Raw genomic sequence first — 56,673 nt, forward strand, 5'->3', positions numbered from 1 at the left:
CTGTTCGTCTCGCTGCTGCTGGAGATGCTGTTCTCGGTGCTGCTGGCACCGGTGCGTATGCTGTTCCACACCGTATTTGTGGTAAGCGCGTTCCTGGGCTGGGAAGTGGTCTGGAACTCACCGCAGCGTGACGATGATGCCACACCCTGGAGCGAAGCCTTCAAGCGTCACGGTTCGCAGATGGCCCTGGGCATTGTCTGGGCTGCCGGGATGGGGTGGCTGGATCTCAACTTCCTGTGGTGGCTGGCGCCAATCGTGTTCTCGCTTATTCTGTCGCCGTTTGTATCGGTGATGTCGAGCCGCTCTGGCCTCGGCATCAAGAGTAAGAAAGCGAAGCTGTTCCTGATCCCGGAAGAGTACGATCCGCCGAAAGAGCTGGTGGATACCGATCGCTATGTGGAACTCAACCGTCAGCGCGTGCTGAAAAATGGCTTTATGCATGCGCTGTTCCATCCTGCGTTTAACGCTCTGGCGACCGCGCTCGCGACCTCACGCCACAAGCAGAGTCAGTTACTGGATCATGCGCGCGATCGGCGCGTCGATCAGGCACTGAGCGATGCGCCGGAAAAACTGAATCGAGAGCAGCGCTTGCAGCTGATCAGCGATCCGGTTGTATTGGCGCGTGTGCATACTCGCCTGTGGGAAAGTGGTGAAAAGTATCATCAGTGGGTAGAGAGCTATCAAAAAATGCCTCTCAACCCCGATGCCTTACCGCATCAGGCGTAGCAATGAAAAAAGCGGCAGAAATGCCGCTTTTTTTACGCCCGTCGCCGGTTACAGACGGCAACATTATTTTTCACTTTGCGCGAATGGGGATGGCAACCCGGCTCAACTCATGATTAAAATAGCGCCTGTTTAACCTGAGTCGCTATTGTGAATACATTCGCTAAAGTCATCCTGCTATCCCTCGCCGTCGTTACGCTGAGCGGCTGCGGCAGTATCATCAGCCGTACCGTGCCCGGGCAGGGACACGGTAATCAGTTTTACCTCGGCGTAAAGTGGGATATCCGTGATGGCGCATGGCGGGTTATCACCATTCTCGACCTGCCGCTGTCACTGGTGGTCGACACGCTGCTGATTCCGGTAGATGCCAGCCATGGACCTTACGAGTAACTGCGGTCAGAGTCGCTGTTATCGTCTTCCCATTCCTGCGCCGCGGCTTTACCTTCTTCACTGTCCAGCGGAGGTTCAAGTTGAAACTCACCGTCATCCCACTCGTGCAGCGTATTTTCTGCTAACCACTCCTGACGCAGTTCAATCTCATCAAAATCGCCGTCAAAGATGGCCTGAGCGGCTTCATTGCTGCGCACAGGCAAACACTCGCCCGAATCCCCTTCGTCTTCGAAGAACTCTGCCTGCCACATGATGTCACCGTCCTGCATCACATATTTTTGCAGGCCAAACTGGTTGATGGCCGCATCGTCTTGCTCAATATCCGGATGGCTGGCGAGAAACTCTTCACGCGCAGCATCAATCGCTTCTTCCAGTGTAGTGAACATACTCATGCTTCTCTCCTTGCCTGATTAACGTGATTTCAGTGAAGAATAGACGAAAATCTCAGGAGGGAAAGTCGGGCCACTTTAGCGGACGAACGTTCTGCACATACAGCCAGTCCTGAATCGCATCCGTTAGCTGCTCTAGCTCGGTGTTGTGTGAACACCTGCTGGCCTACAACAGGTCAATACCAAACCTTTTCAGAAAACCTGCCCACAGCATGAACAGGACGATCGTGATCAGGCAACTCAGCCCCAGCGTGAGCCAGAAGCCGGTACGTTGGTACAAAAACGGGAAGAGGATAAACATCGGCAGGGTCGGTACCACATACCAGAAAGTATACCAGGCATGAGCGGCGATCTTCGTCTGGCTCTGTCCTTCAAGTTTCATCCAGATCAACACCAGGATGGTGACAAGCGGCAGGGCGGCCAGGAGCCCACCCAGGCGATCGCTGCGTTTAGCCGCTTCAGAAATAATCACCACCATCAGGGCAGTTATCGCATATTTAGAGATAAGCCAGAGCATAGATTTTCCGTTGTTGAGCCGCTCAGCGGCGCTATCGCCAGCCTGATCAAAGGGCTTCAGGCAGTAACGATCGCGAATATTATCACGATCGTTACTGCGGGATCGTTCTCCCGTTGCAGCGCCGGTTCGCGGCAACGCATCGGTTACTTCTGCGCGCTCTTTGCCAGGCTAAATCCAATACCGGCAGCCAGCAGGAGTAACAGCACAGCCGCGCTGACCAGCGCCACGCTGTGAGAGGTGGTAAAGGCCGCTTTTGCCGCCTGAATCGTTGCCCCGGCGAGTGCAGGCTCCAGCGTCTGTGCCACTTTAATGGCCTCACCGATGGAGGATGAGGCTTTTTCTGCAAGCCCAGGATCCAGTGCCGACGGCAGCACAATCGAAGCGGTAAAGCTACGGGTCAGCAGCAGACCAAAGAGGGCAATGCCCAGTCCGGCACCCAGCTCATAGGACATGGTTTCAATGGCGCCGGCTGCGGCGGCTTTTTCTTTTGGCGCGGCCGCCATAATGGCAGAGGTCGACACCAGCAGGGCACTGGATGCGCTAAAGCCCAGCAGCACCATCAGGCTCCAGGCCTGCCACTGCTGGGTACTGAAGTCCAGCATCGACAGCCCCAGAAAGCTGATACCGCTGAATCCCATGCCGCCAACTGCGACTGGCCTCAGACCCAGCTTGCCGACCAGTATCCCTGCGATGGGGCCGCTGAAGCCGCTGGCAACCATGACCGGCAACATAAATTTTCCGGCTTCGAAGGGCGTAAAGCCATGAACAAACTGCAGCTCCTGCGCCATGAGCAGTTCAAACCCCACCAATGCGATCATCGCGGTCAGGGCCATCACCACACCACTCAAAATTATGCGATGGCAAAACAGCTGCAAATCGATCATCGGCTGTTCCGCTCGCCGTTGAAGACGGATAAACAAGGCAAGCATCGCGGCGCCTGCGATCAGGGCTGCCGTGATCTGCGACGGCGATACATCACCCTTGAGCGCCGTTTTGGCGCTGTAGACCAACAGCAGTATGGCGACGATCAACAGCAGCGCATGGGGCAGATTCAGTTTTTGCTCCGGTCGCCCCGGCTGTCCCGGAATCAGCCAGACGGCGAGCACAACCATCACCACGACAAGCGGGACATTAATGAAAAAAATCGCCCCCCAGTCATAATGTTCCAGTACGGCACCGCCAAGCAGCGGGCCAAACGCGGCGCCACCGGAACCGACGGCGGCCCAGACGCCCAGCGCAATATTGCGATCGCGCGCTTCAACAAACAGTGTCCGGATCCCGGCAAGCGTTGCCGGGATTATCATGGCCGCCCCGATGGCCAGTGACGCGCGGGTTGCTATCAGCCACGCAGCCGAAGGGGCCAGCGCCGCCGCCAGCGATGACAGGCCAAACAGCAGGCTACCCGTTATCAGCAGGCGTTTAAATCCGATACGATCGCCCAGTGCACCCATAGGTAACACCATACCGGCCATGACCAGTGAGTAGATATCAATGATCCACAGCAGCTGGTTGCCACTGGCGTTTAGCGTCATGCTCAGCGTCGGTACGGCAACATGCAGCACCGTGGCATCGATTGCGACCGGGATATACAGCATGACGATAATCACCAACGCGACCCACTGACGAAGCATTACGATCCCTTTGAAATAAAGTTGAACACATGTCCAAAACGGATCCTACTTAATGTTGAACGCTTGTCCAGCTTTTTGTTAGACTCGTTGCTTTACCGTTTCAGGTAGGTTGAGATGAACTATTTAAGTCGCGATGAGCGCCGGGAAGGCATACTGCAGGCCGCAATGACCGTTGCCCTTCAGGAAGGCTATGCGGCCATGACGGTAAGACGTATCGCCGCAGAGGCGCAGGTTGCCGTCGGTCAGGTGCATCATCACTTCTCGGGTATTGGCGAGCTTAAGTCCCAGGCGTTTATTCGCCTGAGCCGAAGAATACTGGACACCGAAACCGTAACGGAAAACGCCAGCTGGCGTGAGCGACTCTTCTCCATGCTGGGTAGCGATGATGGCCGGTTTGAGCCCTACATTCGGTTGTGGCGCGAAGCCCAGATCCTGGCAGGACGCGATGCAGAAATGCGCGGCGCCTATATCGTTGCAATGGAGATGTGGCAGCAAGAAACCGTCGCCGTCATCAAGGCGGGGGAGGAAGCCGGTGAGTTCAGGCTACTTGATAAAGCGGAAAATATTGCCTGGCGGCTGATTAGTCTGGTCTGTGGGCTCGACGGGCTTTGCATACTCAACATGCCTGGGCTGGACATCGCCGCCTCGGATAATCATATTCATCGCCTGATTACGTTGGAACTGTTCAGTCCGTTATCGCCCGGCAGCCGCTGCTCGCAGTAAGCGCGAACAGCGGCTGAGCAGCGGACCTAATAGCGTGAAGGCTCACCTTCTGGCCGGGTTTTGAAGCGGCGGTGCAGCCACATGTACTGTTCAGGGGCGATGAGCACGCCTTCTTCAACCACCTTGTTCATGCGCAGAGCCGTGTCTTCGTCGCTGGTCAGGGGAAAATTCGCGCTGACGTCAGGCAGAATAATCAGTTCGTAGCCGCGTCCTTCGGGCAGGCGACGTGGAACAAAGGGGATGACGGCGGGTTTACCGGTGCGGATCAGCATATGCGTACCCACGGTTGTTGCCGCCTTTTCCACGCCAAAGAAAGGCACAAATACGCTGCTGCGTGGGCCATAATCATGATCGGGCGCGTACCAGATGATATCGCCGCGCTTTAACGCCCGAATCATGCCTTTGAGATCTTTACGATCTAACATCCCTTTATTTGAGCGCATACGACCGCGCGTCTGCAGCCAGTCGATTAATTTATTGTCGTTAGGCCGGTAGACGCCAATGCCGGGATTATGGATGCCAAACATGCGAGCACCGATCTCCAGCGTTAAGAAATGCATGCCAATTAACAGCACGCCGCGCTGGCTATCATGGGCCTGCTGAATATGTTCCAGACCAGAAGGTTTGTGCCATTTGTGGATGCGCCAGTCGGGCCAGAACCAGGCCATGCCGGTTTCAATCAGCCCCATCCCTACCGATTCAAAGTTATGCTTAATCATGGCTTCGCGATCGACTTCCGGCATCTCGGGAAAGCTGAGCTCCAGATTACGGCGCGCAATGGCCACGCGTCGCTTCATGAAGCGCATACCAAGGCGACCAATACGGCAACCAAGTGCATAGAGTAGTGGATAGGGCAGCAATACCAGGATATACAACAGAATTATGCCCAGCCAGGTTAACCAATAGCGGGGATGCAAAAGCGCGCGTGAAAATTGGGGCAATTGGGTCATCTTAAATATTATTATCCTGCGTCGTGCACCAGCGGTGCTGTTTTTCGTCAGTTGCGGTTATTGTGCCATTTTTTTCCCACTGCTGAAATGTTACAGCATTTCGCAGGTTGTTGTCGGGAGCAAAAAGAGAAGTATGAATACCCGGACCGGCGAAAATGTACAGGTTAAACTATCAATTTTTCTTATACGCTTCGCATTTTTTTCAATTCAGGTATCATGTGCGCGCTAAATTTCTTCTATTGATAACAGGAACGAACACCATGCCAGTGTTACACAACCTTGTTTCCAATAAAGAGCTGAAGGCGCGCATGCTGGCGGAAACCGAGCCGCGCACCACAGTCTCTTTTTACAAGTATTTCACTATTGCCGATCCAAAAGCGTTTCGCGACGAACTCTATCTCGGGTTAACCGCATTGAAGGTGTTTGGGCGTATTTACGTTGCGCACGAAGGCATCAACGCACAACTGAGCGTGCCCGCCAGCCAGTACGAGGCGATGAAGGCCTATTTGTACGGTTTTGATCCGGCGTTAAATCATCTGCGTATGAATATCGCGCTCGACGACGATGGCAAATCGTTTTGGGTATTGCGTCTGAAAGTACGTGACCGCATTGTCGCGGACGGCATCGACGATGAAACTTTTGATGCCAGCAACGTCGGCAACTATCTGAAAGCGGCGGAAGTGAACGCTATGCTTGACGATCCCGATGCGGTATTCGTGGATATGCGAAATCATTACGAGTATGAAGTCGGACGCTTTGATAATGCGCTTGAGGTGCCTGCCGATACCTTCCGTGACCAGTTGCCGATGGCGGTGGACATGCTGAAGGATAAGAAGGATAAAAAAATCGTCATGTACTGCACCGGGGGGATTCGCTGTGAAAAAGCCAGCGCCTGGATGCGCCATAACGGGTTCGAAGATGTTTATCACGTCGAAGGCGGCATTATTGAGTATGCGCGCCGCGCACGGGAACAAAATCTTCCGGTGCGTTTCAAAGGCAAGAACTTTGTCTTTGATGAACGCATGGGCGAGCGTATTTCGGATGATGTGTTATCCCACTGCCACCAGTGCGGGACGCCGTGTGACACCCACGTAAACTGCGTTAATGACGGCTGTCACCTGCTGTTTATCCAGTGTGAACGTTGTGCCGAAAAGTACGAGCACTGCTGTAGCCCGCTCTGTCAGGAGGAAGCCCGCCTGTCACCCGAAGAGCAACGCGCTCGCCGGGCAGGACGTGAGAATGGTAATAAAATTTTCAACAAGTCGCGTGGCTTGCTGAACATGACCATTCCTGCGCCAACCCGCAAATAGCCGGAGCCGCCTGAAGCCTGGCTTCAGGCGGCTTAAGATTACTGACGTACGCCTTCTACTGAGATGATTAACTCAACGTTCTGAGAGGCTGGCCCAAGATCCTGAGTAATATTAAAGTCTTTCAGCGCAATCTCGCCTTCCGCTTCAAAACCGGCACGATAGCCGCCCCACGGATCCTTACCTTCACCCATCATTTTGGCTTCCAGCGTCACAGGTTTCGTCACGCCATTCAGCGTTAAATCCCCTGTAACGGCCAGTTTATCGCCGTCTTTCTTCACCGAGGTTGATTTAAAGGTCGCAGTGGGATGTTTAGCCACATTCAGGAATTCAGGACCGCGAATATGCTTGTCACGCTCGGCATGATTGGTGTCCACGCTGTTGGTGTTGATGGTCACATCCACTTTATCGGCTGAAGGATTACTGGCATCGAAGCTGAACGAACCGTCGAAATCTTTAAAGGTGCCGTACAGCCAGCTGTAGCCTAAGTGCTTGATACGAAACTGTACAAAGGCGTGCTGGCCCTCTTTATCAATTTTGTAATCAGCGGCACTGGCGGTCAGGGAACCCAGCAGCAGGCCGGCACCTGTGATGGCCAGAAGCGTTTTTTTGAACATATTATTTTTCCTTTTCAGAGGGTGAACGGATGCCCAGACCCAGCATCCTTTTCAGGGTGATATCGCGATCGATAAAGTGGTGCTTTAGTGCGGCCAGGCCATGTAACACCGACAGGATCACGATGCTCCAGGCCAGCCATAAATGAATATCTCCCGCTAAATCTGCCTGTTCGCCCGCGCCGGTCAGTACAGCAGGCAGAGAGAACCAGCCAAACACCGAAACCGGTTTGCCGTCGGCGGTAGAGATTAAATAGCCACTGAAGAGGATGGCGATCAGCAGGCCATAGAGTAATCCGTGCGCCACGACAGCCGTGATGCGCACAAGAGGGGAATAACTGCTCAGGGGTTTAGGCGGCGGCGAAACCACGCGCCATATCAGGCGAATAATCAGGGCCAGCATCAGAATGACCCCGATGCTCTTATGAATCTCTGGCGCATTGTGATACCAGGTATCGTAATAGCTCAGCCCAACCATCCATAATCCCAGGGCGAACATGGCATAGATAACCAATGCCATTGACCAGTGTAGGAAAATGGAGAGCCATCCATAACGACCGGGTGAATTTCTTAGCAACATTTTTGCAGCGGTATCTTAAGAATATGTAGAAATAAGAATCTACAGAATGAAACACAAAAGCAATAATGCTTACTTTTCTATAAATATCTCCTGTACTAATGAAATCGGCTCGCGTAGCGGTGCGCGTAAGCACAATATTATTGAACAAGGCTTTTTTACGCGGGCGCTGAGACGTGGAAAAGTGGATAAACGGGCCTGTTTGCGTGGATATAACAGCAGGAAGGGCGTCAGATAAAACCGGAGTGTAAATATATGTCAGTGCGGCGCCGCGTAAAACCGGGCCGCCGCACCCTATTTACTGAAAGCGTGACAGCCTGAACGGTGTGAGATCAAAACTGAAAGGCTGATTCTGAGCAAACTGACTGGCAAGCTCGCCTAAAACGCTGGCAAATTTGAAACCGTGTCCGCTTAAGCCCGTTATCACCAGACGGTCAGGATCGCCCGGCACGGTATCGATAATAAAGTCTTCATCGGGGCTGACATCATAACTACAGGCTTCCCCGTGCAAACACACGCCAACGCCGGGTAAAAACTGGCGCAAAAAGCGGAATGTTTCGCTGCCATCGGCGGCCAGGCTACCGAAGGGTTTACGATCTTCGGGTTGGGTCATCAACTGGCCCCCATCATGGCGGCCTAACTTCAGGGCGTTGTTATCGGCAGGGAAACCATAATACTGGCTGCCATCGGCCATTTCGCAGGTGAATCCGGGAAAGGCATTGTTTTCACTGTAACGACCATCAGCCTGATACCAGGCAAAGACCTTACGCGTTGGTGCCACTGGCAAATTCGGCACCAGTTTGCTGACCCATGTCCCGGCGCTCACCAGCATTTTTCGCCCACGGTAAATGCCGTCAATCGTGGTGACCTGCTGTAAATCGCCTTCACGACTGATTTGCGTGACGGGGCAGTTAAACAGCTGCGCGCAGCCCTGTTTTTCCGCCAGCTGAATCCAGCTCCGCACCGCCTGTTCACTTTTTAAAAAACCGGACTGTGGCTCAAATACGCCCAGGTACTCATCGGGGACGTTAAACTGCGGCCAGCGTTTTCTGACCTCCGCGGCCTGTAATATCTCGACGGGAAGCTGCCAGGCTTTTGCGCTGTTGATGACGTTTTGAATAAACACGGAGTGAGCAGGGGCGATATTCAGGACGCCGCACCGGTGCATAATGCGCTCGCCAGCCTGCTGCTCAAGCGCATCCCATAACGTCTGCGCACGCAATACCAGCGGCACATAGCGCTCGCCTTCTCCGTAAGCATGACGAATCAGGCGGCTTTCGCCGTGGTGGGTGCCCTGAGTATGAGGCGGATGGGCGCTGTCAATCATCAGTACGGAGAGGCCGGCCTGCGTGGCGTAATAGCCTGCTGCTGCGCCGACTGAGCCGCTCCCGACCACAATAAGATCGTAAATCATGAAAATGGAACTCCTGAAAGGGTTACATAATCAACAGCATACCAGAAAGCCCAATAAAAAAGGCACCCTGAAGGGTGCCTTGCTGATGCAGCAGTATTAATGCTTCTTTAGTAGTCGTTCTACTTGCTCGGCAGATTCAATCTTGGCGATACCGGCTTCAAGAATGGAGATGAACTGCTTTGCTACATCAGTCGTCAGCCAGTAAGTCGGGCCAACGTCTGCGTCTTCTTCTGTTTGATCTTGCGACGAAAGGGAGTGCAGGCGGATCATCATCGCATCATAGCTGTCAACAGTACTGATATCCCAGCCCACCAGTGGATGGGTCTGAATTACATCTTTGCGACTGTCCATTATAACCTCCTTATTACTCGTTAAACGAAGTGCATGATGAGGTTCAATGCGGCTTTTTTATTTCCACTGCGAAACAATTATAACAGCAATATAGCGATTTACTGATTAAAACGTATCACGGAACGCCTGAAAGCAGAATGTTTGTCTCTAAAACGGTAAAGCTGAGAAGATATAATACCAGAATGACAGGTAGGTAATCGTCCTATTTAAACAGTAAAAGTTGTTCATCACTGGCGTTAACCGCACGTCAGATTAGGGCGGTCTCCGCGCCGGTTGTCCCACTGCGCTTCTGTAACGTTTCGGCCAGGCGCGCAAACTGCTGCTGCAGTTGCTCATCATGGTTTTGATTCTGGGCTTCAAGAGAAAGATTATGCACCAGTAACTGACTGGCCCGGTCATCAAGACAGAAAATCAGGCTGGAGAACGCATTTTCCAGCACCGTTAAACGACGCTGCTGTTCACCAATCAGCGTTAACAACTCGCCAAAGGTCATCGCTTCTTCGGGTTTATCTGTAGTCATGGGATGCAACTCCTTTTATGCATGATCAGCGCCAGCATAGGACATTGATCATTCAGAGTCCAGATGGGGAGAGGGGTTAGGCAGACTTTAAATGAAGATAAAAAAACCGGGTGGCGAAACCCGGCAAAAAACAGCACAGTGGCGGTTAATCGGTAATGAACCAGTCGTCAGCGCTTTCCCACGTTTGTTGCAGGATTTCGCTGATTTGTTCACGCGTCTCTTTATCTCCGCCCATCACGCTGAGCTGGTTAGCCGTGGCGTAACGCACTTTGACGTGATTGGTGAATTGCGGGAATTGTTCATCGATACGGCGCGACAGTTCCTGGCTCAGGGCTTCTATCGCACCAGCGGGTAGAGGTTGGGTCTTGGCAACGGTAATTTCAACACGCATAAAAGCCTCCGTATAAGATACTGTATATAACTACAGTATAAATATGCCGGAGGCAAGTGAAATTATTTTACACGCCAGTTCAGCGTTTCACCGGCCAGGAAAGGCACCAGCTGATGTGAGCCCATTTCAATTGTTTCTGCGACTGTCCAGGGCTCACGCACCAGCGTGATGGTGCCTTCGTTCAGCGGCAGACCATAGAAGCGGGGACCGTTCTCGGAACAGAACGCTTCAAAATGCGCCAGCGCACCGATCTCCTCAAACACCGTGGCATAAGCGGGCAGGGAGGTAGGCGCATTAAATACGCCGGCACAGCCGCAGCTACTCTCTTTCAGATTGCTCAGGTGAGGGGCGGTGTCGGTACCCAGGAAGAAACGTGGATGACCGCTGGCCACCACCTTGCGCAACGCCTGCTGATGCGTATTGCGCTTCAGAATGGGCAGACAGTAAAGGTGCGGACGAATTCCGCCCACCAGCATATGGTTACGGTTAAACATCAGGTGCTGGGGGGTAAGGGTAGCGGCCAGGTTTTCATTGGCGCTTTCCACATAGTCTGCGGCATCTTTGGTCGTAATATGCTCCATCACGACTTTCAGCGCAGGGAATTGCTTACGCAGCGGTTCCATCACCGTTTCAATAAAGCGGGCTTCACGGTCAAAGATATCAATATGTGAATCAGTCACCTCGCCATGCACTAACAGCGGCATGCCCAGCGTTTGCATCCGCTCCAGCACCGACGCGATTGACGCAATGTTGGTCACGCCGTGGCTGGAGTTGGTTGTCGCATGGGCAGGATAGAGCTTGGCCGCAGTGAACAAGCCGGAGTGGTAACCGCGCGCCAGTTCTTCGGCGTCTAACGAGTCGGTCAGGTAGCAGGTCATCAGCGGGGTAAAGTCATGACCGTCAGGCAACGCGGCCAGAATGCGGTCGCGATAGGCTTCGCCCGCCGCGACGCTGACCACCGGCGGAACCAGGTTGGGCATCACGATAGCCCGACCGTTCACCGCGCTGGTGTAGGGCAGCACCGTTTTAAGCATCTCGTCATCACGAAGATGGATATGCCAGTCATCTGGGCGGCGGATAGTAAGTTGCTGAGGTTGTGCGGTCATTAATACGGCTCCGGCATGAAGGATAAACGAATGGCGTGTTTAGGCCGGGTTATAAGCATAAGGACTCAGGCAACCGTTTGCACCTGTTTTTGCATCTGATAAGCAATCCGCGCCGAAAGGCGCGGATCAGGCAGGCGATAAATTTGTCGGAACGCGCTAATCGGTGAACGGGATCACCAGCTCGCCTGGCTTCACTTCCAACCCTTTAGCAAATTTCTTCGCCAGCGATTCAGCTTTACTGCGATCGGCACTCAGCACATAGGCAGGCTGCTGGTCAAAATAGCTTTTCAGCGATTGATTCAGGTAGGGCGTCAGCGTTTTCATGATGGACGCCATCTTTTCTGGCTGAACCTGTGCATCCACAATTTCCATATCGCGCAGATAAATCGCACCCTGCTGTTTGTCGAACACCGGTTGCGCACGCATCTTCAGTTGCATATCGGCCTGTTGTGGACCAAACAGCGAAGACACGTTGATTTTCGCATTACCCGATAACGTTACTTTACCCGGCTCTTCGCGACCAATCTGACTGGTCAGGTTATTCAGGACAATATGGGCATTCACCAGCCCTGAGACGCCAACGTCTTTTTCGAAATTATTGTGTTTTTGCAGCGCCTGATTGACCTCCTGCTCGCTGATGGTGTACTGGGTTAACTGATTACAGCCGCTCAGCAATACCGCGAAAAACAGGGCAATCAGCCCGTGAAAAGCCTTCTTCATAATTCCCTCGTTTAAATGAAAAAGTAGATCAGGGCATAGCCTGCCCTAATGCGTGCAGTCTGTCATCAGGAATGGGCTGAGTTAGGGTAACCGAACGTGCCTTTCGCTGCAGGCTGGCCGCCCTTCGCCGGCGATCACCGGGTCAGCCAGGCCCCGTCCAGCAGGTCAGACATCGTGATCAGTGACGGCTAACCCGCCAATGCCAGCAAGGGCAACTGTTCACGTGCAGGACAGGGAACGCGACGCGTCTTTTGTGTCGCGCAGACTGCAGTGAAACAGTTAAGAGCGGTTTCACTGTCAGCGCACAGGAGCATAAACGGTCAGCCCGTCTGTGATTGCGTGCGTAACGTTTTACCGCAGACCTGGCGACGGTTATAGTGAACGTTATCAAAGACTGGCATTTCCTTCCCGCCATGGATTTCAGGAGAGATGATGTTTGGCTATCGTTCTGCCGCGCTGAGGGTGAGACTCACGACCGAGCGGCTGGTGGTAAGACTGGTTCACGAACGCGATGCGTGGCGGTTAGCGGATTACTATGCGGAAAATCGCGATTTTCTCAGGCCGTGGGAACCGGTTCGCGATGACAGCCATTGTTATCCCTCTGGCTGGCAGGCGCGGCTCGGCCTGATTGCGGATATGCATAAACAGGGATCGGCTTTCTACTTTGTGTTAATGGACAGCAACGAAACCGAGGTACGCGGCGTGGCTAACTTCAGCAATGTCCTGCGCGGGGCCTTTCATGCCTGTTACCTTGGATATTCCCTCGGCGAAAAATGGCAGGGGCAGGGCATGATGTTTGAGGCGCTGCAGTCGGCGATTCGTTATATGCAGCGGCAACAGTATATTCATCGCATCATGGCTAACTATATGCCGCACAACCAGCGTAGTGGCGATCTGCTGGCGCGCCTCGGGTTTGAAAAAGAGGGATATGCTAAAAATTATTTAATGATTAATGGCGAGTGGCAGGATCATGTCCTGACGGCGTTGACCTGCAAAGAATGGACGCCCAACCGTCGTGGATAACCCGAGGAGGGGTAAATGAAGATAGCCTTGTCGGTACAGGCTCTGCGCGTGTTAGGTTGCCTGCTGGAAAAACAGGTGACCACGCCGGAACAGTACCCGCTTTCGTTGAACGCGGTGGTTAACGCCTGCAATCAGAAGTCAAACCGCGAGCCGGTGATGGAACTGAGCGAAAGCGATGTCCAGAATGAGCTCGACCAGCTGGTTAAAAAACACCTGGTGACGGCGAACAGTGGCTTCGGCCAGCGGGTCGTTAAATATGAGCAGCGCTTCTGCAATTCGGCATTTGGACATCTGCAGCTCAGCAGTGCAGAAGTAGCCGTTCTGACGCTTCTGTTCCTGCGCGGCGCGCAGACGCCGGGTGAACTGCGCACGCGAAGCGGACGCCTGCACGAGTTTGCCGACGTGGCTGAAGTCGAACAGACCCTGGAAGGGCTGGCGTCACGCGATGACGGCCCGATGGTTGTACGGCTGGCCCGTGAGCCCGGCAAGCGTGAAAGCCGCTTTATGCACTTGTTGGCCGGCGAGGTAGCGCCCGCACCGACGCAGGTTGACGCAGTCACACATGATGTCGCCCTACTGGAACGCGTCGTCGCGCTGGAGCAGCAGGTGGCAGACTTACAGGCGCAGCTGGCGCTGCTACAGGAAAGAGAACACTAAATGACGATTCGTATTGGTGTGGTCGGCTTAGGCGGCATCGCGCAAAAGGCCTGGCTGCCCGTATTATCGCAGGCGCGTGCCTGGCAGTTAGTGGGGGCATTTTCGCCGAACCAGGCGAACGCGCAGGTCGTGTGCGAACGTTACCGGATCCCCTGTTTCAGCACGCTGAATGCCCTGGCGGCCGCCTGTGATGCCGTGTTTGTTCATACCAGTACGGCCAGTCATTACGAGGTCGTGCATGCACTGCTGCAGGCGGGAAAAGACGTCTGTGTCGATAAGCCGCTGGCAGAAACCCTGAGTCAGGCCGAGGCGCTTGTTACGCTGGCCGAAAAGAAACAGCGCCGACTGATGGTGGCCTTTAATCGCCGTTTTGCGCCCGCCTATCAGCAGCTCAAAGACGAGATGGCATCGGTTGCTTCGCTGCGTGTTGAGAAACACCGCAGCGACAGCGTGGGTCCACAGGATCTGCGCTTCACGTTACTGGATGATTATCTCCATGTTGTCGACACCGCCTTGTGGCTGGCCGGGGGACGTTCGCTTCCGCGTCAGGGGCACATCTTGACCAATGAGCAGGGACAGATGCTGTATGCGGAGCACCATTTCAATGCCGGACAGTTGCAGATCACGACCAGCATGCATCGTCGGGCAGGAAGCCAGCGCGAACGCGTCAGCGCCATAGGCGATGGCCAATGCATTGATATTCATGACATGCGCGACGGGCAAGTGGAGCGAGGGGCGGGGGTGGTGATCACGCCTTCTCCCTCCTGGCAGAGCCATCTGGCCCAGCGCGGATTTGTCGGGGCCGCAGAGCATTTTATCCAGTGTGTCGAAAATCAGACAAAGCCGGAGACCAGTGGCGAGCAGGCCCTGCTGGCGCAACGCGTGGTCGAATCAATGTGGCGCGATGCCGAACGGGAATAACGCCTTGTAACACTCAGCACTGGTCATTTCGCGCGATGGCAGTAGACTATCGGCCGAGATGTGACATAACCCGTGCTAAGTCACGCATTTGCCGATTTTTTCAGGATGCCCCGTCAATTATGAATTTGTTGAAATCGCTGGCAGCGGTCAGTTCCATGACGCTGTTTTCCCGCGTGCTGGGCTTCGCCCGTGATGCCATTGTGGCGCGCGTATTCGGGGCCGGTATGGCTACCGATGCCTTCTTTGTTGCCTTTAAACTGCCGAATCTGCTGCGACGCATTTTTGCGGAAGGCGCATTCTCGCAGGCTTTTGTGCCTATTTTAGCCGAGTACAAGAGCAAGCAGGGAGAAGAGGCGACGCGGTTGTTTGTTGCCTACGTATCGGGGCTGCTGACGCTGGCATTGGCTGTTGTGACGGTTGCGGGAATGGTTGCCGCGCCCTGGGTCATTCTGGTCACTGCGCCGGGATTCGCGGATACGGCGGATAAATTCGCCCTGACCAGCGCGCTGCTGCGCGTCACCTTTCCCTATATTCTGTTGATCTCCCTTGCCTCCCTGGCCGGAGCAATACTTAACACCTGGAACCGCTTTTCCGTACCGGCTTTTGCGCCCACGCTGCTGAACGTCAGCATGATTGGTTTTGCCCTGTTTGCGGCGCCGCATTTCCATCCGCCAGTGATGGCGCTGGCGTGGGCCGTCGTCGTGGGTGGACTGCTTCAGTTAGGCTATCAGTTACCGCATCTCAAGAAACTCGGCATGCTGGTACTGCCGCGTCTTAACCTGCGTGATGCAGGTGTGTGGCGCGTCATGCGTCAGATGGGGCCCGCCATCCTGGGCGTCTCCGTCAGTCAAATCTCGCTGATTATCAACACCATTTTTGCCTCTTTCCTGGTATCGGGCTCTGTCTCCTGGATGTACTATGCCGATCGTCTGATGGAGTTTCCTTCCGGCGTGTTGGGCGTGGCGCTGGGCACCATCTTGTTACCGTCGCTGGCGAAAAGTTTCTCCAGCGGCAATCACGATGAGTATTCACGCTTAATGGACTGGGGCCTGCGTTTGTGCTTTTTGCTGGCGTTACCCAGCGCGGTAGCCTTGGGAATGTTATCCGGTCCCCTGACTGTCGCGCTGTTCCAGTATGGCAAATTCACCGCGTTCGATGCCGCCATGACCCAGCGCGCGCTTGTTGCCTATTCGGTCGGGCTGATGGGGCTGATTGTCGTGAAAGTCCTGGCACCGGGATTTTATTCGCGCCAGGACATTAAAACCCCGGTCAAAATTGCCATTATCACGCTGATCGTGACTCAGCTCATGAACCTGGCCTTTATCGGCCCCCTTAAGCATGCTGGCCTCGCGCTCTCGATTGGTCTGGGGGCCTGCCTCAATGCTGCACTGCTTTACTGGCAGTTGCGCAAAAAGAAGATCTTCCAGCCGCAGCCGGGCTGGCTGGGTTTTCTGCTGCGCTTACTGGTGGCCGTCGCGATAATGGCAGCCGCGCTGTTTGGCATGCTGTACTGGATGCCCGTCTGGGAACAAGGGAATATGCTCTGGCGCCTGCTGCGACTCGCATTAGTCTGTGCGGTAGGCGGGGGAGCCTACTTCCTGGCTCTGGGGCTGATGGGTTTTCGCCTGCGGGATTACGCACGGCGCACAACCGTCTGAATATAAACCTGCGCTGAACCTCATTCGGCGCGTCACCTGTAAGCAAGGCCGCAACGGCGCACGTTGCGGCCTTTTTGTTGTTTAACCCAAGGCGACAGTGAACGTCATAAGCTGCCGCGTGAATATCGCGCTCAGCCTGATATTCACGTTGAACGTCTTTGTGACAGTAAGATGTTTTTTCCTAAAAAATCGTTAAAAAAACAGGTCTGTTGACGTGATATTTAGCTTTATTAAAAACATCACGTGAGAATGATGACATGTTGTAAGGAATTGATTCTGAGGTCAATTTCATCGTAAAAACTGCCCTTTTCCTGCCGATGACTATAAACAGTTCATCACATAAGGAGAGGACGAAAATGCACATCACAGCCAATGACAACGTCAAGCTGAGTCTCTGGCATAACCTTAAGCTTGTTCCTTTATTCAGCCTGGTATTTGGCTGCATCTTACTGTTATTCGTCTCTGGCATAGGCCTTTCGGCCTGGTTTCTTGCGCAGAGCAAACACTCGCTGGATGATTCGACTGACGAGATTGCGGTTCGCCAGGGGCTGCTCGACAGTTCGACACATATGCGTTCGGCGCGGCTGCAAATTATTCAGGCGGGTGCCGCCGCGCGCATTGCGGACACGGATAACTATAAAGCGCATTTACTTGCAACAGATGTCAGCCTGAAGAAGGCAGAGAAAGGGCTTAACATTTATCTGCATCGCGCCGTCAAATCGCCCGAAGGCGCGAATATTGATACACAGCTTCAGGCACGTTTCAGCGATTATCTTCGTAAAGGTTTGCTGCCGATGATTGACGCGGCGAAACAGGGAAGCTTTGAAGAAATCATCGCCGATGAAACGGAAGCCGACAGACTCGATAAAGCTTATAAAGATGTGTTGATGAAAGCGATTGATATGCGCAATCAGCGGTCGCAGGCGATAAAACAGGATGCGGTGGATCAGGTGAATACGGGCTATATCACGATGCTGGCGGCTTTTGTGGCATCGGTGACGATCGTACTCCTGGCTTTTGTTCTTTTGAAAAAGGTCATTATCACCCCGTTACGGCAATCCCTCTCGCGTATCGACCTGATTGCACATGGTGACTTGACGCTACCGCCTGACGTTTGTGGCCGAAACGAGCCAGGCCTGCTGCTCTCGCGTCTTCAACTGATGCAGTCCTCGCTGTCGAGTACGGTTGGAACCGTGCGCGATGGTGCCATTGCCATTCTTCAGAGCGCGGGAGAAATTTCTTCCGGGAATACCGATCTCTCGTCAAGAACAGAACAACAGGCGGCGTCACTGGAACAGACAGCGGCAAGCATGGAGCAACTGACCGCCACGGTGAAACAGAACGCTGACAATGCTCACCATGCCTGTCAGCTGGCCTCTGACGCTTCTGACAAAGCCCATACGGGCGGGAACATCGTTAATCGCGTGGTGAAAACCATGGACGATATCTCCGGCAGTTCGAAAAAGATTGCCGAGATCACCAGCGTCATCAACAGCATTGCCTTCCAGACCAACATTCTTGCGCTAAATGCGGCGGTGGAAGCCGCGCGGGCAGGAGAACAGGGCCGCGGATTCGCCGTGGTTGCCAGCGAAGTGCGCAGTCTGGCGCAGCGAAGCGCGCAGGCGGCCAAAGAGATCGAAGGGCTCATTTCTGCTTCGGTCGGGCTCATCAACGGCGGCACCACGCTTGTCAGCAATGCGGGTAGCACCATGATGGAAACGGTAGAAGCTTTCCGTCGGGTAAATGACATCATTTCGGAGATCGCGGCGGCTTCCGATGAGCAGAGCCGGGGCATTCAGCAGGTCAGCTTGGCCGTTACCGAGATGGATGATGTGACACAGCAGAACGCGTCGTTAGTTGAGCAGGCCTCGGCTGCAGCCGCCTCGCTTGAAGAGCAGGCTGACAAACTGACCCAGGCCGTTTCGGTTTTCAAACTTGAAAGCCCGCCTTTGAAACATGCGAACGCCACTCTCCCTGCGACCCTGAAAGCGGCTGTGGCGCCCGTCATTCCGTCTGAACGTGGACATGAAAACTGGGAGGCATTTTAAGCCGGGAAAGGATTAAGGCGCGCGTTTTACCTGTCTGGTGAACGCGCGTCCGGCGGCACTCTGCACAGCGTCGTACAGCAATAACTGAGACGTTCAACCGTAGGCCTTTGGGCGAACAGGCTGAATCGCCTGTCTTGCGGAGAATATCGCGGGATGCGCCTGGCGTACCCGAGAGTGCATTGCGTCATTCCGTCAGGCGCGAAGCAGAGAGAAGAAGGGTTACGCAGGGCGCAGAGGAGGGGAAATTTCGGCGAGCGGATACAAAAAAAGCCATCTTCTCAGCGAGATGACGGCTTTTTACGCCTGCCCGGGTCACGCCTGCATCAGATTCGCTGAGGCAGCCCGCGATACCGGGAGGGAGGAAAACAGGTCAGACTTTACGACTTAATGTTGCCTGGCCCTGTCCTTTACCATCCGGACCATAAAACGCCTGCGTTTGATGCGGCTTCAAAATGTCTAACGCGTCATGGGTAAAGGTAATTTGATGCTGCAACAGAATACCATTGTGCGTATTTGCGTTATGTAACCGACGCGTATGCTGCTGAATACCTTCCCAGCGGCGCGCCATGTCACTTTGACCACGATAAGGTGCAGATGTACCCAGACTTTTCTCGTTGCTGCGACGCATCTCGTCTAAATAATTCAACGTACTCAGCAGCGCGCTCTTGTCTTCCGTAATACGCTGCAGGTTGTTGCTGTTGATCATTCCAGACGACAGCTGCTGTTGCTCTTCATCCAGAACGATGGCCAGAGACACCAGCACTTCCTGCATCTTATCTAACGTGGTCAGCAAATTACTCATGGGGATTATTTACCCTCTAAATACGCCTTAGTGTCGGCAATCAGCGCATCAGCGATTTTGCCGGTATCCATCTTCAACTCGCCATTGCGAATGGCGGTTTTTAATTGTTCTACGCGCTGGACGTTAATGTCCTGGCTGCCGGGCTGCATCAGCTGTGCTTGTGCGCTGCTCAGGCTGACCTGAGCGGCCGCAGGCGTTGTAGCAGTCGTGGTGCTGCTCTGACGCACGCGGGTAGTTTGTTGCTCGCTGCTGTCACGTGTTTGCACAGTGCTGGCGGGCTTTGTCGGTTGTGTTCTGTCGATGCTCATATTCGGGCTCCTGTAAAGTCAGGGGAGTCTGCCACCTGAATCATAATAGCGTAATCGCTTAGCTGATTCTTCTATCGGCAGATAAACAGGCTTCTTTAATGTTTTATAGTGTTATAAGAATTTTCCCATCATCGCTCACCCGGCCACTTACAACCTGGCCATTTCCCATACGCACCCGAACCCACTGTGAAATCGTACCGTTGTTTAACGCTTTGCCTTCGCCGCTGGCGTCAAATCCGTCTCCGCTGGCCACCACCATCACGTCCTGACCCGCTTTGACGCGCCACGGTTGGCGCAGCATGGACTGACTCACGGGTTGTCCCGGCTGGATGTCACGCAGGACCACCGAATCCGCTACGGACTCATCGGTGAACAGTGTGCGCGGGGGCAGGTTATCAAGACGTCCGTTTTCAATACGGAAATCCTCTTTACTGACGGTGCTGCCACGGGCAATTAATTTTGTTGCGACCAGATAGTCACCGGTTACCTGAACCTGGACCTGAATATAACGACGGTTCTCACCACAGTTAGCCGCCACGCTCATGTTGCCCCAGGCCCGGCTGTTGCCCGGCAGGGTAAACTGCGGGGCCTCACATTCTGGCCACTGGGCCTGCGGCGTACGAATCACCACATTCATTCCGGCCGCGTGCTGGGGATCGCGTGCCTTAAAAAACTGGCTCAGTTGGGCGCTGAAATCGCCTGCCATTACGGGTAGGGCAATCAGGGCCAGCAGGCTTGCTAACAGGGCTGAATATCCACGCATGTGCTTTTCCTCACTGATGATGCCAACGAGTGTACGCGCATAAAAAAAAACTCAAGAGCAAAAATAGCGACGATTTGAGGCGTTATTCAGACGATGACTCTTGCTTTTTCCCGATTAAGCTGCCAGCTCGAAATTCTCATTTGCGGAGGAAGCATGCTCGACAAACTCGATGCGGCGCTACATTTCGGTACCGAAGCCCTTAACCTGCGAGCTCAACGTCAGGAGATTCTGGCATCAAACATTGCCAACGCCGACACCCCGGGCTATCAGGCCAGGGATATCGACTTTGCCAGCGAGCTGAATCGGGCAATGGCGAATGGACGTGCTGAAGGCAGTAGCCTGGCGCTTAAAGTCACGTCGGCGCGCCACATTGAAGCGCAGACGAATTCGGCACCGTCAATGGACTTGCTGTATCGCATTCCGGATCAGCCATCAGCCGACGGTAACACCGTGGATATGGACCGTGAACGTACGCAGTTCGCGGATAACAGCCTGAAATATCAAACCGACCTCACGCTTATCAGTAGCCAGATCAAGGGCATGATGAGCGTGTTACAAGGGCAATAATTATGGCCTTGCTTAATATTTTTGACATTGCCGGTTCAGCGATGACCGCGCAATCACAGCGATTAAACGTCAGCGCCAGTAACCTGGCAAACGCCGACAGCGTAACCGGTCCGGACGGACAGCCTTACGTGGCAAAACAGGTCGTTTTTCAGACCGATGCCGCCGCTGGCGCCGCAACAGGGGGCGTGAAAGTGGCGCAGGTGGTGGACGACCCGACCCCGGCAAAACTGGTGTATGACCCAGGTAATCCCATGGCCGATGCCAAAGGGTACGTGAAGATGCCTAACGTGGACGTGGTAGCCGAAACGGTTAACACCATGTCGGCGTCACGCAGCTACCAGGCTAACGTCGAGGTGCTGAATACCGTGAAGTCGATGATGATGAAAACGCTGACGATGGGTCAGTAACGGAGAAAAATAATGGCTATTTCGGTAGGCGTTAACGAGAAGCTGGACCCCACGGTACTGAGTTCATCCAGCACCGGAACGGGGAACAGCTCTCAGGACCTGCAAAACCAGTTCCTGACCATGCTGGTCACGCAGCTGCAAAACCAGGATCCGACCAATCCGATGGATAACAGCCAGCTGACAACGCAGCTGGCACAGATCAACACCCTGAGCGGCATTGAAAAACTTAATACCACGTTGGGATCCATTTCCGGCCAGATCAGCACCAGCCAGTCTCTGCAGAGCTCCACGCTGATTGGGCATGGCGTGATGGTGAATGGCTCTCAGATTCTGGTCGGCAAAGGCACCACGACGCCATTCGGCGTTGAGCTGACCAACGCGGCCACTACTGCCACGGCGACGATTAGCGACGCGCAAGGCAACGTGGTGAGCACTCAGGATCTGGGCGCACTGAGCGCCGGCGTCCATACGTTCTCGTGGGACGGCAAATTACCGGATGGCAGCGTGGCGCCAGACGGGAAATACAAGGTTGCGATTGCTGCCAGTAACAGCAGCGGTCAACAGGTGGCTCAGCCACTTAATTATGCCTACGTCAATGGCGTAAGCACGGCGGGTAATACCGCAAAACTGGATCTCGGCACCATGGGCTCCGCCACCCTTGACGACGTACGTCAGATTCTCTGATTCACCTGTAGACAGGAGAGGTTTAAATGTCATTTTCACAAGCGGTCAGCGGTCTCGGCGCTGCCTCAAGTAACCTGGACGTTATCGGTAACAACATCGCTAACTCCGCCACAGCGGGCTTCAAATCCAGTACCATCGCGTTTGCCGATATGTTTGCCGGCTCTAACGTGGGTTTGGGTACAAAAGTTGCGGCCGTTATCCAGAACTTTAACGATGGCTCTACCACCACCACCAGCCGTGGGCTGGATGTTGCGCTGAGCGGCAACGGTTTTTTCCGTCTGACCAACTCGGCGGGTGCGGTTTCCTATTCCCGTAACGGCCAGTTTACGCTGGATCAGAACCGTAACCTGGTGAATACCCAGGGTCTGAATGTGACCGGCTATCCGGCGTCAGGCGTGCCACCCACAATCCAGAGCGGTGCGAACCCGGTTGCGATTAAAATCCCTACCACGCAAATGCCGGCGAATGCCACCACCACGGCGAATCAGGTTGCGAAGCTGAACTCCACGTCTGCAGCACTGGATGACACCAAGTTCTCGGCGACTGACCCAACGACGTACAGTGCCAAAAACACCATCACCATGTACGACACTCAGGGTAACTCGCACTCGCTTGACCTGTACTTCGTTAAAACCGCAGACAACACCTGGAAAATTCACGGCATTGACTCCACTGCGGGCTCAAACGTGGGTAATTACCAGATGAGCTACAATGCCAACGGTCAGCTGACGGGCGTTTCTTCACTGGATGCGACCGGCAACGTCGTCGCGGGCTCAACCACGGCCAGCACCGCTACCGTGACCATTCCTGGTGTGAATGGCGCAAACGGTACCACCGTCGCCTTGAACTTTGTGGGCAGCCTGCAGCAAAACACCGGTGCCACCACGTTTGGTAACGCCACACAAAACGGCTACGCGCCTGGCGACCTGACCAGCTACGCCATCAACAATGACGGTACCATCACCGGCAGTTACTCCAACCAACGCACTCAGCTGCTGGGACAGATCGTACTGGCCAGCTTCTCTAACCCGGAAGGTCTGAAATCTCAGGGCGACAACGTCTGGGCAGAAACGAATGCGTCTGGACAGGCCGCTGTTGGCCTGGCGAACACCGGAACATTTGGTTCACTGACCGCAGGTGCGCTGGAGTCTTCGAACGTCGATATGAGTAAAGAGCTGGTCAACATGATCGTCGCGCAACGCAACTATCAGGCGAACGCGCAGACCATCAAAACGCAGGACCAGATCCTTAACACCCTGGTCAACTTACGTTAATTCGCTAACGGGATTGCTCTATGGATCACGCGATATATACCGCGATGGGCGCGGCCAGTCAGACACTGGATCAGCAGGCGGTTACCGCCAGCAACCTCGCCAACGCCTCAACGCCCGGTTTCCGGGCGCAGTTGAACGCGTTGCGTGCTGTACCGGTTAACGGCTGGTCACTGCCCACGCGCACGCTGGTAACGGCATCCACGCCGGGTGCCGATATGAGTCAGGGTGCAATGGATTACACCGAACGTCCGCTGGACGTGGCGATGCAGCAGGATGGCTGGCTTGCAGTGCGTACTGCAGACGGCAGCGAAGCCTATACCCGCAACGGCAACATGCAAATCCGTTCGGACGGCACGCTGACGGTGCAGGGCAATCCCGTCATGGGCGAGGGCGGCCCGATTGTGATCCCACAAGGTTCAGAGATCACGATTGCGGCTGACGGTTCGATTACCGGACTGAACGCTGGCGACTCACCCAATGCCACCGTGCAACTGGGTCGTCTGAAGCTGGTTCAGGCAACAGGTAAAGAGTTACAGCGCGGTGACGATGGCATGTTCCGTCCGACCGCCGCGACGCAGGCGACTCGCGGTGCCGCACTGCAGGCCGATCCGACCATGCAGGTAATGCCCGGCGTTCTGGAAGGCAGTAACGTCAAACCGGTTGAGACCATGGTCGATATGATCGCCAATGCCCGACGTTTTGAGATGCAGATGAAAGTCATTTCAAACGTCAACGAAAACGAACAAAAAGCCAATCAGTTGCTGAGCATCGGCAGCTAAGGCACGAGGATAAATACATGATTCGTTCTTTATGGATCGCGAAAACCGGTCTTGATGCCCAGCAGATGAACATGGACGTTATCGCCAACAACCTGGCAAACGTCAGTACCAATGGCTTTAAACGTTCACGTGCGGTATTTGAAGACCTGATGTACCAGACGATGCGCCAGCCGGGTACCCAGTCATCTGAGCAAACCACGCTGCCGTCAGGTTTGCAAATTGGTACCGGTGTACGTCCGGTGACGACCGAACGTCTGCATACCCAGGGCAACCTGTCGCAGACCAATAACTCAAAAGATATCGCCATTAACGGACAGGGTTTTTTCCAAATCCAGATGCCAGATGGTACGTCTGCTTACACCCGTGATGGTTCGTTTCAGGTCGATCAGAATGGTCAGTTAGTGACCAACTCCGGTTTCCCGGTTCAGCCTGGCATCACGATTCCCGCTAACGCCACCAGCATTACCGTGTCGCGCGATGGTGTGGTGAGCGTTACCCAGCAGGGGCAGACACAGGCCGCCCAGGTTGGTCAGTTAACGCTGAGCACCTTTATGAACAATGCCGGTCTCGATAGCGTGGGTGAAAACCTCTACAAAGAAACCCAGGCATCCGGTGCCCCGACTGACAGTACGCCGGGCCAGAACGGTGCAGGTTTGCTGTATCAGGGCTATGCCGAAACCTCCAACGTTAACGTTGCGGAAGAGCTGGTCACCATGATCCAGACGCAGCGCGCGTATGAAATTAACAGCAAAGCGATCAGCACCTCCGATCAAATGCTGGCGAAGTTAACTCAGCTGTAATACGAACAGGGCCGGCGCAGGCTGGCCTGAAGAACAGTCATTTATAAGGTCGTGACTCCGTGGCGATGCAACATATTCTCAAGCCTGGACATTGGTTAGTAGCAAGCTTGCTACTCACTCTTAACGGTTGTGCACTGGTACCGCGCACGCCGTTGGTGCAAGGGGCGACCACGGCTCAGCCGTTGCCATCTGCACCACCGGTGGTGAACGGTTCAATTTTTCAGGGCGTCGCGCCGCTTAACTACGGTTATCAGCCGCTGTTTGAGGATCGTCGTCCACGTAATATCGGCGATACGCTGACCATCACCTTGCAGGAAAACGTCAGCGCCAGCAAAAGTTCAACCTCGAATGCCAGCCGTAACGGCAGCGGCAGTCTGGGCATCACGGCCGTTCCTACCGGTTTAGCCGGTTTAGCCGGCGCATCGGGCGAGAAAGCCAACTTTGCGGCGGGTGGCAAAAATGATTTCGCGGGTAAAGGCGGGGCTTCTGCCAATAACACCTTTACCGGCACCATCACCGTCACGGTGGATCAGGTTCTGTCGAATGGCAACCTGCACGTGGTCGGGGAAAAACAGATTGAGATCAACCAGGGCACCGAGTTTATTCGCTTCTCGGGCGTGGTTAACCCACGCACCATCAGCGCCAGCAACGCGGTGTTATCAACGGCCGTCGCCGATGCACGTATTGAGTACGTCGGAAATGGTTATATCAATGAAGCGCAGAATATGGGCTGGTTGCAGCGCTTCTTCCTGAATATCTCGCCGTTCTAAGAGGTTGCAATGAAAAAGTTAGCATTATGGCGTGTCGGTCTGGGGTTACTGTTAGGCGTAAGCCTGATGGCCCGTGCCGATCTGATTCGCGATTTAACCACTGTTCAGGGCGTGCGTGATAACCAACTGCTGGGCTACGGACTGGTGGTTGGCCTTGACGGTACCGGTGACCAGACCACCCAGACGCCTTTTACCACGCAGACCGTGAGTAACATGCTGTCTCAGCTGGGCATTACCGTCCCGCCTGGCACCAACATGCAGCTCAAAAACGTGGCGGCGGTTATGGTGACGGCAAAACTGCCTTCGTTTGCCCGCCAGGGACAGACGCTGGACGTGGTTGTCTCGTCCATGGGTAATGCGAAAAGTCTGCGCGGCGGTACGCTGTTAATGACGCCGATGAAAGGTGTCGATAACCAGGTCTATGCGCTGGCTCAGGGCAACATCCTGGTCGGCGGCGCGGGTGCCGCAGCAGGCGGCAGCAGCGTGCAGGTCAACCAGCTTAACGGGGGACGTATTACCGATGGTGCCACGGTTGAACGTGAGCTGCAGAGCAACTTTGGCTCGCAGAACACCATCAACCTGCAGCTCAACACCGAAGATTTCTCTATGGCGCAGCGTATTGCGGATGCCATTAACGCCCGTGGCGGATACGGTTCTGCTCAGCCGCTGGATGCGCGCACTGTGCAGGTCCGCGTATCGCCGAATAACGGTGCACAGGTTCGCTTACTGGCTGAGATACAGAATATCGATGTGTCTGTCCCTGTAGAAGATGCCAAGGTGATCATCAACTCACGTACCGGCTCTGTCGTCATGAACCGTGAAGTGAAACTGAATACCTGTGCCGTCGCGCAGGGCAACCTGTCAGTCACGGTCAATCAGCAGCAAAACGTGAGCCAGCCTGATACGCCACTGGCGGGTGGACAAACTGTGGCCACCACCAATACGCAGATCGATCTGCGTCAGAGCGGCGGCGCTCTCCAGCGGGTTAACTCCAGCGCCAATCTGAACAGTGTCGTGCGCGCGCTCAATGCCCTGGGGGCATCGCCTATCGAACTGATGTCTATTTTGCAGTCAATGCAAAGCGCGGGTTGCCTGCGCGCTAAACTGGAAATTATCTGATGAACGATGCGCAATCGCTGATGAATGCGGCTTTCGACAGCCGCTCACTGAATGACCTTAAACGCCAGGTGACTGTTGATCCGAAAGGAAAAGCGCTACAGGTGGCACAGCAGGTCGAAGGGATGTTTGTTCAGATGATGCTGAAGAGTATGCGCGAGGCGTTACCGCAGGACGGCATACTCAGCAATGAACAGACCAAACTTTTCACGTCAATGTACGATCAGCAGATTGCGCAGGATATTGGTAAACGTGGCCTGGGCCTGGCGGATATCATCGTTAAACAGATGGAACCCGCCAAAGCACCGGACGAAACCGCCGGAACCGTACCGATGAAGCTGGATAACAGCTTTATCATGAGCAGCATAGGGGCAACGCCGCTGGAGCAGATGGTACGTAAAGCGATGCCGCGCCTGCCCGCGCCATCTCCGACCGGTCTGCCCAGCGACAGCCGCGATTTTATTGCGCAACTGACGCAGCCTGCTCAGGCTGCCAGCCAGCAAAGCGGTATTCCTCACCACCTGATTCTGGCGCAGGCCGCGCTGGAGTCCGGCTGGGGGCAGCGTCAAATCCTGACCCGTGACGGCAAGCCGAGCTACAACGTCTTCGGCATTAAAGCCAGCGGCAACTGGAAGGGCGAAACAACCGATATCATGACCACCGAATATGAGCATGGCGAAGCGAAAAAAGTGCGCGCGACATTCCGGGTCTATGGCTCCTATTTCGAAGCGTTAAACGACTACGTCAAACTGATTTCGAATAATCCGCGTTATGCGGCCGTGGCCAATGCGCAAAGTGCCGAGCAGGGCGCGCAGGCATTACAGGCCGCGGGTTATGCGACCGATCCTAAATACGCACAAAAACTGGTAGGAATGATCCAGCAATTCAAGAGCATGGGCGAGAAAGTCGTTAAAGCCTATAGCCAGGATTTAAGTACGCTGTTCTGATTATTCCGCCTCAAGTTTCACTTAAGCATGCCGATAATAACAGCAAGAGCCAGGCGCGCCAGCGCATGTTGGCGACCACACTGATGACAGCAACCCGGTTAACGGGGGAATGTAAGGAACCGAGATGTCCAGCATAATTAACTCCGCAATGAGCGGGCTCAGTGCCGCACAGGCCGCCTTAAGCACGACCAGTAACAATATCAGTAACTACACTGTCGCGGGTTACTCACGTCAGACCACCATTCTGGCCGAAGCAAACAGTACCCTGCAGGGGAAAAGCTATTACGGCAACGGCGTTAACGTCACTGGCGTTCAGCGTGAATATGATAGTTTTATCGCGGCTCAGCTGCGCGGTTCGTCAGCCACCTATAATGCAGCGAATACACAGTATTCGCAGGTATCGAACATTGACGATCTGATGTCGACCTCGACCACTAACCTGTCGACGGCGATTCAGGGCTTCTTCAGCAACATGCAGAACGTGGTCAGTAACGCCAACGATCCGGCGGCGCGTCAGTCGATGCTCAGCAACTCGCAGGGGCTGGTTAACCAGTTTCAGACCCAGGCGCAGTACCTGACCAACATGCAAAACAGCGTGAACACCAACATTGCCTCTAATGTTGATCAGATTAATACCTTCACCACGCAGATCTCGAATCTTAACCAGCAAATTGCCAAACTCAGCACGGCTAACGGTGCAACACCGAATGATTTGCTGGATCAGCGCGATCAGTTAGTAAATGGTCTGAATAATATCGTTGGTGTGACGGTGTCACAACAAGATGGAAGCTATACCGTTTCCATGGCTAACGGCCTTTCGCTGGTGAATGGTTTTCAGTCCACCAAACTGGTGGCTATGCCCTCCAGCAGTGACCTGACCCGCACCACAGTGGGTTATGTTGACCCACAAGCTGGCAACGTGCAGCTTCCCGAATCATCCATAACTACGGGTTCGCTGGGCGGTATGCTGAGCTTTCGTTCGCAGGATCTGGACCTGGCACAAAACCAACTGGGCCAGTTAGCGGCGGCCTTTACAACCAGTTTTAACGCCGTCCATAAGCAAGGCTTCGACAGCAACGGTAATCAGGGCGTCGACTTCTTTAATATCGGCACTCCTACGGCGCAGGGGGACAGCAAAAATACCTCTTCTGCCACCCTGACGGCAGCGTGGACTAACACCAGTGCCCTGCAGGCATCAAACTATACCGTCAGCTATGACGGGACAAACTGGTCAGCGACACGTTTGTCAGATAACAGCAAAACCACGCTTACACCCACGACCTCGGGCGGCGTCACGACGCTTAATCTGGATGGGATGAGCCTGACGGTCAACGGCACGCCAAACGCCAAAGACAGTTTCCTGGTGAAACCGGTTCAGAACGTGGTTAACGGCATGTCGGTTGCTATTACCAGCGGATCGCAAATCGCCGCTGCGGCCGCGACTGGCGGTGAAAGTGATAACCGCAATGCGCAAAAGCTGCTGGCGTTGCAGGATGCCAAAATTGTTAACGGCAACGCGACGATTTCCCAGGCTTATGGCGCGATGGTGAGTACCGTTGGCAACAAAACCCAGGCACTCAAAACCGCCAGCACGACACAGCAGAACGTGGTGACGCAGCTCACCAACCGCCAGCAGTCTGTTTCTGGCGTGAACCTGGATGAAGAGTACGCGAACCTGACGAAATACCAACAATATTACATGGCGAATGCGCAGGTTTTAAAAACGGCCAGCACCGTTTTTGACGCCCTGCTTAGCATCAACTAAAAGCAGAGGACATCATGCGACTCAGTACAAATATGATTTTTGACCAGCAGGTTCGCGGCGTTAGCGATGCGCAATCCTCTTGGTTAAACGCGGGAAAACAGCTTTCCACCGGACTCAGAGTGTCTAATCCTTCAGACGACCCGATTGCCGCTTCGCGTGCGGTCGTGCTGTCGCAAACGCAGGCGCAGGCAAGCCAGTATTCTGTTGCGCGTACCTTTGCCGACCAGGGATTATCGCTGGAAGAAAATACCCTTAACGGCGTCACGAACAGCATCATGAGCGCGCAGTCGATGATCGTGGCCGCGGCAAACGGTTCCTTAAGCGATGATGACCGCGCCTCCTATGCGACTCAGCTGGAAGGCGTGCGTGCGCAGTTACTAAACCAGGTCAACAGCAAAGACGCCAACGGTCGCTATATTTTCGCGGGTTACAAAACCGATAGCCCGCCGTTTGTGGACGGTGCGGGCGGTGTGACCTATCAGGGCGGAACCGACGCCATTACGCAAAAAGTGGACACTGACCGTACCATGACCATCGGTCATACTGGTAACAGCATCGTGATGTCTATCACCAGCAATGCGGTGAAAGAGCCTAACGGCGGTACCAGTGAAACGAACTTGTTTAACATGCTGGACAGCGCCATCAGTGCGCTGAAAGTGCCGCAAAACGGCGCGGACGATGCGACGAAAGCCACGTTTTCTGCGGCAATGGATAAAACCAGCCGTGGTTTGAGCAACTCGTTGAACAACGTGCTCAGCGTCCGTTCCGAGATCGGTACTCAGTTGAAAGAGTTAGATACGTTGAATGCGCAGGGGGACGATCGCAAGGTCATTTATGATTCCCAGATGAGCAGCCTGGTGGACGTTGATTACACCCAGGCGATCTCCAGCTACACCATGCAACAGCAGGCGCTGCAGGCTTCATACAAGACCTTTACCGATATGTCTCAGATGTCGCTGTTTCAGTTAAATTCATAAAAAATTTGGGCGTACTTTAACCGGGTGCGCTTAGTTTTTCCCACCGTCCTGATAAGGGACGGTGGGATTTTTTTTGCCTGCAGCCTGTGCGTTGCCACGAGGCCACTCTGAAAAGCATGCGTTAACGCGTGACTCGCGCGCGCGGTTTTATCCCTGTAACGCTGCCCTGCCTGAGAGCCGCATTCAGTTAAGGGCTGCGTGTCCCCGAACCATCACCTGTTACGCCGTGCAAGCAATAAAAAACCCGGCCGGAGCCGGGTTCATGTGTGCTGCTAGCGCGCCTTACGGCTTGGTGGCAGGTGCAGTAGCCTGATGGGTAGCGCTGTGGCCGCCAGCAGAACCTCTGCCCTCAAATTTAAAGGCCGGACGTTGCCAGTCACTTTGACGGGCAGGCTCGGGTTGCCACACTGGCGCAGGTGCCTTGGTCATCGGTGCAGAAGCAAAGTGCTTCCAGCGCGTTTCGGCGTTGGCTTTTAATGCCTCAACAGGGATGTCGCGTGCGGCAACAGGTGCATGAGGTTCACTAACCGGCGTAATGGCTTCCTCAGCGGCAACCGGCGCGTGTAAAACCTCTTCCACCTGCGCTTCGGTCGCAGCGCTGACTTCAGTGCCCGCATGCTCATCCGCCGTTTCTTCAGGCGCGGATTCTGCGACAACCGGCACGTTCACCTCCGGCACGCTCACTTCCGGCGCTTCGACAGCGTCAGCAGGCTGAGCCTGTTGCGCGATTGCTTCAGCACCGGCTTCAGCGGCGGCTGGAATCACCGAAGGTTCATGATGAACCGGGGCTTCAATGGCCTGAGTATCGTCAGTATTCACCACGGTAACCGGGGCGTCAGCCTGCGGCTCTGCGATTTGTACTGGCGCAGCCTGTGAAGCCGGCGCTTCCTCAGTGGCGACAGGCAGGGCAACAGCAGGTGCAGTCTCTTCACGGCTGTAGTCCGGTGTCGATTGAGGCGCATCCTGAACGATTTGCTCTTCATTCGCTTGCGCGACCGGGTAGCGAATCCAGACTTTGCCGGACGCCATTTCAGGCGAAGCCGCAGCAGCGTCTAAAGGCATCGCGGACTGAGTCGGATAACGTTCATCACGGTAACGACGGCGACGCTGACCACTTACGCGCAGATGGCGAGGTGAACGGCGTGAACGACGTGGCATATTGGCATTATCGCGACCTTCGTTCTCCTCCGTCTCTTCAACCTGCGACGTTTCGACAACAGGCTGCACCTTTTGAACGTCAGCCGATTCGGCTGATTCAACGGCGGCGGCCTGCGGCTGGTCATTGTTATCACCAACGCGGACTTTCTGCGTCAGCTGGCGCGGTTTGCGACGTGGCATCACCTGAACGCGCTCGTCTTCCTGCGCATCCACAGCAGCAGGCGCGACCGCTTCGGCGGTTTGTTCCACCGCGCTGTTAGCGTCCTGCTGAGCACGTTTCTCTTCCTGACGACGACGCTGACGTTCAGCACGTTGTTCGCGGCGCTGTTGCTGCTGCTCATCACGCTGCTGACGCGCCTCATCGCTCAGTACCGGACGATCGTCACGCGCCTCATTAGGCTGGGCCTGACGCTTGTTACGACGATTGTCTTCACGCGGCTCGCGATTATCTCGAGACTCACCACGGTTATCACGGTTATCACGGTTATCACGGTTATCACGGTTATCACGAGCGTCACGGTTATCGCGAGATTCGCGCGGTTGTGCGTTATCACCGTTGCGCGGGGTACGTTCGCGACGGTTATTGTTGCGACGATTATTACGACGATCGCCACGCGGGTTGCCGTTCTCGTCCTCGCTGGTTTTCTGCGGGGCCGTCACCTCGGCAACCGGCTCGACAGCCGCCGGAGCAGGTTCGCCAGCAAACAGTTTTTTCAATCCACTCAGCAGACGGCTGACAAAACCTTCACTGGCCGGCGCGGCCGCTGGTGCGGGTTGCGTCACAGTCGCTGAAGGTGTGGCCACTTCCGGTGAGGCTTCGGCCGGTGCTGGCGGCGCATCGGGCATCACAAAGGCTGCGAGAGCAGGCTGCTCTGGACGGCGGCGCTCAGCATGCTCCTCTTCAGATGGCATCGCCATCTCGGCTTCATGCAGTTTCGGCAGGTGATAGCTCAGCGTTTGCGTTTCTTCGCCTTTGCGCACGCGCAGAACGGAGTAGTGCGGGGTTTCCATCCGGTCGTCCGGCACGATGACCGCACGTACGCCGCCCTGACGTTTCTCGATAGCATTTACCGCTTCACGTTTTTCATTCAGCAGGTAAGAGGCAACCGGGACCGGCACGATAGCATGCACTTCTTTAGTGTTGTCTTTCAGCGCTTCTTCTTCAATCAGGCGCAGAATGGACAGCGACAGAGATTCGTTATCACGAATAGTGCCGGTGCCGCTACAACGTGGACAGACGTGGTGGCTGGACTCGCCCAGGGACGGGCTGAGGCGCTGGCGGGACATCTCCAGCAGGCCAAAACGTGAAATATGGCTGATTTGAATTCGGGCGCGATCCTGACGGACGGCTTCACGCAGACGGTTTTCAACCGCGCGCTGGTGACGAACCGGTGTCATATCGATGAAGTCGATAACGATCAGGCCGCCCAGGTCGCGCAGACGCAGCTGGCGAGCAATTTCGTCGGCCGCTTCCAGGTTGGTATTAAAGGCGGTTTCTTCAATATCGCCACCGCGCGTGGCACGGGCGGAGTTGATATCGATGGCGGTAAGCGCTTCGGTACTGTCGATAACGATTGAGCCGCCTGACGGCAAGCGAACTTCACGCTGGAAAGCGGATTCGATTTGCGATTCGATTTGGTAATGGCTGAACAGCGGAATCTCACCGGTGTAGAGCTTAATTTTGCTGCTAAAGTCCGGACGGCCCAGCGCGGCGATATGCTGACGTGCCAGTTCCAGCACTTTCGGGTTATCGATAAGAATCTCACCGATATCCTGACGCAGATAGTCGCGGAAGGCGCGCACGATCACGTTGCTTTCCTGATGGATCAGGAACGGGGCCGCGCGGCTGTCAGCCGCTTTTTTGATGGCTTCCCAATGCTTCAGACGGAAGCTAAGGTCCCACTGCAGCGATTCGGCTGATTTACCGACGCCCGCCGTGCGAACAATCAGCCCCATGCCATCAGGGAGTTCCAGCGCCGATAGCGCCTCTTTCAGTTCGGTACGGTCATCGCCTTCAATCCGACGTGAAATCCCACCCGCGCGCGGGTTATTTGGCATCAATACCAGATAGCTGCCTGCCAGAGAGATAAAGGTAGTGAGCGCAGCGCCTTTGTTGCCGCGTTCTTCTTTATCAATCTGAACAATGACTTCCTGACCTTCACGCAGCACGTCTTTAATGTTCGGACGACCGTGTGAGTTGTAATTAGCAGGGAAGTATTCGCGGGAAATTTCTTTCAGAGGGAGGAAACCGTGACGTTCTGCACCGTAATCGACAAAAGCCGCTTCAAGGCTGGGTTCGATACGGGTGATTTTACCTTTGTAGATATTGGCTTTTTTCTGTTCGTGTCCTGGGCTTTCGATATCCAGATCGTACAGACGTTGACCATCAACCAGGGCAACGCGCAACTCCTCCTGCTGAGTTGCGTTGATTAACATTCTTTTCATCGTAACGTACTCGTTATTCTTTCATGAGTGATTAAAGCTGCGGGCATAGTTACCCTGGACGAGTATCAACCGATGGCCCCGTGACTTAGTGCAATGTCGTCAACCTCACGGTTATCGACCGCGCGAGGGGCGCAAATAACGTCGGTGGCCTGTTTTTCATAAGGAACAACAGCACCAGATAGTGGAAATGCGAGAGATAATTCAGTAAACCCGTGCACTCCATCTCATGTCCAGGCCGCAACCCGCAGCCCGCTAAGTGTCTGATTTCGCATTACGTCTTACGCCATTGCTGCGTGTCTGCTCAATCCGACAAAATAACTAATTTCGTTTTTTTTCTTATCTGAATCTTCAGCTAAGAAACCCAAGCATTATTCCACTGCTAACCTTCATATAGCAAGGTGACTTTAACTCACTGATCAATTTTCTTTACATTTTAAGAACCCTACGACAAGAAGTGCACCCGCGCTGCTGAAAATCACAGCAATCACATTACGCTTCCTGACGAGACGCAAAGAGTTAAGCACAGAAAAAGGGGTGGCGCTATCAGGGGACACTATTTAGAATCGCCGCCATGAAAACAGAGAATCCAGGCGTACACTTTGTCGCCATCACGGCTGAAAATGCCGGACAACGCATTGACAACTTTTTGCGCACCCAGTTAAAGGGCGTGCCGAAAAGCATGATTTATCGCATCGTGCGTAAAGGCGAGGTGCGGGTTAACAAGAAACGCATCAAGCCAGAATATAAGCTGGAAGAGGGCGATGAGGTGCGTATCCCGCCCGTCCGGGTAGCCGAACGGGACGAAGAGGCCGTTTCGCCCAAGCTGGCCAAAGTGGCTTCTTTAGCCAATGCCATTCTCTTTGAAGACGATCACCTGCTGGTGCTGAATAAGCCGTCCGGTACAGCGGTACACGGTGGCAGCGGCCTGAGCTTTGGCGTGATAGAAGGCTTGCGCGCCCTGCGTCCTGAGGCTCGCTTCCTGGAGCTGGTGCACCGTCTGGATCGTGACACCTCTGGCGTCCTGCTGGTGGCCAAAAAGCGTTCAGCCTTGCGCTCGCTGCATGAACAACTGCGTGAGAAAGGCATGCAGAAAGACTATCTGGCGCTGGTTCAGGGTAACTGGCCATCGCATCTGAAAGTGGTTCAGGCACCGTTGCTGAAAAACATTCTGCAAAGCGGTGAGCGCATGGTACGCGTGAGCAGCGACGGCAAGCCTTCAGAAACCCGGTTTAAAGTGGAAGAGCGCTTCGACTTCGCCACCCTTGTAAAAGCCAGCCCGGTTACCGGACGTACCCACCAGATTCGTGTGCATACGCTGCATGCCGGTCATCCTATTGCATTCGACGACCGCTACGGCGATCGCGCGTTTGACAGCCAGCTGTCCTCTACGGGGCTTAACCGCTTGTTCCTGCATGCGGCCGCGCTGACCTTTACGCATCCCAACACGGGTGAGACGCTCCGCATGGAAGCGCCACTGGATGACAAGTTGCAGCATTGCCTGACGATGCTGCGCCAGCAGAAAAGCTGACGCGCCGGGCATCAATCCGACAGGGGGTTGATGCCTGCTTCTCGCAGCATATTGCTGAGCGCGATAAGCGGTAAACCGACCAGCGTATTCGGATCGCGTCCCTCAAGACGATCGAATAAACAAATCCCCAACCCTTCGCTTTTAAAGCTCCCTGCGCACTGCAGCGGTTGCTCTTTCTTTATATAGGCACGGATCTCGGCGTCGGTTAGCGTGCGGAAATGGACGCTAAACGGCTCACAGCATCGCATTAAGCGCTGGCTGGCAGGGTGGTATAGCGCCAGCCCGGTATAAAACGTTACGCGCTGGCCGCTGGCGGCCCGCAACTGTGCTTCCGCGTTTTCAACCGTATGGGGTTTCCCGGTTATCACGCCATTCAGCACGCAGACCTGGTCAGAACCAATAATCCAGTGGTCAGGATAACGTTGGGCCAGCGCCTGCGCCTTGGCGATGGCTAATCGGGTGACCAGCGCTTCCGCGCTTTCATGCGCTAACGGCGTTTCATCTGTCTGCGGCGAATCGACCGTGAAAGGCAGGCCCAGCCGCGCTAACAGTGCCTGACGAAAGGGCGACGTTGATGCTAAAAGAATCGATGCTGTCATTTTTTTTCAATATTGATAGCGAATTGGTGGCAGTCATTTTAAACTGTGCGCCGCACTGGATGCGAATAGTGGTTGAAAGATGCTGGTAAACGGCCTTTTTCTTTGACTCTATGTGATTACAAAGTTAATATGCGCGCCCTATGCAAAAGGTAAAATTACCCCTGACGCTGGACCCAGTCCGCACCGCTCAAAAACGCCTGGATTATCAAGGTGTTTATACCTCTCAACAGGTTGAGCGTGTTGCTGAGTCGGTCGTCAGTGTGGACAGTGATGTAGATTGTGTCATGTCGTTTGCGGTTGACAACCAGCGTCTGGCAGTACTGACGGGTACTGCTGATGTACAGGTTACGCTACGTTGTCAGCGCTGCAACCAGGTTTTTCCACATCATGTACACGTAAGCTATTGCTTCAGTCCTGTGTCGTCTGACGAGCAGGCCGAAGCGTTGCCGGAAGCGTACGAGCCGGTTGATGTCAACGAGTTTGGTGAGATCGACCTGCTGGCGGTTATCGAGGATGAAGTTATTCTCGCGCTGCCTGTGGTTCCGGTGCACGATTCTGAACACTGTGAAGTGTCCGAGGCGGACATGGTCTTTGGTCAGTTGCCTGCAGAGGCAGAAAAACCAAACCCATTTGCCGTATTAGCCAGTTTAAAGCGTAAGTAATAGGAGTAAGGTCCATGGCCGTACAACAGAATAAACCCACCCGTTCTAAGCGTGGTATGCGTCGTTCGCACGATGCGCTGACCACTGCCACTCTGTCAGTAGATAAAGTTTCTGGTGAAACTCATCTGCGTCACCACATCACTGCGGACGGTTACTACCGCGGTCGCAAGGTTATCGTTAAGTAAGTTCTTTGCTTAGCAAGGCGATACCTTGGCACGTTTGACCCTGGCTATCGATGCCATGGGCGGGGACTTCGGTCCCTGCGTGACGGTGCCTGCAGCATTGCAGGCACTGGCCTCTCATTCGGAAATTATCCTTCTTCTTGTCGGAGATCCCGACATTCTCACGCCATTGCTTGCCAAAGCGGATTCCTCCTTGCTGGAGCGACTGCAGGTTGTGCCTGCCGAATCAGTTATTGCAAGTGATGCGCGACCCGCACAAGCCATCCGTAACAGCCGCGGCAGTTCTATGCGAGTGGCGTTAGAGTTGGTTAAAGAAGGGCGGGCTCAGGCCTGCGTCAGCAGCGGCAACACGGGCGCGCTGATGGGGCTGGCGACATTATTACTGAAGCCGCTGGACGGGATTAAACGTCCGGCGCTTATGACCGTTTTACCCCATCAGCAGAAGGGAAAAACGGTCATTTTAGATTTAGGTGCCAATGTCGACTCAGACAGTGCGATGCTGGTGCAGTTTGCGGTAATGGGCTCAGTGATGGCGGAAGAAGTGTTGGGGATTGCGAATCCCCGTGTGGCACTTCTCAATATTGGTCATGAAGAGCATAAAGGGCTTGAAAGCATCCGCGATGCGGCGTTAAGTCTCAAGGCATTGCCGCAGATTAACTACATTGGTTACCTTGAAGGTAATGATTTACTGACTGGCAAAACGGATGTGCTGGTCTGTGATGGTTTCGCAGGAAACATCACTCTGAAGACAATGGAAGGCGTAGTAAGAATGTTTCTTTCTCTGTTCAAGTCATCAGAGGAAGGTAAGAAGCGGTCGTGGTGGCTGACGTTGCTGGGGCGCTGGATGAAAAAGCGTTTGGTCAGGCGCTTCGGGCATCTCAACCCCGACCAGTATAATGGCGCTTGTCTGTTAGGATTACGCGGGACAGTGATAAAGAGCCATGGTGCAGCAAATCAACATGCTTTTGCCGTGGCGATCAATCAGGCCGAGCAGACGGTGAGGCGGCAGGTGCCTGAACGCATTGCCGCCCGTCTGGACGCTGTATTAGCCAGGAGTGACAAAGCCTAGATGTTTACCAAAATTATCGGTACGGGCAGTTATTTGCCCAGCCAGATCCGCACCAATGCCGATCTGGAAAAAATGGTGGAGACTTCGGACGAGTGGATTGTTACCCGTACCGGCATTCGTGAGCGCCGTATTGCTGCGCCGGATGAGACTGTCGCAAGTATGGGACATCAGGCTGCACAACGTGCACTGGAAATGGCAGGCGTTGACGCCAATGATATCGGTCTGATCATCGTTGCGACCACCTCGTCCAGTCACGCCTTTCCAAGCTCTGCCTGCCTGATTCAGCAGATGCTTGACATCAAAGACTGTGCGGCGTTTGACCTCGCAGCAGCCTGTGCCGGCTTTACCTATGCGTTAAGCGTGGCCGATCAATATATTAAAAACGGTGCCGTTAAACATGCGTTAGTCATCGGTGCCGATGTCCTCGCGCGTACGCTCAATCCAGACGATCGTGGGACGATCATCCTGTTTGGTGATGGTGCCGGCGCTGTTGTGCTGGGCCAGAGCGAAGAGCAGGGGATCATTTCAACCCACCTGCACGCTGACGGTCGCTATGCGAAACTGTTGACGCTGCCGTATCAGGATCGCGAAAATCAGGATCAGCCCGCTTATTTGACAATGGCAGGCAATGAAGTCTTCAAAGTGGCGGTCACCGAGTTAGCCCACATTGTGGACGAAACCTTGCAGGCAAATAACATTGCGCGTGAAGAGCTGGACTGGCTGGTGCCGCATCAGGCTAACCTGCGTATTATCAGCGCCACGGCGAAAAAACTGGGTATGACCATGGAGAAAGTGGTCGTGACGCTGGATCGCCATGGAAATACCTCTGCCGCATCCGTGCCAAGTGCGCTGGATGAGGCGGTGCGCGATGGCCGCATCAAACCCGGACAACTTATTTTGCTGGAAGCCTTTGGTGGTGGATTCACCTGGGGTTCTGCGCTGGTTCGCTTTTGATTGACAGGAATTGAAAATGACGCAATTTGCTTTTGTTTTCCCAGGTCAGGGTTCACAGACTGTGGGCATGTTAGCGGATCTGGCCGCTGCTTATCCGGCGGTTGAAGCGACGTTTCGTGAAGCTTCTGATGTTCTCGGTTACGATCTTTGGCAGTTAGTCAGCCAGGGGCCGGCTGAAGAGCTGAATAAAACCTGGCAGACGCAGCCTGCTTTGCTGGCTGCCTCGGTAGCCATCTATCGTGTCTGGCAGCAGCAGGGCGGTCAACTACCCGTCCTGATGGCAGGTCACAGCCTGGGAGAATACTCCGCGCTGGTCTGCGCAGGTGTGCTGAATTTTGCGGACGCGATCAAGCTGGTTGAACTGCGCGGTAAGCTGATGCAGGAAGCCGTGCCTGAGGGCACGGGTGCGATGCAGGCAATTATCGGCCTTGATGACGCTGCGATTGCTAAAGCCTGTGAAGAAAGTGCGCAGGGCCAAGTGGTTTCGCCGGTTAACTTCAACTCGCCAGGCCAGGTGGTTATCGCCGGCAATAAAGAGGCGGTTGAACGTGCGGGTGCAGCCTGCAAAGCGGCAGGCGCAAAACGTGCGCTACCGCTGCCGGTAAGCGTCCCTTCACACTGCGCGCTGATGAAACCGGCTGCCGATAAGCTGGCATTAACACTGGAAAACATCACGTTTAATGCGCCAGCTGTGCCGGTCATTAACAACGTGGATGTCAAAGCCGAAACGGACGCCGACGCGATTCGACATGCGCTGATTCGTCAGCTTTACAGCCCGGTCCGCTGGACCGAGAGCGTTGAGGCTATGGCCGCGCAGGGCGTCACGCAACTTATTGAAATGGGACCGGGTAAAGTCCTTACCGGTCTGACAAAACGCATTGTAGACGGCCTGTCCGCAGCAGCGGTGAACGATACTGCGTCATTGACTGCGGCGCTTGCACAGGAATAAGAGGAAAATCATGAGCTTTGAAGGTAAAGTAGCGCTGGTAACTGGCGCAAGCCGCGGCATCGGCCGTGCGATTGCAGAAACCCTGGCCGCACGCGGTGCGAAAGTGGTAGGTACTGCAACCAGCCAAAGTGGCGCCGATGCTATCAGTGATTACCTTGGCGATAAAGGACAAGGTCTGCTGTTAAACGTGACGGATGCCGCTTCTGTAAACAGCGTTTTAGAGAAAATTCGCGCTGAATTTGGCGAAGTGGACATTTTAGTCAATAATGCAGGCATTACGCGTGATAATCTACTGATGCGTATGAAGGACGATGAGTGGCAGGATATCCTGGATACCAACCTCACATCGGTTTTCCGTCTTTCGAAGGCGGTGATGCGTGCCATGATGAAAAAGCGCATGGGTCGTATCATCACCATCGGTTCTGTTGTTGGAACCATGGGCAATGCGGGTCAGGCAAACTACGCTGCAGCAAAAGCAGGTTTGATTGGCTTTAGCAAATCACTGGCGCGCGAAATCGCGTCACGTGGCATTACCGTCAACGTCGTGGCTCCGGGCTTCATAGAGACTGACATGACGCGGGCACTGAACGAAGATCAACGTTCCGGTATTCTGGCGGAGGTCCCAGCGGGTCGTTTAGGCGAAGCGCAGGAAATTGCTAATGCCGTTGCATTCTTAGCCTCTGACGAAGCAGCCTACATCACGGGTGAGACGCTGCACGTCAATGGCGGCATGTATATGGTCTGATAATCACGAAATCATTTGCATTATTTGCGGATAAAACCGCACAATAGCGTAAAATCGTGGTTCGACCAGCCGGGATTTTGTTGCATCTTTTTCAACATTTTATACACTACGAAAACCATCGCGAAAGCGAGTTTTGATAGGAAATTAAATAGTATGAGCGATATCGAACAACGCGTTAAGAAAATCATCAGTGAGCAGCTGGGTGTGAAAGAGGAAGAAGTGACCAACTCTGCATCTTTCGTAGAAGACCTGGGTGCCGATTCTCTTGATACCGTTGAGCTGGTAATGGCTCTGGAAGAAGAGTTTGATACTGAAATTCCAGACGAAGAAGCTGAGAAAATCACTACCGTTCAGGCAGCGATCGACTATATCAATAGCCATAAAGGCTAATGAATATCTTCAGGCGGTCATATGACCGCCTGAGTTTTATGTTTGCCCCACAATAGTCATTTTTATCCCTCCCTGGAGGACGAACGTGTCTAAGCGTCGTGTAGTTGTGACTGGTCTTGGCATGTTGTCTCCTGTCGGCAATACCGTAGAGTCTACCTGGAGTGCTCTCCTTGCCGGTCAGAGCGGCATTAACCTGATCGACCATTTTGATACCAGCGCCTATGCAACACGTTTTGCAGGTCTGGTAAGAGATTTTAATTGCGATGACTTTATCTCTCGTAAAGATCAACGCAAGATGGATGACTTCATTCAGTACGGCATCGTGGCAGGCATTCAGGCCATGCAGGACAGCGGTCTGGTTGTGACCGACGAAAATGCAGGCCGGGTTGGCGCAGCAATTGGTTCGGGCATCGGGGGCTTGGGTCTTATTGAAGACAACCATACCTCTCTGGTGAACGGTGGCCCGCGTAAAATTAGCCCATTCTTTGTGCCTTCCACAATCGTCAATATGGTGGCGGGGCATCTCACCATCATGTATGGCCTGAAAGGCCCCAGCATCTCCATTGCGACCGCCTGTACATCTGGCGTGCACAATATCGGTCATGCTGCACGTATCATCGCCTATAACGATGCCGACGTGATGCTGGCGGGCGGTGCGGAAAAAGCCAGTACGCCACTTGGCGTTGGCGGATTCGGCGCGGCACGTGCGCTGTCGACGCGTAACGAAAATCCCCAGGCGGCAAGCCGTCCATGGGATAAAGACCGTGATGGATTTGTACTGGGCGACGGCGCTGGCATTATCGTACTGGAAGAGTATGAGCATGCTAAGAAACGTGGCGCAAAAATCTATGCGGAAATTGTGGGCTTTGGGATGAGCAGCGATGCTTATCACATGACCTCACCGCCGGAAGACGGTTCAGGTGCAGCCGCTGCGATGATCAACGCGCTGCGTGATGCGCAGATGACGCCAGATAAGATTGGTTACGTCAATGCACACGGTACCTCAACCCCAGCCGGCGATAAAGCGGAAGCCCAGGCGGTGAAATCCGTTTTTGGTGCAGCAGCCAGTACGGTAATGGTCAGCTCCACCAAATCCATGACCGGCCATCTGTTGGGTGCGGCGGGCGCGGTTGAGTCGATCTATTCGATTCTGGCCCTGCGCGACCAGGCGATTCCACCGACGCTGAACCTGGATAATCCTGATGAAGGTTGCGATCTTGATTTCGTTCCGCACACCGCTCGTCAGGTTTCGGGGCTGGAATACACGCTGTGTAACTCCTTCGGCTTCGGCGGTACCAACGGCTCGCTGATTTTCCGTAAAATCTGAACATTCCGTTTATGATTGCTGTAAAGGCCCGCAATGCGGGCCTTTTTTCTATCCAGCGGCGCGAAGAAACCGATAAAATCATGGCCATCGTCGAGCAACGTTCTGATACCGGAGAAACGGCAATGTGGATAAACGGCACTGAGCAATCCCAGCTGGCGGCCACCGATCGTGCCGTACAGTTTGGCGATGGCTGCTTTACGACCGCCGCGATCGGCAACGGCAAAATCCTGCTGTTTGACAGGCACATGCAGCGATTGCAGCAAAGCTGTGAACGGCTGTGGCTGAATGGCGTTGACTGGCCCGCGCTGGCGCAGGAGATGCAACACGCGGCCAGCGGACATGACAGGGCAGTGCTTAAAGTCATCATCAGCGCGGGCAGCGGCGGGCGGGGCTACAGCCGCAGCGGTTGTAGCGGCCCCACACGAATCGTTTCGGTATCCCCCTGGCCTGCGCATTATGCGGCGCTACAGCAAACCGGCGTCAGGCTGGCCGTGAGCCCGGTCCGCCTGGCGCGCCAGCCTCAGTTTGCCGGCCTTAAGCACCTGAACCGGCTGGAACAGGTGATGATTCGTGCCCACCTTGAGCAGACCGACGCCGATGAGGCGCTGGTGCTTGACACTGACGGTTGGGTGGTGGAATGCTGTGCGGCCAATTTATTCTGGCGAAGCGGCGGCACGGTTTTTACCCCGGCGCTGGATCAGGCGGGCGTTGACGGCATTATGCGGCGCAGTCTGATAGCGGAAATGCGCGCCGCAGGTCAGATTTGTCAGGTGGTTCAGGCGGGACTGGCGCAACTCCAGGCAGCCGATGAGATTGTGGTATGCAACGCGCTGATGCCCGTATTACCCGTTCGACAACTTGATGCGCTGTCGTTTGAACAGCGCACCCTGTTTAACCAGCTACAGGCGAGCTGTAGAAAGATAATGGAAGCATCATGAGCCGAATCAAAAAAATAGGGGTGAGCGTTGTGGTCATCCTGCTCATCGCGGCAGCCGTGAGTTACTGGCAGGTTAAACAACTTGCAGCAACCCGGTTGACCCTTTCCCAGGAAACTATCTACACGCTGCCGGCAGGAACCGGTCGCGTTGCACTGGAAGCGCAGTTGGAAAGTCAAAAGATTATCCCTCACAGCATCTGGTTTGGCGCATTGCTTAAACTGGAGCCTGAGCTGGCCAAATTCAAAGCCGGAACCTATCGCCTTGAACCGACAATGACGGTCCGCAGTTTGCTGGAATTGCTCGCCAGCGGCAAAGAGGCGCAATTCCCGCTGCGGTTTGTGGAAGGACAACGCCTGCAAGAGTGGCTTAGCGAATTACGTAAAGCGCCCTACGTGAAACATACGCTGCCGGATGACAGCTATGCGACCGTCGCCAGCACGCTGAAGCTGGACGAAAAGGCGCTGGAAGGCAGTTTCTTTCCGGATACTTATCTGTATACCGCAAACACCACCGACGTCGCCTTGCTGGAACGCGCGCATCAGCGGATGAAAAAGACCATCGATGAAGTCTGGCAGGGCAGGATGGATAACCTGCCCTATAAAGATCCGCAGGAAATGGTCACGATGGCGTCGATCATCGAAAAAGAAACCGGTGTGAGTGAAGAGCGGGCTAAAGTGGCTTCCGTGTTTATTAATCGCCTGCGCGTGGGGATGCGTCTGCAAACCGATCCTACCGTGATCTACGGCATGGGTAACGCCTATACTGGCACGCTGACGCGTAAAGATCTGGAAACGCCGTCGCCGTATAATACCTATATCATCAGCGGCCTGCCGCCGGGGCCAATTGCGATGCCGAGCAAAGCCTCACTGATTGCGGCCGCGCATCCGGAAAAAACCAACTATCTCTACTTCGTGGCGGATGGCAAAGGTGGACATACCTTCACCACCAATCTAGCCAGCCACAACAAGGCCGTGCAGGCTTACCGGCTGGTGTTAAAGGAAAAAAATGGACAGTAAGTTTATTGTTATTGAAGGCCTGGAAGGCGCAGGGAAAACCACGGCGCGCGATGCGGTCGTTGCAACACTGCGGGCCAGTGGAATCGACGATATTGTCTTTACCCGCGAACCCGGCGGCACACCGCTGGCTGAGCAGCTCCGCGTGCTGGTCAAGCAGGGCATTGAGGGCGAGCAGATAACCGATAAAGCGGAACTGTTAATGCTGTATGCCGCGCGCGTCCAACTGGTGGAAACGGTGATCAAGCCTGCGCTGGCGCGGGGGGCCTGGGTGATAGGCGATCGTCACGATCTCTCCTCCCAGGCATATCAGGGCGGCGGTCGCGGGCTGGATGCCGAACTGATGCGCACCTTACGGGATACGGTACTGGGCGACTTTCGTCCTGACCTGACGCTGTACCTCGATGTTACGCCTGAAACCGGGTTACAGCGTGCCCGCGCCCGCGGAGAATTAGACCGCATTGAGCAGGAGTCGCTGCGCTTTTTTGAACGCACGCGTGAGCGCTATCTGGCGCTGGCAGCCGCCGATGACAGTATCCTGACGATAGATGCCACTCAGCCGCTTGAGCAGGTTACAAGCGCGCTGCACGCCACCCTGACGGCCTGGCTGGCGGAACAGCGCGCATGAACTGGTATCCCTGGCTCAATCAACCTTACCGCCAGGTGATTGGTCAGCATCAGGATGGCCGTGCCCATCATGCGTTGTTGATCACCTCTCTTGACGGCATGGGCGATGATGCGCTGGTGTGGGGGATCAGCCGCTGGCTGATGTGCCTGCAACGCGACGGATTAAAAAGCTGTGGTCACTGCCATGGCTGCCAGCTGATGCAGGCAAATACGCACCCTGACTGGTACCGGCTTGAAGCCGAAAAAGGCAAAACGACGCTGGGCATTGATGCCGTGCGTCAGGTTACGGAAAAAATGTATCACTATGCGCAGCAGGGCGGTGCCAAGGTAGTCTGGCTGCCAGATGCGGCTCAGCTCAGCGAGGCGGCGGCTAACGCCTTACTGAAAACGCTGGAAGAGCCGCCAGCCAACAGTTGGTTCTTTTTAAGCTGTCGCGAGCCCTCCCGCCTGCTGGCAACGCTGCGTAGTCGCTGCATGGTGCTGACGTTACCTCCACCAGATGAAAATCACAGTCTGGCCTGGCTAAGAAAGCAGGGGCAACATGATGAGGCCCCGCTACTGGCCGCGCTGCGGCTCAGTGCAGGTGCGCCCGGTGCGGCGCTGACGCTGTTGGATGATGGCCTGTGGCAAGCCCGGCAAAAACTGTGCGATTCCCTGCCGGGTGCGTTGCAACAGGACATTCTGCAACTCCTGCCCGTGCTGAACGCAGATAACAGCGCGGCACGGATTGGCTGGCTGTTATCATTCATACTGGATGCGATGAAATGGCAGCAGGGCGCAACCCAGTGGCTGACTAACGTCGATCGTCAGGACGTGGTCGCCATGCTGGCGCAGCACTTCTCGCAAACGGCGCTCAATAACAGCGCTCAAGACTGGATGCGCTGCCGTGAATCGTTATTACAGGTTGCGGCAGTGAATCGTGAACTCCTCCTGACTGACAGATTACTGAGTTGGGCAGATAACCTGAAGCCCAGGTTACCCGGCTAAATGACTGAGAAAAATATGTTTATTGTTGATTCCCATTGCCATCTTGATGGCCTGGATTATGAGAAAAATCATCACGATCTTGATGATGTGATTGCCAAAGCGGCAGCGCGCGACGTCCGGTTCATGCTGGCTATCGCCACGACCTTACCCGGCTTTAGTACGCTGAAAGCGCTGGTGGGCGATCGTGAAAATATTGCGCTCTCCTGTGGCGTGCATCCGCTGAATCAGGAGGCGCCGTATGATGTTGAGTTATTCCGCCGCCTGGCCGCCGATCCTCAGGTGATCGCGTTGGGCGAGACCGGGCTGGATTACTACTATCAGCAGGAAACCAAAGCTCAGCAGCAGGACTCTTTTCGTGAACATATCCGTAGCGGAATTACGCTGAATAAGCCGATTATCGTGCATACGCGTGATGCACGTGAAGACACGCTGGCCATTCTCAAGGAAGAGCAGGTTGAACGCTGTGGCGGCGTACTGCACTGCTTTACAGAAGATCAGGCGACGGCAGCAAAACTGCTGGATATGGGGTTCTATATCTCATTCTCGGGCATCGTCACCTTCCGCAATGCAGAGCAGATTCGTGACGCGGCGCGCTACGTCCCGCTGGATCGCATTCTGGTCGAAACCGACTCCCCTTATCTGGCGCCTGTTCCTTACCGGGGCAAAGAGAACCAGCCTGCTTACACGCGTGACGTTGCCGATTATCTTGCGGTGCTGAAAGGCGTAGATATTGAGACGCTGGCCGCCGCCACCACAAAAAACTTTTCTACGCTGTTTCATGTGCCGATGAGCCGTCTTGGTGCCTGATTCAGAGTTATTTCAGACGTTGTAATAAATACGAGATTATGTTCGTTGACCCTGTTGTGATTCGACAGGGTCAACTTTTATTGGCTGAAAAATCAGCAAAAAAACCGCCGTTGTGGCCGGCTGCTGGCGTGTGATTGACGAAACGTGATAGCCGTCAAAGTAACGAAGGGTAATTTATTTTACCCTTCGTAATAAATCAAAAAGGCGGATAACGCCAACCGGTAAAGAACCTCCCTCTTTACCACGCGCACTGCGCGAAAAACGCACTCATACTCAGGAGTTTCACGCTATGTTCAAAAATGCTTTTGCCAACTTACAAAAGGTTGGTAAATCGCTCATGCTGCCGGTATCGGTTCTTCCGATTGCCGGTATTTTATTAGGTGTTGGTTCAGCGAACTTTAGCTGGTTACCTGCGGTGGTATCGCATGTAATGGCGGAAGCGGGTGGATCGGTCTTTGCCAATATGCCGCTGATTTTTGCCATTGGCGTGGCACTCGGCTTTACCAATAACGACGGTGTTTCCGCACTGGCAGCGGTCGTGGCTTACGGCATCATGGTGAAAACCATGGCGGTGGTCGCTCCTTTAGTCCTGCATCTGCCGGCAGCGGAAATTGAGGCAAAACACCTTGCCGATACCGGGGTGCTGGGCGGTATTATTGCCGGCTCCATCGCCGCGTATATGTTTAACCGCTTCTATCGCATTAAGCTGCCCGAATATCTGGGCTTCTTTGCCGGTAAACGCTTTGTGCCGATTATTTCGGGTCTGGCGGCTATCGCGATGGGGCTGGTGCTGTCGTTTATCTGGCCACCGGTCGGTTCAGCGATTCAGGACTTCTCTCAGTGGGCGGCCTACCAAAACCCGGTGGTGGCGTTTGGTATCTACGGCGTCGTTGAACGTGCGCTGGTGCCATTTGGTCTGCACCACATCTGGAACGTTCCTTTCCAGATGCAGATTGGTGAGTACACCAATGCAGCAGGTCAGGTATTCCACGGCGATATCCCTCGCTACATGGCGGGTGACCCAACCGCAGGTAAACTTTCTGGCGGCTTCCTGTTCAAAATGTATGGCCTGCCTGCCGCGGCGATTGCCATCTGGCATTCGGCAAAACCTGAAAACCGTGCCAAAGTGGGCGGTATCATGATCTCTGCGGCGTTGACCTCGTTCCTGACCGGTATCACCGAGCCGATCGAGTTCTCGTTCATGTTTGTTGCGCCAATCCTGTATGTCATCCATGCCATTCTGGCCGGTCTGGCTTTCCCAATCTGTATCCTGCTGGGCATGCGTGACGGCACCAGTTTCTCCCATGGCCTGATCGACTTTATCGTCCTGAGTGGTAACAGCAGCAAAATCTGGTTGTTCCCGATTATCGGTATGATCTACGCCGCGGTTTACTACACCGTTTTCCGCGTCCTGATCGTGAAGCTGGATCTGAAAACCCCTGGCCGTGAAGACAGCGCAAGCGAACAGTCTTCTTCCGCGACCGGCGGTGAAATGGCGGGCAAACTGGTGTCTGCATTTGGTGGCAAAGAAAACATCACTAACCTTGATGCCTGTATCACGCGTCTGCGCGTCAGCGTGGCCGATGTAAGCAAAGTGGATCAAACTGAACTGAAAAACCTGGGCGCACGTGGCGTCGTGGTGGCCGGTTCAGGCGTTCAGGCGATTTTCGGCACCAAATCCGATAACCTGAAAACAGATATGGATGACTACATCCGTAACAAGTCATAAGGTCTGATGCCGTTCTGGCACGGCGAAAACAGCGTTGAGTCTCGGCTCAACGCTTTTTTTTTTGCCCGAAGTTAAGGCTGACAGGGCATCGCGCTTTAGCCTGTCAGTTTGCTTCGCGAGTCAAAAATTTTGAGGTGGTCTGCAACAGTCGATCGGATAACCGTTGCAACTGTGCCGTTGCGGTCGCCGTTTCTTCTACCAGCGCTGCATTCTGCTGCGTGTCGGTATCCATTTGCGCCACGGCAATACCGATCTGTTTCACACCGGTGCTTTGCTCATGACTTCCCGTGCTGATCTCAGCCACCAGGTCGTTGACGCGATGAATCTCTTTAATGACCGCCTTCATGGTTTCGCCTGCCACGCTGACATTGGTCACGCCGGTTTCGACACGTGAATGACTTTCTGTAATCAGCGTTTTAATTTCCTGGGCTGCCACGGCGCTGCGCTGCGCCAGGTTTCTGACTTCGCCCGCGACCACAGCAAACCCCCGACCTTCATCCCCGGCACGTGCCGCTTCCACCGCCGCGTTAAGCGCCAGAATATTGGTTTGAAAAGCAATGCTGTCAATGACGCTGATGATTTCGCCGATTTTGCTACTGCTGTCCTGAATGGCGCGCATCGTCTGCTCAACGTCAGACACTGACTGACCGCCGCTGGCTACCTTCTGAAAGGCGTTGCTGACCACGTCGTTCGCGATCCTGGCGTTGTCTGCATTGCTTTGTACGGCTGAGGACAGCTGCTCCATCGAAGCACTGGTTTCTTCCAGCGCTGAAGCCTGTGATTCCGTTCGTTGTGACAGATCGCGGGTACCCTGGGCGATTTCCATCGAGGATTTGGCTACCTGTTCCGCCGCTTCCTGGACCTCACTGATCAGGTCGCGGATGTGCTGGCGCATCACGGATAACTGGTAAATCAGGCTGGAGGTATCCCCGGCTTTAATGGCGTTGTGCTCATAAAGATGACCGTCGGCGATCAGGCCCGCCACTCTGACGGCAACGTCAGGCTCGGCACCCAGCTGCTTCATAACGGAAAAAAATATCAGCGTGCCCAGTGCGCAGCCGGCGATAAAGGTCAGGCTAATTAACAGAATCAACATCAAGGAGGTTCGGTCAATATGGGAAACGTTGTCGTCAATGATCTGGCTGACGGACGCATTGTAGATCTTTACGGCTTCTAACAGGGGATCCCGGACCGCGACATGTAAACGATCTGTCGTCGTTGCGATTTCCTTTAGCGCTCCTGCCACATTGTTTTCGTTGGCAAGGGCGTAGACGCGTTGCATGGACGCCAGGTAGTCAGGCCAGGCCTGCAACACTTTCTGCGTGATAGCAACCAGCGCCGGATCCTGAGATTGCTTAAGAAAATCAATCGCATTTTGCACAGCTTGCTGAGACTTCTGGTTAAATTTAGAGGTGGTTTGGCGTGATTCAACGGGCGTAGCGGAGCTAACCGGAAAGACGTAAGCATAGGAACGGCGAAAATGCGTGGCCATCTCCCGGGCGGCAACGTTCATTATCTGCACAGGCTCCAGCCGGGAAGCGTAGAGCTGCTGTTCTGACGCAGCCAGCGACCGAAGTGAGTGAAGAGAGATCACAGCGATAACAACCATGGCGAGAAGGAAAAAAGCGATGAGAAAAATCAGGCGATGTGACAATTTGACACGTTGTAAAATGCTCATATTCAACATCCTGTTTAATCGTTGATTTAATCGTTTTCTTGACTGTCAGGCGTCGCGCATCACAGAAAGCAGGTTAACCCGACACGCTGTTGATAGTTTCGGCAGGTAGCATTGGTGGTTTATTGATCAATTGTTGCAACTTTTGTCCAGGTGTCTCCTGTAGAAACAAATGGAGCGGGGGTTCCCGTCGGACAGCCCTGCAAGCGCGTGTGTCAGGTCTGGCCGCAGGCAACATAAAGGGGGCGACGAGTGCAGAGGGGGCAGAGACAGGAAAGGCGGTTTTTCGCATACGGGCGCTGTTAAATGCGTCAAACGCCGCCGGTCATAACAAGAAAAAGTCGCCTGAGGTTGAAAGAAAACGAATTTCTCCCTCATACTGAGGTATTACCTCAGGCTCAAGGAATTGCTTTATGGCTGAAGAAACTATTTTCAGTAAAATTCTCCGTCGGGAGATCCCCGCCGACGTGGTGTATCAGGACGAACTGGTAACGGCTTTTCGCGATATTTCACCCCAGGCGCCAACGCATATTTTGATAATCCCCAATATCCTGATCCCAACCGCCAATGACGTCGAGGCGGCGCACGAGCAGGCGCTGGGTCGGATGTTCACCGCCGCCGCAAAGATTGCGCGGGAAGAAGGCATTGACGAAGACGGCTATCGCCTGATTGTTAACTGCAATAAACATGGCGGTCAGGAAGTTTATCATATCCATATGCATCTGGTGGGCGGCAAGCCGCTTGGCCCGATGCTGTCACACTGATCCCTGAAGGGAACCTTGCTATGCGTTCATGGTTGATATGTCTGCCCGTGGCGTTGCTGAGCCTTACTGGTTGCAGCAGCGACAAACCGATGATTAATACATCGCAGTCACTGGTCATGGAGTCGTCTGTCCTCTCGGCGGGTATTATTACCGACGAGCCAACGCTGGATGACCATGACGGCCAGAAACGTGCCAGCAGCATACTTTACAATCAGCGTGAAACGCCGGTGGTTGTGCACTATCGTTACTACTGGTACGACGACAAAGGGCTTGAAATAACGCCGCGTGAACCGGCTCAGGTTGTCACGGTTCCCCCCAACGGAAGCGTCGCTGCGGTGTCGCAACTGGGTAATCTGACGGCCAGCAAGGTTCGTCTCTATATCTATCTCTGAGGACTGTTACGTGATTCGCAGTGTTAACCGTACTGGCGCGCTAATGATGGCGCTTATTCTTTCTGGCTGCGTGATGAAACAGCAGCAGCCAGCACCGGTCGAACCGACTCAGCCTGTGGAGCCGGTTCAGCCTGTTCCTCAGCCAGAGCAACCGATCCCCCAGCCTCAACCTGTTCCGCAACCGCCTAAGCTGGTGACGATTAACTGGGATGCCAGCGTGGAACCCTTGGTCGCACAAATGGTGCGCGCCGCCACGGTGACGCCGGGAAGCGTGTTGCTGGTCGATCGCATTAAAAACAGCACTAACGGCGCACTACAGGGTGAAAAGGCGACCAGTGCTATTCAGAACGCGTTGAATAACAACGGTAAGTTCACTCTGGTGTCGTCAGAACAGCTGGCGCAGGCGAAACAAACACTTGGCCTTTCGCCAGACGACAGCCTGAACTCGCGCAGCAAGGCGATTGGCCTGGCGCGTAATCTCAACGCGCAGTACGTGCTCTACAGCACAGCCAAAGGCGATGTAAAATCACCGACCTTACAAATGCAGCTGATGCTGGTGCAGACGGGTGAAATTATCTGGTCTGGAAACGGTGTCGCCCAAAATTAATGCGGCGCTTCTGCAACTGATCAAGGCAACAACGGGCGAGCATCAGGTAACGGTAACACCGCTGGCAGGATTAACCGGGCAGAGCTGTCAGATCGTCACACAAAACGAACGGCTTCTCCTCCGCCCGGCGCCACAGTCAGCGATACCTTTCGTTAATCGCCAGCGCGAAGGGCGCGTGCTGCGTAAATTGCGGCTGAGCGGCCTGGTGCAGCGCCCGCTGGCGGGTAACCGGCACGGCATTATCCTGCCCTGGCAGGACGGTGAGGTGATGAGCGATGCCGGATTCCGTGCTGCACGGCCTCAGGTACTTGCGCTATTGCAACGGCTACACCAGCAGCCGCTCACCGGTTACCGTTTATCCCTTTTGCCCCTGCTGTGGCAGTACTGGCAGCGTTGCCAGCAGCGACAGCACCGCTGGTTGCAGCAGCTGCAACGACTAACCAGACAGGGCGAGCCGCGGCCGTTACGCCTTGCGCCGCTGCATATGGACGTGCATCCCGCTAATCTGATTCAGTCTGAACAGGGGCTGCACCTTATTGACTGGGAATATGCCGCAGACGGCGACGTGGCGCTTGAGCTGGCGGCCGTCTGTTTATCCGATCCCACTCAGCAAGAGCAGTGGCTAGGTGACTATGCCGCGCTCATGCAGATCCCGCTGACATCATTGCAACACCAGGTTTCGCGCTGGCAGCCCTGGCTGCATCTGTTAGTCGCCAGTTGGTATCAACTGCGCGCCGAACAGAGCGGCGATGCGCATTTACAACAGCTGGCTCAACAGAGCTGGCAGCAGATTTAACGGCTTTGTGCCGTGAAACAGGATTCAGGCTATGACAACAGGTTTCCCCGGCCCCTTGATGCTGGACGTCGAAGGTTTCGAACTGGATGCGGAAGAGCGTGAGATACTGCGCCATCCGCTGGTGGGTGGATTAATCCTTTTCGCCCGCAACTATCATGACCCCGCTCAACTGGCCGAGCTGGTGCGTCAGATTCGTGCCGCCTCGCCTACGCGCCTGGTGGTGGCGGTGGATCAGGAGGGCGGGCGAGTACAGCGTTTTCGTGATGGCTTTACGAATTTGCCCGCTATGCAGTCTTTTGCCGCGCTCAACGATATGACAACGGCAGGCGAGCTGGCACAGCAGGCTGGCTGGCAGATGGCGGCCGAAATGATCGCGCTGGATATCGATATCAGCTTTGCGCCGGTGCTGGATATCGGCCATATCAGTGCGGCCATTGGCGATCGCGCGTTCCATGAGGACCCTGCGATTGCCCTGGCGATGGCGCGGCGTTTTATTGCCGGCATGCATGAGGCCGGAATGAAAACCACCGGTAAGCATTTCCCCGGTCACGGCGCGGTCAGTGCAGATTCCCACAAAGAGACACCGCGTGATGGCCGCAGCGAAGCCGAACTGCGCGAGCATGATATGGCGATATTCCGCACGCTGATCGGCGAGCAGGCGCTCGACGCTATTATGCCCGCACACGTGATCTATACGGAAGCCGATCCGCTCCCCGCCAGCGGTTCGCCTTACTGGCTGAAAACGGTGTTACGCCAGGAGCTGGGTTTCAAGGGCGTGATTTTCTCGGACGATCTTTCAATGGAAGGCGCGGCGGTGATGGGCAGCTATGCCGAGCGTGCGCAACAGTCTCTGTCTGCCGGATGCGACATGATTCTGGTCTGTAACGACCGTCAGGGCGCGGTAAGCGTGATCGATAATTTGACCGTGATCGAGGCAGAGCCGGTGGTGCAGTTGTACCATCGGGGAACCTTTAGCCGGGACAGCCTGAAGGCCAGTCGCCGCTGGAAACAGAATGCGCAGCAGTTAAGCGCGCTGCAGGAACGCTGGCTGGCGCATAAAGCGACGTGGTAATCACGGGTTGCCCGGTGTGATGATCTTCAAGGATAAACATGATTATTTATCTTCACGGTTTCGATTCATCCAGTCCGGGCAACCACGAAAAAGTGCTGCAACTGCAGTTTATCGATCCTGACGTCAGGCTCATCAGCTACAGCACGCGCCATCCCAAACATGACATGCAGTTTCTGCTCAAAGAAACCGATAAAATGCTCAGTCTGAGCGACGATCCGCATCCGCTGATCTGCGGCGTAGGGCTGGGCGGGTACTGGTCAGAACGTATTGGTTTCTTGTGCGCGATCCGCCAGGCGATTTTCAATCCCAACCTGTTTCCGTACGAAAATATGGAAGGCAAGATAGATCGACCTGAAGAGTACCTGGACATTGCCACCAAGTGCGTCAGCGATTTTCGCGAACGTAACCGCGGCCGCTGCCTGACCCTTTTATCCCGCCACGATGAGATTCTCGACAGCCAGCGCAGCGCCGCACTGCTGGATCCCTACTACCCGATCGTCTGGGACGAAAGCGAAAGCCACAAGTTCCGCAATCTTTCCCCCCATCTTCACCGACTGAACGCCTTTAAAACGGCAGATTGACGCAACCGGGCGCCCATGCGGTGCCCGATTGTGTAGTCGGCGTTGCCAGGAACTGTCTGCTAAATTTGATGTACATCAATTTTCTGAGGCCCATCGCTTCCCGCCATGCTATTCTGCCCGCAGATAGCGAAATTATGTCGCCAACCCTATGTTTATTAAGGTTTAATTTAACCATTGATTAACTTTTGGTTCACAATTTGAGGGGGTTTTTGTTGACTACATCTGTTAAGAAAATTGTCATCGTGGGCGGTGGCGCCGGTGGGCTGGAGATGGCAACGCAGTTAGGCCATAAGCTGGGTCGCAAGAAGAAAGCCGAGATTATCCTGGTTGACCGCAACCACAGCCATCTGTGGAAGCCGTTGCTGCATGAAGTGGCCACCGGCTCCATGGATGAAGGCATTGACGCTCTCAGCTATCTGGCGCATGCCCGCAACCACGGTTTTCAGTTCCAGCTGGGCTCGTTGACGAACATCAACCGTGAGAAAAAAGTCATCCAACTGGCTGAAGTCGTGAATTCGCAGGGGGAGGTATTGGTTCCCGAGCGCGAGCTGGCTTATGACACGCTGGTCATGGCGCTGGGCAGTACCTCAAACGATTTCGGCACGCCAGGCGTTAAAGATCACTGTATTTTCCTCGACAATCCACAGCAGGCGCGTCGTTTCCATAATGAAATGCTGAATCTGTTCCTGAAATTTTCTGCCAGCGAAGGGGCGGTGGAGAAGGTGAACATTGCTATCGTCGGCGGCGGTGCAACGGGTGTTGAGCTGTCGGCAGAACTGCACAATGCAGTTAAGCAGCTACACAGCTACGGGTATAAAGCACTGGGCAGCGAGGCACTCAACGTCACGCTGGTGGAGGCGGGCGAACGTATTCTGCCTGCGCTACCACCACGTATCTCCTCTGCGGCCCATCAGGAGCTTAGCAAGCTTGGCGTACGCGTTCTGACACAAACGATGGTGACCAGCGCAGACAAGCTGGGCCTGCATACCAAAAGTGGCGAGTTTATTGAAGCCGACTTAATGGTCTGGGCGGCAGGGATTAAAGCGCCTGACTTTATGAAAGCGATCGGCGGGCTGGAAACCAATCGCATCAACCAACTGGTGGTGAAAGAGACGCTCCAGACCACGCTGGATGACGACATCTATGCCATCGGTGATTGCGCGTCCTGCGCCTTACCCGGCGGTGGATTTGTGCCCCCGCGTGCGCAGTCCGCGCACCAGATGGCATCCTGTGCGCTGGATAACATCCTGTTGCAATACCAGGGCAAGCCGCTTAAAGCCTATGTTTATAAAGACCACGGTTCACTGGTTTCTCTGTCACGCTTCAGCACCGTAGGAAGCCTGATGGGCAATCTGATGCGCGGATCGATGATGATAGAAGGGCGCATTGCCCGATTTGTCTATATATCACTGTATCGTATGCATCAGGTCGCGTTGCACGGTTATATTAAGACCGGGCTAATGATGATCGTGGGCAGTCTCAACCGGGTCATCCGCCCCCGTCTGAAGCTTCACTAATCGCATCATCTGATTTTGTTTTAACCCGCTGATTTCATTTCTAACTTTTCTGTTGTGCCGTGAAGTCAGCGCGGTATCCGGCCCCTCACCGTCGCTCAGAACTCTCCGAAAACGTGGCACTAACGCGTCAGGCACGCTTTTCTTCCCATTGTCTGATATTGCAAAAGCTTTACATCTGTAAAACTTATCTCAACCAAACGGCGAGTCGCGCACGTCGGTTCTGCCAGAGCTGTAAGGGATTTCCCAGCGGCAGGAATGCGCGGTAACACTTTCAGGAGGAACTTCCTGTGAATAAATCAATGTTAGCGGGTATCGGTATTGGCGTGGCAGCGGCACTGGGTGTAGCCGCCGTAGCAAGCATTAACGTGTTTGATCGCGGTCCACAATACGCACAGGTGCTGTCAGCAACCCCAATTAAAGAATCGATTAAACAACCGCGTCAGGAGTGTCGTAACGTGACGCTGACGCACCGTCGTCCGGTCCAGGATGAAAACCGTATCGCCGGTTCAGTACTGGGTGCGGTAGCCGGTGGTGTTCTCGGCCACCAGTTTGGCGGCGGTCGTGGACGCGA

The 56,673-nt window shown here is 54.6% G+C and carries 61 protein-coding genes (2 of these 61 cut by a window edge); 43 read left to right on the forward strand and 18 right to left on the reverse strand.

From position 1 onward, the window contains the following. Positions 1–726, forward strand: partial view of a glucans biosynthesis glucosyltransferase MdoH gene (gene mdoH, locus NYE92_RS22600; protein ID WP_013025323.1) — the 3' portion only. 1,827 nt of this gene lie to the left of the window's left edge; the window shows 726 of its 2,553 coding nt (coding positions 1,828–2,553); its start codon lies beyond the left edge, outside the window; it ends in the stop codon at positions 724–726. A gap of 147 nt (positions 727–873) precedes the next feature. After that, positions 874–1,113: a YceK/YidQ family lipoprotein gene (locus NYE92_RS22605; protein ID WP_259019474.1), complete on the forward strand. Its 240-nt coding sequence runs from the start codon at positions 874–876 to the stop codon at positions 1,111–1,113. Here NYE92_RS22605 and NYE92_RS22610 read toward each other — a convergent pair. The 3 genes from NYE92_RS22610 to NYE92_RS22620 form a co-directional block, all read right to left on the reverse strand. Beyond that, complete coding sequence (locus NYE92_RS22610) at positions 1,104–1,505, reverse strand: MysB family protein (protein ID WP_013025325.1); 402 nt, start codon at positions 1,503–1,505, stop codon at positions 1,104–1,106. The genes NYE92_RS22605 and NYE92_RS22610 overlap by 10 nt on opposite strands. Positions 1,506–1,668: 163 nt before the next feature. After that, positions 1,669–2,019: a DUF3147 family protein gene (locus NYE92_RS22615; RefSeq protein WP_013025326.1), complete on the reverse strand. Its 351-nt coding sequence runs from the start codon at positions 2,017–2,019 to the stop codon at positions 1,669–1,671. Between the two features lie 143 nt (positions 2,020–2,162). Further along, positions 2,163–3,650: an MFS transporter gene (locus NYE92_RS22620; protein ID WP_259019475.1), complete on the reverse strand. Its 1,488-nt coding sequence runs from the start codon at positions 3,648–3,650 to the stop codon at positions 2,163–2,165. Between the two features lie 114 nt (positions 3,651–3,764). Here NYE92_RS22620 and NYE92_RS22625 point away from each other — a divergent pair, with 114 nt between their 5' ends. After that, positions 3,765–4,373, forward strand: a complete 609-nt coding sequence (locus tag NYE92_RS22625) for a TetR family transcriptional regulator (RefSeq protein ID WP_029569856.1) — start codon at positions 3,765–3,767, stop codon at positions 4,371–4,373. A 26-nt stretch (positions 4,374–4,399) separates the two neighbouring features. Here NYE92_RS22625 and NYE92_RS22630 read toward each other — a convergent pair whose 3' ends face one another. Next, the gene (locus NYE92_RS22630; RefSeq protein WP_013025329.1) at positions 4,400–5,323 is read right to left on the reverse strand and encodes a Kdo(2)-lipid IV(A) acyltransferase; all 924 of its coding nucleotides are present in this window, start codon (positions 5,321–5,323) and stop codon (positions 4,400–4,402) included. A gap of 260 nt (positions 5,324–5,583) precedes the next feature. Between NYE92_RS22630 and NYE92_RS22635 the strand changes: the two genes are divergently transcribed. Continuing rightward, positions 5,584–6,633 carry a rhodanese-related sulfurtransferase gene (locus tag NYE92_RS22635; protein ID WP_019105715.1) on the forward strand — a complete coding sequence of 350 codons (1,050 nt, stop codon included), beginning with the start codon at positions 5,584–5,586 and terminating at the stop codon, positions 6,631–6,633. A gap of 38 nt (positions 6,634–6,671) precedes the next feature. On the opposite strand, the gene NYE92_RS22640 is transcribed toward NYE92_RS22635, so the two are convergent. The 8 genes from NYE92_RS22640 to NYE92_RS22675 form a co-directional block, all read right to left on the reverse strand. Continuing rightward, on the reverse strand, positions 6,672–7,247 hold the full coding sequence (locus tag NYE92_RS22640) for a YceI family protein (RefSeq protein ID WP_013025331.1): 576 nt from the start codon (positions 7,245–7,247) through the stop codon (positions 6,672–6,674). Between the two features lies 1 nt (position 7,248). Then, the gene (locus tag NYE92_RS22645) at positions 7,249–7,824 is read right to left on the reverse strand and encodes a cytochrome b (RefSeq protein ID WP_014593409.1); all 576 of its coding nucleotides are present in this window, start codon (positions 7,822–7,824) and stop codon (positions 7,249–7,251) included. 295 nt (positions 7,825–8,119) lie between these two features. Then, a complete protein-coding gene (solA, locus tag NYE92_RS22650) occupies positions 8,120–9,235 on the reverse strand; it encodes an N-methyl-L-tryptophan oxidase (RefSeq protein ID WP_014593410.1) in 1,116 nt (371 codons plus the stop codon). A gap of 96 nt (positions 9,236–9,331) precedes the next feature. Further along, positions 9,332–9,586: a biofilm formation regulator BssS gene (gene bssS, locus NYE92_RS22655; protein WP_013025334.1), complete on the reverse strand. Its 255-nt coding sequence runs from the start codon at positions 9,584–9,586 to the stop codon at positions 9,332–9,334. Positions 9,587–9,833: 247 nt separating this feature from the next. Continuing rightward, positions 9,834–10,106, reverse strand: coding sequence for a hypothetical protein (locus tag NYE92_RS22660; protein WP_014606143.1), 273 nt, complete (start codon positions 10,104–10,106; stop codon positions 9,834–9,836). A gap of 145 nt (positions 10,107–10,251) precedes the next feature. Next, entirely contained in the window at positions 10,252–10,497 is a 246-nt protein-coding gene (gene dinI / locus NYE92_RS22665) for a DNA damage-inducible protein I (RefSeq protein ID WP_013025336.1), read from the reverse strand. 62 nt (positions 10,498–10,559) lie between these two features. Continuing rightward, a complete protein-coding gene (gene pyrC / locus NYE92_RS22670) occupies positions 10,560–11,603 on the reverse strand; it encodes a dihydroorotase (RefSeq protein WP_210450823.1) in 1,044 nt (347 codons plus the stop codon). A 156-nt stretch (positions 11,604–11,759) separates the two neighbouring features. Beyond that, the gene (locus NYE92_RS22675; RefSeq protein WP_013025338.1) at positions 11,760–12,323 is read right to left on the reverse strand and encodes a lipoprotein; all 564 of its coding nucleotides are present in this window, start codon (positions 12,321–12,323) and stop codon (positions 11,760–11,762) included. A gap of 432 nt (positions 12,324–12,755) precedes the next feature. Here NYE92_RS22675 and rimJ point away from each other — a divergent pair, with 432 nt between their 5' ends. The 5 genes from rimJ (at position 12,756) to NYE92_RS22700 (ending at position 18,630) form a co-directional block, all read left to right on the forward strand. After that, the gene (rimJ, locus tag NYE92_RS22680; RefSeq protein ID WP_014606141.1) at positions 12,756–13,346 is read left to right on the forward strand and encodes a ribosomal protein S5-alanine N-acetyltransferase; all 591 of its coding nucleotides are present in this window, start codon (positions 12,756–12,758) and stop codon (positions 13,344–13,346) included. 15 nt (positions 13,347–13,361) lie between these two features. Next, positions 13,362–14,003, forward strand: a complete 642-nt coding sequence (locus NYE92_RS22685) for a DUF480 domain-containing protein (RefSeq protein WP_014593412.1) — start codon at positions 13,362–13,364, stop codon at positions 14,001–14,003. Continuing rightward, positions 14,004–14,924 (forward strand): Gfo/Idh/MocA family protein, encoded by a 921-nt coding sequence (locus NYE92_RS22690; protein ID WP_014593413.1) that lies wholly within the window; start codon positions 14,004–14,006, stop codon positions 14,922–14,924. Between the two features lie 119 nt (positions 14,925–15,043). Beyond that, on the forward strand, positions 15,044–16,582 hold the full coding sequence (gene murJ, locus NYE92_RS22695) for a murein biosynthesis integral membrane protein MurJ (protein WP_029568634.1): 1,539 nt from the start codon (positions 15,044–15,046) through the stop codon (positions 16,580–16,582). Between the two features lie 356 nt (positions 16,583–16,938). After that, positions 16,939–18,630 carry a methyl-accepting chemotaxis protein gene (locus NYE92_RS22700; RefSeq protein ID WP_181135096.1) on the forward strand — a complete coding sequence of 564 codons (1,692 nt, stop codon included), beginning with the start codon at positions 16,939–16,941 and terminating at the stop codon, positions 18,628–18,630. A gap of 370 nt (positions 18,631–19,000) precedes the next feature. Here the strand turns inward: NYE92_RS22700 and NYE92_RS22705 are convergent, their stop codons facing one another. From NYE92_RS22705 to flgA, 3 genes are all read right to left on the reverse strand, one after another. Continuing rightward, a complete protein-coding gene (locus tag NYE92_RS22705) occupies positions 19,001–19,432 on the reverse strand; it encodes a flagella synthesis protein FlgN (protein WP_013025344.1) in 432 nt (143 codons plus the stop codon). A gap of 5 nt (positions 19,433–19,437) precedes the next feature. Then, entirely contained in the window at positions 19,438–19,740 is a 303-nt protein-coding gene (flgM, locus tag NYE92_RS22710) for a flagellar biosynthesis anti-sigma factor FlgM (RefSeq protein WP_013025345.1), read from the reverse strand. Positions 19,741–19,843: 103 nt separating this feature from the next. Continuing rightward, a complete protein-coding gene (gene flgA / locus NYE92_RS22715; RefSeq protein ID WP_013025346.1) occupies positions 19,844–20,503 on the reverse strand; it encodes a flagellar basal body P-ring formation chaperone FlgA in 660 nt (219 codons plus the stop codon). 153 nt (positions 20,504–20,656) lie between these two features. Here flgA and flgB point away from each other — a divergent pair, with 153 nt between their 5' ends. The 11 genes from flgB (at position 20,657) to flgL (ending at position 30,589) form a co-directional block, all read left to right on the forward strand. After that, positions 20,657–21,070: a flagellar basal body rod protein FlgB gene (gene flgB, locus NYE92_RS22720; protein ID WP_015700561.1), complete on the forward strand. Its 414-nt coding sequence runs from the start codon at positions 20,657–20,659 to the stop codon at positions 21,068–21,070. Between the two features lie 2 nt (positions 21,071–21,072). After that, the gene (gene flgC / locus NYE92_RS22725; protein ID WP_013025348.1) at positions 21,073–21,477 is read left to right on the forward strand and encodes a flagellar basal body rod protein FlgC; all 405 of its coding nucleotides are present in this window, start codon (positions 21,073–21,075) and stop codon (positions 21,475–21,477) included. 12 nt (positions 21,478–21,489) lie between these two features. Then, on the forward strand, positions 21,490–22,161 hold the full coding sequence (gene flgD, locus NYE92_RS22730; RefSeq protein ID WP_013025349.1) for a flagellar hook assembly protein FlgD: 672 nt from the start codon (positions 21,490–21,492) through the stop codon (positions 22,159–22,161). 26 nt (positions 22,162–22,187) lie between these two features. Continuing rightward, positions 22,188–23,435 carry a flagellar hook protein FlgE gene (flgE, locus tag NYE92_RS22735; protein ID WP_013025350.1) on the forward strand — a complete coding sequence of 416 codons (1,248 nt, stop codon included), beginning with the start codon at positions 22,188–22,190 and terminating at the stop codon, positions 23,433–23,435. Between the two features lie 20 nt (positions 23,436–23,455). Further along, positions 23,456–24,214 carry a flagellar basal body rod protein FlgF gene (locus tag NYE92_RS22740; RefSeq protein WP_013025351.1) on the forward strand — a complete coding sequence of 253 codons (759 nt, stop codon included), beginning with the start codon at positions 23,456–23,458 and terminating at the stop codon, positions 24,212–24,214. A gap of 17 nt (positions 24,215–24,231) precedes the next feature. Then, positions 24,232–25,014, forward strand: coding sequence for a flagellar basal-body rod protein FlgG (gene flgG, locus NYE92_RS22745; protein WP_013025352.1), 783 nt, complete (start codon positions 24,232–24,234; stop codon positions 25,012–25,014). A 65-nt stretch (positions 25,015–25,079) separates the two neighbouring features. After that, positions 25,080–25,784: a flagellar basal body L-ring protein FlgH gene (locus NYE92_RS22750; RefSeq protein ID WP_014593420.1), complete on the forward strand. Its 705-nt coding sequence runs from the start codon at positions 25,080–25,082 to the stop codon at positions 25,782–25,784. A 9-nt stretch (positions 25,785–25,793) separates the two neighbouring features. Continuing rightward, entirely contained in the window at positions 25,794–26,903 is a 1,110-nt protein-coding gene (locus NYE92_RS22755; protein ID WP_014606133.1) for a flagellar basal body P-ring protein FlgI, read from the forward strand. Then, entirely contained in the window at positions 26,903–27,847 is a 945-nt protein-coding gene (gene flgJ, locus NYE92_RS22760) for a flagellar assembly peptidoglycan hydrolase FlgJ (protein WP_013025355.1), read from the forward strand. Before NYE92_RS22755 ends, flgJ begins: the two co-directional genes overlap by 1 nt. Before the next feature lie 124 nt (positions 27,848–27,971). Further along, positions 27,972–29,612 carry a flagellar hook-associated protein FlgK gene (gene flgK / locus NYE92_RS22765; protein ID WP_072136625.1) on the forward strand — a complete coding sequence of 547 codons (1,641 nt, stop codon included), beginning with the start codon at positions 27,972–27,974 and terminating at the stop codon, positions 29,610–29,612. A gap of 14 nt (positions 29,613–29,626) precedes the next feature. Next, positions 29,627–30,589, forward strand: coding sequence for a flagellar hook-associated protein FlgL (flgL, locus tag NYE92_RS22770; protein ID WP_013025357.1), 963 nt, complete (start codon positions 29,627–29,629; stop codon positions 30,587–30,589). Between the two features lie 282 nt (positions 30,590–30,871). Here flgL and rne read toward each other — a convergent pair whose 3' ends face one another. Beyond that, positions 30,872–34,192, reverse strand: a complete 3,321-nt coding sequence (rne, locus tag NYE92_RS22775) for a ribonuclease E (protein WP_210530651.1) — start codon at positions 34,190–34,192, stop codon at positions 30,872–30,874. A gap of 571 nt (positions 34,193–34,763) precedes the next feature. On the opposite strand from rne, the gene rluC reads away from it, so the two are divergent. Further along, a complete protein-coding gene (gene rluC, locus NYE92_RS22780; RefSeq protein ID WP_013025359.1) occupies positions 34,764–35,720 on the forward strand; it encodes a 23S rRNA pseudouridine(955/2504/2580) synthase RluC in 957 nt (318 codons plus the stop codon). 11 nt (positions 35,721–35,731) lie between these two features. Here the strand turns inward: rluC and NYE92_RS22785 are convergent, their stop codons facing one another. After that, positions 35,732–36,319 carry a nucleoside triphosphate pyrophosphatase gene (locus tag NYE92_RS22785; protein ID WP_259019476.1) on the reverse strand — a complete coding sequence of 196 codons (588 nt, stop codon included), beginning with the start codon at positions 36,317–36,319 and terminating at the stop codon, positions 35,732–35,734. 140 nt (positions 36,320–36,459) lie between these two features. On the opposite strand from NYE92_RS22785, the gene yceD reads away from it, so the two are divergent. The 14 genes from yceD (at position 36,460) to ptsG (ending at position 48,698) form a co-directional block, all read left to right on the forward strand. Further along, positions 36,460–36,981 carry a 23S rRNA accumulation protein YceD gene (yceD, locus tag NYE92_RS22790; RefSeq protein WP_014593425.1) on the forward strand — a complete coding sequence of 174 codons (522 nt, stop codon included), beginning with the start codon at positions 36,460–36,462 and terminating at the stop codon, positions 36,979–36,981. A 14-nt stretch (positions 36,982–36,995) separates the two neighbouring features. Next, positions 36,996–37,166 carry a 50S ribosomal protein L32 gene (gene rpmF / locus NYE92_RS22795; RefSeq protein WP_013025362.1) on the forward strand — a complete coding sequence of 57 codons (171 nt, stop codon included), beginning with the start codon at positions 36,996–36,998 and terminating at the stop codon, positions 37,164–37,166. 25 nt (positions 37,167–37,191) lie between these two features. Continuing rightward, on the forward strand, positions 37,192–38,232 hold the full coding sequence (gene plsX, locus NYE92_RS22800; protein WP_013025363.1) for a phosphate acyltransferase PlsX: 1,041 nt from the start codon (positions 37,192–37,194) through the stop codon (positions 38,230–38,232). Further along, a complete protein-coding gene (locus tag NYE92_RS22805; RefSeq protein ID WP_013025364.1) occupies positions 38,233–39,186 on the forward strand; it encodes a beta-ketoacyl-ACP synthase III in 954 nt (317 codons plus the stop codon). 16 nt (positions 39,187–39,202) lie between these two features. Continuing rightward, positions 39,203–40,135: an ACP S-malonyltransferase gene (gene fabD / locus NYE92_RS22810; protein WP_259019477.1), complete on the forward strand. Its 933-nt coding sequence runs from the start codon at positions 39,203–39,205 to the stop codon at positions 40,133–40,135. Positions 40,136–40,145: 10 nt separating this feature from the next. Beyond that, entirely contained in the window at positions 40,146–40,880 is a 735-nt protein-coding gene (gene fabG / locus NYE92_RS22815; RefSeq protein ID WP_014593428.1) for a 3-oxoacyl-ACP reductase FabG, read from the forward strand. Between the two features lie 153 nt (positions 40,881–41,033). Continuing rightward, on the forward strand, positions 41,034–41,270 hold the full coding sequence (gene acpP, locus NYE92_RS22820; RefSeq protein WP_003849865.1) for an acyl carrier protein: 237 nt from the start codon (positions 41,034–41,036) through the stop codon (positions 41,268–41,270). Between the two features lie 85 nt (positions 41,271–41,355). After that, a complete protein-coding gene (gene fabF, locus NYE92_RS22825) occupies positions 41,356–42,597 on the forward strand; it encodes a beta-ketoacyl-ACP synthase II (RefSeq protein WP_013025368.1) in 1,242 nt (413 codons plus the stop codon). 122 nt (positions 42,598–42,719) lie between these two features. Then, positions 42,720–43,535, forward strand: coding sequence for an aminodeoxychorismate lyase (pabC, locus tag NYE92_RS22830; protein WP_175547104.1), 816 nt, complete (start codon positions 42,720–42,722; stop codon positions 43,533–43,535). Next, the gene (yceG, locus tag NYE92_RS22835) at positions 43,532–44,551 is read left to right on the forward strand and encodes a cell division protein YceG (RefSeq protein ID WP_028715010.1); all 1,020 of its coding nucleotides are present in this window, start codon (positions 43,532–43,534) and stop codon (positions 44,549–44,551) included. The genes pabC and yceG overlap by 4 nt, the downstream gene beginning before the upstream one ends. Then, complete coding sequence (tmk, locus tag NYE92_RS22840; protein WP_105079219.1) at positions 44,541–45,176, forward strand: dTMP kinase; 636 nt, start codon at positions 44,541–44,543, stop codon at positions 45,174–45,176. Before yceG ends, tmk begins: the two co-directional genes overlap by 11 nt. Then, positions 45,173–46,162: a DNA polymerase III subunit delta' gene (gene holB, locus NYE92_RS22845; RefSeq protein ID WP_013025372.1), complete on the forward strand. Its 990-nt coding sequence runs from the start codon at positions 45,173–45,175 to the stop codon at positions 46,160–46,162. Before tmk ends, holB begins: the two co-directional genes overlap by 4 nt. A gap of 15 nt (positions 46,163–46,177) precedes the next feature. Next, entirely contained in the window at positions 46,178–46,969 is a 792-nt protein-coding gene (locus tag NYE92_RS22850) for a metal-dependent hydrolase (RefSeq protein ID WP_041457971.1), read from the forward strand. Positions 46,970–47,258: 289 nt separating this feature from the next. Next, complete coding sequence (gene ptsG, locus NYE92_RS22855; protein ID WP_013025374.1) at positions 47,259–48,698, forward strand: PTS glucose transporter subunit IIBC; 1,440 nt, start codon at positions 47,259–47,261, stop codon at positions 48,696–48,698. A 103-nt stretch (positions 48,699–48,801) separates the two neighbouring features. Here the strand turns inward: ptsG and NYE92_RS22860 are convergent, their stop codons facing one another. Beyond that, a complete protein-coding gene (locus tag NYE92_RS22860; RefSeq protein ID WP_041457565.1) occupies positions 48,802–50,376 on the reverse strand; it encodes a methyl-accepting chemotaxis protein in 1,575 nt (524 codons plus the stop codon). 410 nt (positions 50,377–50,786) lie between these two features. On the opposite strand from NYE92_RS22860, the gene hinT reads away from it, so the two are divergent. From hinT to NYE92_RS22900, 8 genes are all read left to right on the forward strand, one after another. Further along, the gene (hinT, locus tag NYE92_RS22865; protein WP_013025376.1) at positions 50,787–51,137 is read left to right on the forward strand and encodes a purine nucleoside phosphoramidase; all 351 of its coding nucleotides are present in this window, start codon (positions 50,787–50,789) and stop codon (positions 51,135–51,137) included. Between the two features lie 20 nt (positions 51,138–51,157). Continuing rightward, entirely contained in the window at positions 51,158–51,529 is a 372-nt protein-coding gene (locus NYE92_RS22870) for a YcfL family protein (protein ID WP_013025377.1), read from the forward strand. Between the two features lie 10 nt (positions 51,530–51,539). Further along, positions 51,540–52,136: a penicillin-binding protein activator LpoB gene (lpoB, locus tag NYE92_RS22875; RefSeq protein ID WP_013025378.1), complete on the forward strand. Its 597-nt coding sequence runs from the start codon at positions 51,540–51,542 to the stop codon at positions 52,134–52,136. Continuing rightward, positions 52,096–52,932, forward strand: a complete 837-nt coding sequence (gene thiK, locus NYE92_RS22880; RefSeq protein WP_013025379.1) for a thiamine kinase — start codon at positions 52,096–52,098, stop codon at positions 52,930–52,932. The genes lpoB and thiK overlap by 41 nt, the downstream gene beginning before the upstream one ends. A gap of 31 nt (positions 52,933–52,963) precedes the next feature. After that, the gene (gene nagZ, locus NYE92_RS22885) at positions 52,964–54,004 is read left to right on the forward strand and encodes a beta-N-acetylhexosaminidase (RefSeq protein WP_014593437.1); all 1,041 of its coding nucleotides are present in this window, start codon (positions 52,964–52,966) and stop codon (positions 54,002–54,004) included. Positions 54,005–54,042: 38 nt separating this feature from the next. Next, positions 54,043–54,585: an alpha/beta hydrolase YcfP gene (gene ycfP / locus NYE92_RS22890; RefSeq protein ID WP_014606124.1), complete on the forward strand. Its 543-nt coding sequence runs from the start codon at positions 54,043–54,045 to the stop codon at positions 54,583–54,585. Between the two features lie 212 nt (positions 54,586–54,797). Next, the gene (locus NYE92_RS22895) at positions 54,798–56,102 is read left to right on the forward strand and encodes an NAD(P)/FAD-dependent oxidoreductase (protein ID WP_015700551.1); all 1,305 of its coding nucleotides are present in this window, start codon (positions 54,798–54,800) and stop codon (positions 56,100–56,102) included. 287 nt (positions 56,103–56,389) lie between these two features. After that, positions 56,390–56,673, forward strand: partial view of a glycine zipper 2TM domain-containing protein gene (locus tag NYE92_RS22900; protein WP_013025383.1) — the 5' portion only. It continues 259 nt past the right edge of the window; only the first 284 of its 543 coding nucleotides appear in the window; the start codon lies at positions 56,390–56,392; its stop codon lies beyond the right edge, outside the window.

The organism is Pantoea sp. B566, from assembly GCF_024793925.1.
Taxonomy (GTDB): domain Bacteria; phylum Pseudomonadota; class Gammaproteobacteria; order Enterobacterales; family Enterobacteriaceae; genus Pantoea; species Pantoea ananatis.

Coding starts and splice junctions, on each gene's coding strand:
- NYE92_RS22610 (WP_013025325.1), bottom strand. CDS start 1,505: ATGAGTATGTTCACTACACTGGAAGAAGCGATTGATGCTGCGCGTGAA.
- NYE92_RS22615 (WP_013025326.1), bottom strand. CDS start 2,019: ATGCTCTGGCTTATCTCTAAATATGCGATAACTGCCCTGATGGTGGTG.
- NYE92_RS22620 (WP_259019475.1), bottom strand. CDS start 3,650: ATGCTTCGTCAGTGGGTCGCGTTGGTGATTATCGTCATGCTGTATATC.
- NYE92_RS22625 (WP_029569856.1), top strand. CDS start 3,765: ATGAACTATTTAAGTCGCGATGAGCGCCGGGAAGGCATACTGCAGGCC.
- NYE92_RS22630 (WP_013025329.1), bottom strand. CDS start 5,323: ATGACCCAATTGCCCCAATTTTCACGCGCGCTTTTGCATCCCCGCTAT.
- NYE92_RS22635 (WP_019105715.1), top strand. CDS start 5,584: ATGCCAGTGTTACACAACCTTGTTTCCAATAAAGAGCTGAAGGCGCGC.
- NYE92_RS22640 (WP_013025331.1), bottom strand. CDS start 7,247: ATGTTCAAAAAAACGCTTCTGGCCATCACAGGTGCCGGCCTGCTGCTG.
- NYE92_RS22645 (WP_014593409.1), bottom strand. CDS start 7,824: ATGTTGCTAAGAAATTCACCCGGTCGTTATGGATGGCTCTCCATTTTC.
- solA (WP_014593410.1), bottom strand. CDS start 9,235: ATGATTTACGATCTTATTGTGGTCGGGAGCGGCTCAGTCGGCGCAGCA.
- bssS (WP_013025334.1), bottom strand. CDS start 9,586: ATGGACAGTCGCAAAGATGTAATTCAGACCCATCCACTGGTGGGCTGG.
- NYE92_RS22660 (WP_014606143.1), bottom strand. CDS start 10,106: ATGACTACAGATAAACCCGAAGAAGCGATGACCTTTGGCGAGTTGTTA.
- dinI (WP_013025336.1), bottom strand. CDS start 10,497: ATGCGTGTTGAAATTACCGTTGCCAAGACCCAACCTCTACCCGCTGGT.
- pyrC (WP_210450823.1), bottom strand. CDS start 11,603: ATGACCGCACAACCTCAGCAACTTACTATCCGCCGCCCAGATGACTGG.
- NYE92_RS22675 (WP_013025338.1), bottom strand. CDS start 12,323: ATGAAGAAGGCTTTTCACGGGCTGATTGCCCTGTTTTTCGCGGTATTG.
- rimJ (WP_014606141.1), top strand. CDS start 12,756: ATGTTTGGCTATCGTTCTGCCGCGCTGAGGGTGAGACTCACGACCGAG.
- NYE92_RS22685 (WP_014593412.1), top strand. CDS start 13,362: ATGAAGATAGCCTTGTCGGTACAGGCTCTGCGCGTGTTAGGTTGCCTG.
- NYE92_RS22690 (WP_014593413.1), top strand. CDS start 14,004: ATGACGATTCGTATTGGTGTGGTCGGCTTAGGCGGCATCGCGCAAAAG.
- murJ (WP_029568634.1), top strand. CDS start 15,044: ATGAATTTGTTGAAATCGCTGGCAGCGGTCAGTTCCATGACGCTGTTT.
- NYE92_RS22700 (WP_181135096.1), top strand. CDS start 16,939: ATGCACATCACAGCCAATGACAACGTCAAGCTGAGTCTCTGGCATAAC.
- NYE92_RS22705 (WP_013025344.1), bottom strand. CDS start 19,432: ATGAGTAATTTGCTGACCACGTTAGATAAGATGCAGGAAGTGCTGGTG.
- flgM (WP_013025345.1), bottom strand. CDS start 19,740: ATGAGCATCGACAGAACACAACCGACAAAGCCCGCCAGCACTGTGCAA.
- flgA (WP_013025346.1), bottom strand. CDS start 20,503: ATGCGTGGATATTCAGCCCTGTTAGCAAGCCTGCTGGCCCTGATTGCC.
- flgB (WP_015700561.1), top strand. CDS start 20,657: ATGCTCGACAAACTCGATGCGGCGCTACATTTCGGTACCGAAGCCCTT.
- flgC (WP_013025348.1), top strand. CDS start 21,073: ATGGCCTTGCTTAATATTTTTGACATTGCCGGTTCAGCGATGACCGCG.
- flgD (WP_013025349.1), top strand. CDS start 21,490: ATGGCTATTTCGGTAGGCGTTAACGAGAAGCTGGACCCCACGGTACTG.
- flgE (WP_013025350.1), top strand. CDS start 22,188: ATGTCATTTTCACAAGCGGTCAGCGGTCTCGGCGCTGCCTCAAGTAAC.
- NYE92_RS22740 (WP_013025351.1), top strand. CDS start 23,456: ATGGATCACGCGATATATACCGCGATGGGCGCGGCCAGTCAGACACTG.
- flgG (WP_013025352.1), top strand. CDS start 24,232: ATGATTCGTTCTTTATGGATCGCGAAAACCGGTCTTGATGCCCAGCAG.
- NYE92_RS22750 (WP_014593420.1), top strand. CDS start 25,080: ATGCAACATATTCTCAAGCCTGGACATTGGTTAGTAGCAAGCTTGCTA.
- NYE92_RS22755 (WP_014606133.1), top strand. CDS start 25,794: ATGAAAAAGTTAGCATTATGGCGTGTCGGTCTGGGGTTACTGTTAGGC.
- flgJ (WP_013025355.1), top strand. CDS start 26,903: ATGAACGATGCGCAATCGCTGATGAATGCGGCTTTCGACAGCCGCTCA.
- flgK (WP_072136625.1), top strand. CDS start 27,972: ATGTCCAGCATAATTAACTCCGCAATGAGCGGGCTCAGTGCCGCACAG.
- flgL (WP_013025357.1), top strand. CDS start 29,627: ATGCGACTCAGTACAAATATGATTTTTGACCAGCAGGTTCGCGGCGTT.
- rne (WP_210530651.1), bottom strand. CDS start 34,192: ATGAAAAGAATGTTAATCAACGCAACTCAGCAGGAGGAGTTGCGCGTT.
- rluC (WP_013025359.1), top strand. CDS start 34,764: ATGAAAACAGAGAATCCAGGCGTACACTTTGTCGCCATCACGGCTGAA.
- NYE92_RS22785 (WP_259019476.1), bottom strand. CDS start 36,319: ATGACAGCATCGATTCTTTTAGCATCAACGTCGCCCTTTCGTCAGGCA.
- yceD (WP_014593425.1), top strand. CDS start 36,460: ATGCAAAAGGTAAAATTACCCCTGACGCTGGACCCAGTCCGCACCGCT.
- rpmF (WP_013025362.1), top strand. CDS start 36,996: ATGGCCGTACAACAGAATAAACCCACCCGTTCTAAGCGTGGTATGCGT.
- NYE92_RS22805 (WP_013025364.1), top strand. CDS start 38,233: ATGTTTACCAAAATTATCGGTACGGGCAGTTATTTGCCCAGCCAGATC.
- fabD (WP_259019477.1), top strand. CDS start 39,203: ATGACGCAATTTGCTTTTGTTTTCCCAGGTCAGGGTTCACAGACTGTG.
- fabG (WP_014593428.1), top strand. CDS start 40,146: ATGAGCTTTGAAGGTAAAGTAGCGCTGGTAACTGGCGCAAGCCGCGGC.
- acpP (WP_003849865.1), top strand. CDS start 41,034: ATGAGCGATATCGAACAACGCGTTAAGAAAATCATCAGTGAGCAGCTG.
- pabC (WP_175547104.1), top strand. CDS start 42,720: ATGTGGATAAACGGCACTGAGCAATCCCAGCTGGCGGCCACCGATCGT.
- yceG (WP_028715010.1), top strand. CDS start 43,532: ATGAGCCGAATCAAAAAAATAGGGGTGAGCGTTGTGGTCATCCTGCTC.
- tmk (WP_105079219.1), top strand. CDS start 44,541: ATGGACAGTAAGTTTATTGTTATTGAAGGCCTGGAAGGCGCAGGGAAA.
- holB (WP_013025372.1), top strand. CDS start 45,173: ATGAACTGGTATCCCTGGCTCAATCAACCTTACCGCCAGGTGATTGGT.
- NYE92_RS22850 (WP_041457971.1), top strand. CDS start 46,178: ATGTTTATTGTTGATTCCCATTGCCATCTTGATGGCCTGGATTATGAG.
- ptsG (WP_013025374.1), top strand. CDS start 47,259: ATGTTCAAAAATGCTTTTGCCAACTTACAAAAGGTTGGTAAATCGCTC.
- NYE92_RS22860 (WP_041457565.1), bottom strand. CDS start 50,376: ATGAGCATTTTACAACGTGTCAAATTGTCACATCGCCTGATTTTTCTC.
- hinT (WP_013025376.1), top strand. CDS start 50,787: ATGGCTGAAGAAACTATTTTCAGTAAAATTCTCCGTCGGGAGATCCCC.
- NYE92_RS22870 (WP_013025377.1), top strand. CDS start 51,158: ATGCGTTCATGGTTGATATGTCTGCCCGTGGCGTTGCTGAGCCTTACT.
- nagZ (WP_014593437.1), top strand. CDS start 52,964: ATGACAACAGGTTTCCCCGGCCCCTTGATGCTGGACGTCGAAGGTTTC.
- ycfP (WP_014606124.1), top strand. CDS start 54,043: ATGATTATTTATCTTCACGGTTTCGATTCATCCAGTCCGGGCAACCAC.